The sequence below is a fragment of the Candidatus Thermoplasmatota archaeon genome, assembly GCA_035540375.1.
Classification (GTDB): Archaea; Thermoplasmatota; SW-10-69-26; order JACQPN01; family JAJPHT01; genus DATLGO01.
In genome coordinates, this window is sequence record DATLGO010000048.1 from 1 (window position 1) to 56,533 (window position 56,533).

Below are 56,533 nucleotides of genomic sequence, written 5' to 3' on the forward strand. Positions count from 1 at the left end.
GCGTAGACGCGCTGGGTTTCGAGGATCCCGGCCCCGGACCGGGACCGGGTGACGGGCCCGGGTCCGGGGGTCGGGTCCCGGTCCGGGGCCGGGATCCTCGAAACCCAGCGCGTCTACGCTAAGGGTTTTGAAGGGGGGCCCGGATCGGGCCGCATGCGCGGCCCGGTCTTGCGCCTCGGGAACGACCTCAACACCGACGTCATCATCCCCGCCCGCTTCATGCAGGACTGGGACCACCTCGGCGACCACGTCTTCGAAGGCGAATCCCCCGACCTCCCGAAGCGCGCGAAGGCCGCGGCCTTCGTCGTCGCCGGCAAGAACTTCGGCTGCGGGTCTTCGCGCGAGCAGGCCGTCATGGCCATCAAGCAGGCCGGGATCCGCTGCGTCATCGCGCCCACCTTCGCGCGCATCTTCTACCGCAACGCGATCAACCTCGCGCTCCCCGTGCTCGAAGCGGACGTCTCGGGCATCGAGGACCGCGACGAGATCGAGGTCGATCTCGCGACGGGCCGCATCACGAACCTCACGCGCGGCACCGTTGTCCAGGGCCGCGGCATCCCGGACGACGTGCGCGCGATCGTCGAGGACGGCGGCCTCATCGAGCACCTCAAGAAGAAGTTCGGCGCGAAGGGAGGCGGATCGTGAAGCGCGTCTGCGTCATCCCCGGCGACGGTATCGGGCCCGAGGTCGTCGCGGCCGCGCGGCGCGTCCTCGACGCCGTCGCGCCGCCCGTCGACTACACGGAGGCCGACGCGGGCCTCGCGTGCCGCAAGCGCACGGGCCATTACCTCCCGCAGGCGACCCTCGACGCGGCGCTCGGCGCCGACGCGGTCCTCTTCGGCGCGATCACCTCGCCGTTGGCCCACGAGGACCCCGACTACAAGAGCGTCATCCTGCGCTTGAGGCAGGCCCTCGACCTCTACGCGAACCTGCGCCCCGCGAAGGACTGGGGCCAGCCGTGCCTCGTCCCCGGTCTCGACCTCCTTCTCGTGCGCGAGAACTCCGAGGGCATGTACAACTGCCCCGAGGAGGAGGACGCGGAAGGCGTCACGACGTTCCGCCGCATCACGAAGCGCGGCTCCAGCCGCGTGACGTCCTTCGCGCTCGACCTCGCCGTCCGCGAGAAGCGCCGCGAGGTCACCGTCGTCCACAAGGCCAACGTGCTGCGGCTCTCCGACGGCCTGTTCCGCCGCGTCTTCTACGAGGAGGCCGCGAAGCGCGCCTCGATCAAGACGAGCGAGATGCTCGTCGACAACTGCGCGCTCCAGCTCGTGCGGGACCCGAAGCGCTTCGACGTCATCGTCACGATGAACCTCTACGGCGACGTCCTCTCGGACGAATGCGCGGGCCTCGTCGGCGGCCTCGGCTTTGCGCCGTCCGGGTCGTACGGGCCGAAGCACGCGCTCTTCGAGCCCGTGCACGGCTCCGCCCCCGACATCGCGGGCAAGGGCCTCGCGAACCCGACCGCGACGATCCTCAGCGCGGCCATGATGCTCCGGCACCTCGGCCTCGCGAGGGACGCGGCCCGCGTCGAGGACGCGGTCCGGGCGGCGCTCGCGGAGGGACGCACGCGCGATGCGGGCGGGACGCTCTCGACGGACGCGTTTGCGGACCTCGTCGCGGCGCGCGTGGCCTGATCACGCGAGGCGCTCGAAGCGGTCGCAGTCCTTGAGGGTCTCGCGGACTTCGACACCGGCGGCATCGACGTAGTGGATGAGCACCGGCTCGATGCAGACGGTGAAGCCGCCTTCGAGCGTGCCGGCTGGGAAGAACATCGTGTGGCTCGTGTACAGGCCCGGCGAGCGCGGGTCGAAGCCGAGGGCCACCTTCACGGGCGTGGTGCCGCCGTTCGGCGCCTGCTGCGATTCTCCCTCGCCGCGTCCGACGAACCGCACGCCGCCCGGGCCCCACGATTCGTCGGGGACGAGCGTCGCGAAGAGCTTCTCCTTCGAGGAGAGGCTCGGGTAGCGGGCGACGGTGCCGAAGAACTCGCCGCGAGCATTGTGGTAGTCGTCGGGCGAGGGTCGCGTGCCGCTCTCGTAAGCGTCGCCCGCTCTCGCGGTGCCGACGAACCCATCGCCGTCGATGTCCTTCCAGAGACCGAGGCGGAGTTCGAAGTGGAGGAGCGCGCCCGGGAGGACGGCCTGTCCTCCATCGACGCCGCGGCCGAGGCTCGAACCCGTGCCGCCGACGCGCAGGGTGTAGGCAGTCGCCTGAAACACGCTCGAGCCTTCCGCGTATCCGGAGCGCGGAAGAAGGTCGATCCAACCTGCGTAATTCGAGACGAAGTCGGCGTGCCGGCCGGCGGCCGTGGACATCGAGTCGGGCGCGTGTTCGACGGGGTAGGACGCGTAGAGCGCGGCGTACGCGGGGCCCGCCGTCGATTCAAGGCCGGTGCCGCCGAGCGGCGGCAGTTCGACCCGGTAGGCTCCGAGCGTCGGGCTCTGGTTCGGCGTCACGATGGGCCCGAGCGTTGCCGCATAGAGCGAGGCGACAGGGCCCGGTGCAACGGCCACGTAGCGGTCGACATCCACGCGCGAGTTCGTTCGCAGCGTGTACGGCGTCGCGCCGTCGGGGGCGAGGATGGCGGCCGAAACGGTGGTCATCGTGACCGGCGAGAGGAGCGAGCCTTCGAGGAAGAGCACGGGGCCGGGGGCGGGCTCCTGCTCGTGGTGCGGGTACGAGAAGACGCGGTCGACGAAGCGGATGTCGGGCGTGCCCTCGGCGGCGGCGCTCGCGCTCATGAAGCCGGGGTGGCTTCCGGGCTCGAGGTACGCAACGACGGGCTCGGGCGACCGGGCCCACTCGTGGTTCGGTCCCCGCGTGGGGTTGCTCGGCTGCTGCGGGTTCGCGGTCTCCTCAAGGTCGAGGACCCGGTTCCCGTTCAGGTCGTTCCAGAAGCCCGACCAGGCGAAGAATCGACTCGCGCCGGGAGGGATGAGATCCGGGAGGCCGAAGTTGCGCTCCGTGTTCGAGCCGTACCCGCCGAGGCCGACGGACGCGTGCCCGGTCGTGCCGTCCTGATAGAGGCCGACGAACGTCGTGTGCCAGGCCTCGAGGAGGCGGAAGCCCTCCACGACCCCTTCGTTGAAATCCGCGCCCGTGGCCTCGAGCGCGCACCGTTCGGTCGCGGCGCGGTCGATCGCCTCCCGTACGCAGTTCATCTGACCCGCAGCATCGAGCGCGGCGCGGTGCGGCTCGCCCGCCTCGTGCGCGAAGTCGAAGCTCGTGATCCGGGATGCGGCGGGGCCGGCCGCAAGGAGAAGGACGAAGGTGAAGACGAGAAGCGGACGCACGAGGGAGCCTCGCTTCGTCGGAGGCTTCCCAAATGAAGAAGGTTGCCCGATCCTGTCGGGGTCACGTCGCGCCTTCTGTGGGCGTCCGCGAGGGATCCGAAGCGGCGTCGGCGGCCCACGGGCGGCGCGGCGGGGTCCCGAGGCGCTGGAGGAACTTCGCGCTCCGCACGTGCCGCTCCTCGCCCGCGCGCCGCACCTCCTCGAGGATGCGCGCGAGGTCCTTCGCGAGGCGATACACGTTCATGGGGCGTCCCGCGCCGGGTCCCTTGACGCCGCCCACGGCGACCCAGCGGCGGCGCACGAGGCGCGCCATCGTCGCGCTCACGTGCGGCTGGCGGAGGCCGGTCGCGGCCACGATCTCGCGGGTCGACGCCGCGCCGTGCCGCGCGAGGAGCACGAGGAGCCGCGCGTCGCGCGGCGGGATCCCCACTTCCTCGAGATGGAACGCCGCGTGTTCGTCGATCTCCTCCATCGCCTGCGCCCTCCGCCCGCTCCGATTCATATGGGTGGCGGCGACGGCGCGGCGCATGCGGCCGAACGGGCGCGCAAGCCGTCCCGGGGCAACGCTTATTTCGGGGACCCATCATGCAGGGTGGGTCTACAGCGATGCGTGCCCGCCTCGTCCTCGAAGATGGAACCGTCGTCGAAGGCAGCGGTTTCGGCGCGCGCGCGACCGCCTACGGCGAGCTTGTCTTCAACACCGGGATGACCGGCTACCAGGAGGCGCTCACGGACCCGAGCTACTCGGGCCAGCTCCTCATGCTCACGTACCCGCTCGTGGGCAACTACGGCATCCTCCCCGACGCGAACGAGTCCGACGGCGTCAAGGCGTGGGGCTTCGTCGTGCGCGAGGCCGCGAAGCGCCCGAGCCACCGCGGCTCGACGATGACCGTGAGCCGCTTCCTCGAGGACGCGGGCGTGCCCGCGATCGAGGGCGTGGACACGCGCGCGCTCACGATCAAGGTGCGCGACCGCGGCACGCTCCTCGCGGCGATCACGACGGAGGACCGCTCGGCCGAGGAGCTTCTCGCCGAGCTCCGTCGCCGCCCGCACCCGGAGTCGACGAACCTCGTCGCGGGCGTGAGCACGAAGACCACGCGCAAGTACGATGGCCAGGGCGACAAGACGGTCGTCCTCATCGACACGGGCGTCAAGGACAACATCATCCGCAACCTCCAGAAGCGCTTCGGCACCGTCTACCGCGTGCCGTGGAACACGAGCGCTTCCGACGTCGAGGCGCTCCGCCCGGACGGCATCTTCCTCTCGCCGGGCCCCGGCGACCCGTCGCACCCGGAGATCGTGAAGTACACCGTTCCCACGCTCCGCGACCTCATGGAGAAGTATCCGACGCAGGGCATCTGCCTCGGCCACCAGCTCCTCGCCCTCGCGTACGGCCTTAAGACGTTCAAGCTCAAGTTCGGCCACCGCGGCGCGAACCAGCCGGTGAAGAACCTCGAGACGGGCCGCGTCTATATCACGAGCCAGAACCACGGCTTCGCGGTGGACCCGGCCTCGTGCCCCGAGGACGTCATCATCACGGAGGTGAACGCGAACGACGGCACCGTGGAAGGCCTGCGCCACCGCCGCCTCCCCGTGCTCTCGTCGCAGTACCACCCCGAGGCGTGCCCCGGCCCGCAGGACACGGAATTCCTCTTCGACCGCTACCGCCTGTGGCTCGACCGCGGCGGGCGCGAGGCGCCGAAGGAAGCCGCCGACGCGGGCTTCCGCGCCGTGAAGCACGTGTAGGGCCGCGCCGCGCCCGATGGATCCTCGCGCCCCACGCGGAGCGCCGCGTCGCGTCCGGACGCGCGCGTGTCGACAAACGGGGCGCGCGTGGGCGCGGGCGTCCGAATCGGGACAACCGCGTCCACCCCCGCGGGTTAACCTGAAATAGGGACCCCCGCTATGGACCTAAGGTCCCCATGGGTCGACGCCCCCGGACGCGGACGCTCTTCTCGCGACAATCCGCTTTCTCTTCCCGGGGTGAGTTCTGATGCCCAAGCGTACCGACATCCGGAAGATCCTCATCATCGGATCCGGCCCGATCGTCATCGGTCAGGCCGCCGAGTTCGACTTCTCCGGCTCGCAGGCTGCCCTCGCGCTGCGCGAGGAAGGCTACGAGACGGTCATCGTGAACTCGAACCCCGCGACGATCCAGACCGACACCGGGATGGCCGGGAAGGTCTACGTCGAGCCGCTCACGGTGGAAACGCTCGACCGCATCCTCGCGATCGAGAAGCCCGACGGGCTCCTTGCGGGCATGGGTGGCCAGACGGCGCTCAACCTCGCCTCGGAGCTCGCCGAAAAGGGCATCCTCGCGAAGCACGGCTGCGAGCTTCTCGGCACGACGCTCGAGAGCATCCAGAAGAGCGAGGACCGCGACCTCTTCAAGAAAGCGATGGAATCCATCGGCGAGCAGTGCCCCATCGCCGAGGTCGCGACCACCTACGCCGACGCGAAGCGCATCGTGGCGGAGCGGCTCGGCGGCCGCTATCCCGTCCTCGTGCGCCCCGCTTACACGCTCGGCGGCACGGGCGGCGGCATCGCGTGGAACGAGGAGGAGCTCCGCGAGATCGTGGGCCGCGGCCTCATCTACTCGCGCATCAAACAGGTCCTCATCGAGGAGAGCGTGCTCGGCTGGAAGGAGTTCGAGTACGAGGTGATGCGAGACGGCGTCGACAATTGCATCATCATCTGCAACATGGAGAACATCGACGCGATGGGCGTCCACACCGGCGAGAGCATGGTCGTGGCCCCCGCGCAGACGCTCTCCGACGCCGATCACCAGCGCATGCGGACGAGCGCGATCAAGATCATCCGCGCGCTCAAGATCGCGGGCGGCTGCAACGTGCAGTTCGCCTTCAACCACGCGACGGGCGACGTCCGCGTGATCGAGGTCAACCCGCGCGTCTCGCGCTCCTCGGCCCTCGCGTCGAAGGCGACGGGCTACCCGATCGCCCGCGTCGCCGCGAAGATCGCCGTCGGCATGACGCTCGACGAGATCCCGAACTCGGTCACGCGCACGACGCCCGCCTCCTTCGAGCCGGCGCTCGATTACATCATCACGAAGATCCCCCGCTGGCCGTTCGACAAGTTCCGGAACGTCGACCGCCGCGTCGGCACGCAGATGAAGTCGACGGGCGAGGTCATGGCGATCGGCCGCACCTTCGAAGAGTCGTTCCTCAAGGCGATCCGCAGCCTCGAGACGGACCGCTGGGGCCTCGAGCTTCCGCGGCCCCCCGGCGAGGCGACGGAGTGGACCGACGCGATGATCGAGCAGGAGCTCAGGTTCCCGACCGACCGCCGCATGTTCCTCGCGGCCGAGGCGTTCCGCCGCGGCTGGACGCTCGAGCGGGTGTGCGAGGTCGGCGCCTACGACCCCTGGTTCCTCGGCAAGATCCAGCACCTCGTCGCCTTCGAGGGATTGTGGATCGGCGCGAAGGACAAGCTCGCAAGCGTCCTCTCCGAGGCCGCGCGCGGGAAGGTCCCGCCGAACGCGGACCTCGCGACGCTCCTCGGCCGCGCGAAGTCGCTCGGCTTCGCGGACGGGTGGCTCGGCGAAGTCTGGGGCCTCACGGAGGACGAGGTCGGCCGCGCCCGCGCGACCCTCGGCATCCGCCCCCAGTTCAAGATGGTGGACACGTGCGCCGCCGAGTTCGCGGCCGCGACCCCCTATCTCTATTCCACGTACGAGCCCTCGCAGGGCCTCGTCGAGGCGCCCGCGACGGACCGCCGGAAGGTCGTCATCGTCGGCGGCGGCCCGATCCGCATCGGCCAGGGCATCGAGTTCGACTACTGCGTCGTGCACGCGGTGCAGGAACTCCGGAGCCGCGGCTTCGAGGTCATCGTCGTGAACAACAATCCTGAGACGGTGTCCACGGACGCGCAGACCTCGGACAAGCTCTACTTCGAGCCCCTGAACCTCGAGGACGTCATGGAGATCCTCGAGCGCGAGAACCCCGACGGCATCATCCTGCAGCTTGGCGGACAGACGTCCGTGAACCTCGCGGTCCCCGTCGGCAAGGCGCTCGCCGAGCGCCCGCACCTCAAGACGCAGGTCTTCGGCACCTCGCCCGACAGCATGGACCTCGCGGAGGACCGCCGCCGCTTCGCGGCGCTCATGGACCAGCTCAAGATCCCGCAGCCGAAGTCCGGCACCGGTCACTCCTTCGAGGAGGTGCGCGACATCGCGGCCCAGATCGGTTACCCGGTGCTCGTGCGCCCGAGCTACGTGCTCGGCGGCCGCGCGATGGAGATCGTGTACGACGAGGCCGACCTCGCGGACTACATGCGCGAGGCCGTCCGCGTTTCGAAGAAGCACCCGATCCTCGTCGACAAATATCTCTCGAACGCGATCGAGATCGACATCGACTGCGTCGTCGACGCGGACGGCGACGTCCTCATCGGCGGCATCCAGGAGCACGTCGAGGAGGCGGGCGTCCACTCGGGCGACGCGACCTCGATCCTGCCCCCGATGAGCGTTCCCAAGGACATCCAGGAGACGCTCCGCCTCTATGCGAAGCGCATCGCGCGCGCCCTCAAGGTCGTGGGCCTCGTGAACTTCCAGTTCGCGATCAAGGACAAGGAGGTCTACATCCTCGAGGCGAACCCGCGCGCCTCGCGCACGGTCCCGTACGTCTCGAAGGCGATCGGCCTCCCGATGGCGAAGATCGCGGCCCGCGTGATCACGGGCGAGAAGCTCAAGGACATCGGCGCGAAGGAGCCAGCCCTCTCGCACGTCGCGGTGAAGGCGCCCGTCTTCCCCTTCCTCAAGCTCCCGGGCGTCGACGCGATCCTCGGCCCCGAGATGAAGTCGACGGGCGAGGTCATGGGCATCGACACGGACCTCGACCGCGCCTTCTTCAAGGCCATGGAGGCCGCGGGCGTCCGCCTCCCGCGCGAAGGCGCCGTGTACCTCTCGATCAAGGACGAGGACAAGTCGAAGGTCCTCCCGCTCGCGCACCGACTCGTCGAGGCGGGCTTCCGCATCTACGCGACGCGCGGCACGGCGCAGTACCTGCGCGAGTTCGGCGTTCCGTGCGAGACCGCGTGGCGCATCGCGGAGAAGAAGAGCCCGGACGCGATCGATCTCATGCGCAAGGGCGAGATCAAGCTCATCGTGAACACGCCCACCGCGAGCCGCGGCGCGAAGCGCGACGGCTACATGATGCGGCGCCTCGCGGTCGAGCTCGACATCCCGTTCGTGACGACGCTCGCCGCGGCCTCCGCGGCCGTCTCCGCGATCGAGGCCGTGAAGCGCGGCCCCGTCGGCATCCGCGACCTCGCGGGCTACCACCTCAAGGCGTGAGGCGCGCAAGCGCGAGCTTCGAACGGCGCGGGAGGCGCTTCACGGCGGCCTCGCGCGCGAGGGCTGCGCCGCGCGTCGCGTGCGGCTCGGTCCAGACCACCTCGAACGGCCCGCGCCCCCGCGTGTACCGCGCGCCCTTGCCGGCCGCGTGCGCCGCGACGCGCTTCTCGACGTCCGTCGCGACGCCGCAGTAGAGCGTGCCGTCGCGGCAGCGCAGGAGGTAGACCGTCCACACGACCCCGCAAGGCGCGGCTTCCTCCATCAACCCGGCGCAGGCGCGCCGCCGGCCGCGGCGGGCAGCCGCGCGACGGCGGCCCACGTGCCGCCCGCGAGGATGATGGCCGAAGCGACGAAGACGGCGCCTCCGAAGACCGGCATCAAGAGCCCTCCGGCAAGCGCCCCGCCGGCCCACGCGAGATGCCACGAGGCGGCGGCGGCGCCGATCGCGCCCGCCCGCTCCGTCTCGGCGCCGCTGTCGGCGACGAGCGCGTTCATGGCGGGACCCGCGATGGCCGCGAGGAAGTGGCGCGCGACGAGGAGGACGGCGGCCTCGGCGAGGCCGCCCGCGAGCCCGAAAAGGGCGACCGAGACGGCGGTCGCGGCGTTTGACGCGACGAGCACCGCGCGCGGCGAGGCGATGCGGGCGAGGCGTCCCGCGACGACGCTTCCGGGGGCGCTCGCGGCGGTCGCGACCCCGAGAACGAGGCCCCAGACCGCGGCCGATGCGCCGTGGCCGTCGAGGAGGTGCGGGCCGGACCAGGCGCCGATCGCGCCCATCGGGAAACCGACGGCCGCGAAGAGGAGCGCATGCGGGGCGGATCCCGCAAGCGGTCCGCGGCGCGCGCTGCCCGTGAGGCGGGCGGTCGGAAGGAGGCACGTGAGGAGAGCCGCCGCGAGCGCGGCCGCGGCGAGCGCGCCCGCGACGATCCGCACGCCCGCGACGGGATCGGTCGCGGTCCCGACGAGGCCGGCCGCGCCGAACGGGGCAAGCGCGCATGCGGCGATGGCGAGCGCGCCGGTCGCGCCGTACGCGGCGGGGAGGCGGTTCTTCTCGCCGCGCGCGATCACGACGTCGGCGACGTAGCTCATGAACGCGACGTGGAAGGCTCCCACGCCCGCGCCGCCGAGGACGGTGGCCGCGAGGATCGCGCCGTGGGACGGGGCGAGGGCGAGAAGCGCAAGCCCGAGAAAGACCGCGAGATGGCCCGCCCGCATGACGGGCCGGCGCGCCGTGCGGTCGGCGAGGCGCCCCGCGGGGACCGAGACGACCGCGGAGGCGAGCGCGGTGAGGACGAAGGCGGCGCCGTCGAGGTCCGATCCGCCGACGGCCCGCGTGGCGGCGGGCACGAGGAAGAACAGGAGCGTCGATTGGGCCGCAAGTCCGAGGACGTATGCCGCGGTCGCGGTCACGAGGACGTTCGACGGCCTCCGCATGGAGGCGGTGGCTGTCGCGTCCCGACTTCAAGCTTCCCGGGACGGCGCGTCGTCAGAGCGCCTTCTGCAGAAGGGCGCCGATCTCCTTCTCGAGGATCTGGGCGAACTCGCGGCCGAGCTCGTCCCGCAGGTGCTGCGGCATGAGCTGGACACCGAGCTTCGCGGAGGCCTTCGCGAACTTGAGGCTCGCGTACGTCTCGTGGACCTTCGCCTCGAAGTAGAGGCGGACGGCCTCCTTGAGCTCCTCCTTGATCTCGGGGTTGCGCTCGAGCTCCTCGCGCATCTTGCGCTTGACCTCGTCGCGCAGGAGGTCCTTCAGGGCCTCCGTCATGAGGGCTTCGCCGCCCACGAGGTCCATGAGGCCGCCGCCCTTGAGGACCTGGGAGACCATGCTGTCGTCGGCCATCGCGCGGACGAGGGCGAACCCCCGGCTTGAAGCTATCGGGGGTCAGTAGCCGTTCGCTTCCTTGAGGCGCGCGGGAAGCGTCTCGTTCGCCTGCCGCCCGAGGTGCGCGACGGCCGACACGAGGTGGAGCCGGATCGCCGGCGGGATCCTCATCGACTCGAGGTCCCGTTCGACCGCCGCGAGACCTTCGCGGGGTCGCGGATCGTCGATCGATTCGATCGTCGCGCGGATGCGGTCGCGCGCGAAAGCTTCGCTCACGCGGTCGGTGTGAAGGCCATGGCCGGGCATGCCCCGCCTTCGGCGCGGCCCGCGCGAGAAGCTTGCGGCCCGATCACGCGGAGGGCGCCGCCGGCTCGGCGGTCTCGGCCTTCGGCTCCTCGGTCGTGTACTCCTCCACGAAGCGGATCGTCTTCGCGCCGGCGTGGGCGCGGAGGTCCGCGACGAGCCGGTACTTCGCGACGAACCAGCGCGAGTCGTACTTGCAGGCGTCCGGGAGCTTGATCGTGAAGAGATCGCCCTTCGCCTCGACCTCGAAGCCGTCGGCCTTGCCCTGGCCGTAGTTCAGCTCCACGAGCGTCTTGACCTTGGCCGCGGGGTCGGCGACGACCTCCTTGATGGTGAACTTGTAGCGCAGCGTCTTGCCGGCAAGAGGCGGGTTGAAGTCGACGCGGACGCGGCCGGGCGTCACGCTCGTGACGGTGCCGACGCGGTTCTCGTGCTGGATTCGCTGGCCGGGGCGGGGATCCATGTCGCGCTTCTGGAACTCGCGCAGCGAGAAGGTTTCGACCTTGTTCGCGTCGCGCTCGCCGAACGCGTCGGCGGGCCCGATCGTGACGTCCTGCTCCTCGCCGACCTTCGCGGCGAGAAGGGCCTTGTCGAAGCCGGGGATGACGCGGCCGACGCCCGCGACGAGCGGGAGGGGCTCGTAGACCGTCTCCTCGTGGTAGGCGTTCTGGGCCTTCGCGACGTCCTTCTTCGTGGTGTCGAAGAGCTCGCCGTCGGCCGTCCACGCCTCGTACTCCACTCGGATGATGCTGCCCTTGTCGACCATCGGAAAACCACCGCTCCGGATGTCGCGGCAAAGGGGCAACCCGTTAAAAAGGTGTCGGGCTTCAGGCGCACGTCACGGCGTAGACGAGGCCGTTGCCCGTGCCGTCGAGGGCGCCCGAGGGGTCGGCCACGATCTCCCGCCAGGTGGTCGCGTCGCGGTTCGCGGGCAGCTCGACGCCCCCCACGGCGTCCACGTCGCTCACCTGCGCGAGCGCGACCGCGAGGACGCTCGTGCCGGTCTGCCGGCAGTGCCACACCTCGCCGAGGATCTTCACCTCGGCCTTGGACGTCGTGAAGACGCCGCCTCCGCCGCGCACGACGCCGTCGTACGTGAAGAACGTGCTCGTCGCGCCCGAGGCGAGCGCGCGGCGACCCTCCCGGCTCTGCGCGCCGACGGCGATGCCCGCGGCCGCCGCGCCTTCGAGGACCTGCGTCCGCACCTGGTCCTTGATCGACTCGTCCGAGGGCGTGAGGAGGCCCTTGAGGGTGAGGAGGAGGATCTGGCCCGGGTAGCCGCGCGGCGAGCGGCCTTCGTCCACGTAGACGAGCGACTGGCGCGCGGCGAGGCCGAAGGCCTCGGATCTCGGCGCGTCGTCCGAGCGCCCCGTGTCGAGCCTCCAGCCGTTTCCGCCGAGGAGATTCTGCGGCACCTTCGCGGGCGTGAGCGAAACGCACCCGGCAAGCGGGGCGGCAAGGAGGACGAGAAGCAAGCCGACCGCGAGGGTCCGGGGGGCCACGCCCCGGAAGCGCGCTGTCCCTTCAAGAGACCTCCGGAAAGGCTCAAGCGACGCCGTGCGCTCGGCGTCGCAATGATCGAGCTCGAGCTCAAGGCTCCGGCCGGACCCGCCACCCTCGAGCGGCTGCTCGCCCACGGCGATCCCGAGGAGCGGCGCGAGCGCGACACCTATCACGCGCACCCGGCGCGCGACTTCCGCGCGACGGACGAGGCGCTCCGCGTGCGCGAGCGCGCCGATGGGAGGATCGAAGTCACGTACAAGGGTCCCAAGCTCGACCCCCGCACGAAATCGCGGCGCGAGATCACCCTCGCGGTCGACGACCTCGACGCGACCCTTGCCCTTCTCGAATCGCTCGGGTTCGAGCGAGCCTTCGTGATCGCGAAGCGGCGACGCGTCTGGCGCATCGAGGGCTTCGAGGTGAGCTACGACGAGGTCGAGGGGCTCGAGCCGTTCGTGGAGATCGAGAAGGCCGGCGCGACCGAGGCGGACGTCGCGGCTTTCGCGTCCTTGGCGCCGGCGCTCGCGGACCGGCTCGGCATCGGCGCGAGCGTCCGGGCGAGCTACGCGGAGCTTCTCGGGCACTGAGTCTCCCAAGCGCGACCGCCGCGGGAAGCCAGATTTTTGCTCCATTCCCGCGAAAAGGGATGGCATGGCGGAAGGATCAGCGAGATCGGACGAGGCCGCTTGGCTGGCGGTCGTCGCCGACGCCGATCTGACGGGGCTCGAGCCTCTGGCGTCGCGCCTGCTGCAATCCATCCTTGCCGAAGTCGACGCGCGAACGGGCGCGGTGTGGATCGACGAGGGCGAGGGGTTCGCCCACGTCGCGGGCGACGAGACGGCGGGAGCATTGCTCGACCTCACGGAGGCGCATGCGCCCGCGCAGGCGGCGGCCTCGGGCCGCACGACGATCCACCCGGCCGGGGCCGCCTCGGAACTTGCCGTGCCCTTGATTTCGGAGGGGGCGGTTTTCGGCGTCATCTGCGTCCGGTTCGAAAGCCCTCCCGAACCCGCTCTCAAAGCCCGCGTTGAATTCATCGCCGGCGTCGCGGCCGGTCCGCTGAGTCGCGCGCGCCTCGCGAAACGCCTGAAGCTCGCGTTCGCGCGCCTCGAACGGGCCCACGCGGACGAGCGACGCGCAAGGCGCGAAATGGAGGATTTCGCGCTCTGGGTGACGCACGACATCCGGGAGCCGCTCCGCAGCCTCCGGACCCTCGCCGAGATCCTGAGGCGCGAGTTCGAGCCCAGTCCCGAGGCCGTCTCGATCGTCGAGCGAATCGCGACGCTTTCGGATCGCGTGCGGGCCCGCGTCCTCCGGCTCTCGACCCTGTCCGAGGCCTCCCGCGCGGGATCGCTCGAAACCATCGAGGAGGTCGCGCCGATCGTCGCCCGCGCCATCGACGAGGCGCGGGAGCGTCATCCCGACCGGCATGTCCCGATCGAGGTGGACATCGCCACCCCGCGGGGTCTGCGCGCCTCGCCCGACGCCCTCCGGCTCGCCGTCACGGAGCTTGTCGCGAACGCTGTCGAACACGCGGATGGGGAGCGGCCGGTCGTCTCCATCCGCAGCGAATCCTCGACGGTCGGCTGGAGCCTCGCGGTGACCGACAACGGCCCCGGCATTCCCGGAGAACTTGTTAGGCCGGCCGACGCGGCCATGTCGCGCGGCCTTCAAGGCGTCGACGCTCAAGCGGCAGGTCTCGGTCTCGCGATCGTGCGCCGCGTCGCCGAGCGTCACGAAGGCGCTTTGACGATCACGAACGCTCGGGGACGCACGACCGCGACGCTCACGATCCCCGTTCGGGGGCAAGCGACGGACCGAGGCGCTCCTCGATCGCTTCGAGCGCCGCATTCAGATCCGATTCGATGACGTCCGCCCCGAGCGTCCTCGCCACCTCGGGATAAGCCACAATGCCCCGTCCCCCCACGGCCACCACGGCGTCCGGGGCGACCTCGCGCAGGCGTTCGATGGCGTGCCGGGCCTGTCGGAGGTTCGGGAGCGTCGCGGCGCTGAGAAGGACCACGTTCGCCTTCGACTGCGCCACGTATCTCGCGAGTTCGCGGGTCGGGACATTGGCCCCAAGGAAGGTCACGCGCCAGCCGTAGTCGATGGCGGCGTCCGCGGCCATGCGCGCCGCGAGCGCATGAAGCTCGCCTTCGACGCAAGCGACGACGGCCCTCACGCGGGATTGGCCCCCGATGGACCTGCGCGTCGCGGCCGCGTGCGCCAATGCCTCCGCGACGAGATTCGATGCCCGGTGCTCGTCAGCGACACCGATCGCGTTCGAGGCCCACCGCTCGCCGATCTCGCGCTGGATCGGCGCCACCGTCTCCTCGAAGAACGTCGCGCGATCGCCGTGCCGGGTCAGCGCGTCGCGCAGGGCCTCGACCGCCTCCTCCGGATCCCCCTCGAGGAGCAGGTCGGCCCATTCACCGACCGTCCGCATCGGATACCATGCGGTCGCCAACGAGCATGGAGGTTGCGGAAACCGTTATGCACCGGTGAAGGAGCGTTTCCGCGTGCTCATGGTCGCCTCGACGCTTCGCGTCGCTCCCTCGGAGGGGGCCCGACTTGAGGAGAAGTTGAGGTCGCGACTGGGGCGCGTCGACGCGCACGACGGCTTCTTGAGGCTCAGGCTTCTGCGCCGCAAAGGCGCCGCGGGCGAGTATTTGTTCGTCACCGAATGGCGGGACCTCGCGTCGTTCGCCGCCTATCTGAAAAGCGACGACTTCGCGGCTTCGCAGGACCGCATCCCGGACGATCTCGCTCAGGCGATCTCGACCGAGCCGCCGGCTCTGTTCGAGGACGTTCTCGACAGCAAGAGGGGAGACTGACGTGGATGGCCCGGAGGCCGCACGGCGGCTCATCGATTCGCAAAGCGCCCTCGGCGACCGGGCGGTCGCTTGGCTTGCGCTGCGGCGTCCGTTCCCCGACGGGGCGGCGGGGGAGCGTGTCCGAGCGTTCTGTCTGGAAGACACGCTCCTGCACGTCGAAACCCTCGCCGCCGCCGTCGAGTTCGGCGAGCCAGGCCTTTTTGCGCGATATGCGCGATGGTGCCGCGAGGTGCTCGCCGCGCGAGGCATCGCCGCCGAAGACCTCGCGCTCAACCTCGAGGCCCTCGGCCACGCGCACGCCGAGATCGAGGAGAACGAGGAGGCTCGACGGCTCGCGTCGGAAGCGCTCGAAGCCGCCCGGCGCGAGCTCGAAGCGTGATCATGGCGGGAGTCAGACCGCCGCGAGCGCTTCCGAGAGCCACTTGCGCGTCTCGTCCGTCGCGGGAAGCGTCACGAACTTCGTCCAGCGCTTCGACCCGTCCTCCTGGATGAAGCCGCGGCTCACGATGAGGAACTCCGTCGCCTCGCCCTTCTCGGTCACGCGCTTGCGCGCGACCTCGAGGTAGGCGTTCTTCCCGAAGCGGTGCGTCTTCTCGGCGAGCTGCTCGTAGCTTGTCATGCGCGGAGGACGACGCGCGGCGATGCCTTCTCGGTTCTCCGGAAATCGCGTCGATTCAAGGAAGGCCCGAGGGCAGCGCGCGCTCGCGGGAGCCGTTCCCGTCCTTGTCCCAGGCGCCCCATCGCGCGTCGCGGATGAACGCGTCGTCCATGAAGAACGACCGCGCCTCGGGCTTCGCCGGGTGAGGCGCGTGGCCGAGGAGGATGGCGACCGCGTCGGCGACCGTCTCGCGACCGACCCACCCCCACCCCTCGCCGAGGGGACGCGCCGCGGCGGCCATCATGGGGAAGCTCAGCGGGCTGAAGGTGAGCGAGCCGTGGTTCGTCGCGCGCGCGGCGAGGAAGACGGTTTCCGCGAGCTCCGCGCGGGAGAGGAGGCCATCCTCGAGAGCGGGGCTGCCGGGGACGGGCGCGCCGCTCGCCGCGACGCGGAGCGGCCCCACCTTGCGGGGACCCGGGCGCGCGTCGTCGAGCGCGTCGCGGGCCGCGCCGAGCGTCGCGCCGAAGACGCCGGCGGCGATGGGCGTCGCGGCAGACGTGCCGCTGTGCGTCGCCGCGTTCGTCTTGTGGAACGGATCCGCGCCGGGGACGCCGACGCCCTGCGCAAGAAGGTGCACCGGGCGGCCCGTGCCGAGGACGGGGACGCGAACGTTCTCGGCCGGCCGGTTGAACGCGCCGACGGTGACGACCCAGCCGGGGCCCGTCTTCTCGGAGAACCACGTGGATTCGGGCACGACGTACCCGTTCTCGACGCCGTTGCCCGCGGCGAAGAGGACGGTGCCGCCGCGCTCGGCGAAGGCCCGCGTCACCTCCGGCGTGCCTTCTCCGATCTCGGTCGGAAGGTTCCCGACGGAGCCCCACGAATTGGAGATGACGTCGATCCAGGGCTGCGAGGCGGCCCAAGCGAGGCCGCTGAAGCCCTCGACGACGACGAGGAGGCATCGGGGGCACGAGCCGAACTGGTTGCCCACGCCGACGCTCGCGCTGAGCGTGCCGTGACCGTCGTCGTCGAGCACGTGCGTCGCGTCGGCCTCCGCGTTCAGGGGGGCCGCGTTGTCCGCGTCGTACACGCCGATGATCTTCGTCCCGGGGATCCACCGAAGCGACTTCATGGGAATCGCGTCGAAGACGGCCTTGTCGGCGGCCTTCGCGGCCGCATAGCTCGGCGCGCCGAGCGACAGGTCGAGCCGCGCGACGCCGCCGGGGTAGCCGGGAAGCCACGTCGCGGGGTCCTTCGTGAAGCCGCCCGAGGCCTCGAGCACGGCGAGGTCCGGGTACGTGGCCGCCGAGAAGTCGGCGTGGTACGGGTTGATGCCGGTATCGACCACGGCGACGACGACGAAGGCGGGCGCTTCGCTCGCCCCGGCCGTGGGCGCGAGCGTCGCAAGGGGCGCAAGGAGCGCGGCGACGAGAACGAGCGCGGTAAGCCTCGCGGTCTCCGGCAACACGTCCGATCGTCCGACCCGGCCCCCTTGAAGGATCGTCCGTCCCCGCCCGTGGTGACACGGCGTCACCGCCCCGGAAACGCTTTAGGCGCGGGACCGGCCTCGCCCCCGCGTGACCGACATCCCGCCCGACCACCCCCGCTACGCGAGCCTCGTCCTGCGCGAGCGCGTCGTCGCGGGCGTCGCCCAGGGGCTCGTCGCGCCCCAAGGCCTCATCGCGCACGGCCGCGGCGAAGCCTTCGACTACCTTCTGGGCGAGCGGACGACGCCGCCCGCGGATCTTGCCGCGCGCGCGGCGGCCGCGCGCCTCCTCGCGGCACGCGATCCCGTCCTGTCCGTGAACGGCAACACCGCGGTCCTTGTCCCGGGAGCGCTCGCCGACCTCCAGCGCGCCCTCGGCTGCAAGGTCGAGGTGAACCTCTTCCACCGCACCGAGGCGCGCGTCGAGAAGCTCGTCGCCCACCTCGAAACGGCGGGCTGCCGCGACGTGCTCGGTCGCGGCGCCACGCCCACCATCCCGGGCCTCACGAGCGAGCGCGCGAAGAGCACGCGCGAGGGGATCGCGGGCGCGGACTGCGTCCTTGTCCCGCTCGAGGACGGCGACCGCGCGCAAGCCCTGCGGGCGATGGGGAAGACCGTCCTCACGATCGACATCAACCCGCTCTCGCGCACCGCGCGCAGCGCGAGCGTGAACGTCGCGGACAACGTGGTGCGGGCGCTCCCGAACGTGACCCGCCACGTCGAGGTCTGGCGGAAGGCGGGCGAAGCGGCATGGCGGAAGGCCGCGTCGGAACCGTGGGACGGCGAAGCCAACATGCGGGCCGTGCTCGCGGTCATCGCTGAGCGGGCCCGCACCGAGGCGTGACGCCGCGCCCCGTGGGACGGGTCCTTTAAATCGGGGGAGACGTTTGCACGCGCCATGGCCGTGAACCTCCAGGCGCGCAAATACGCGACCGCCATCGGTCCCGCCGAGCACAACCAGACCGTCGTCGTCGCGGGCTGGGTGCAGGAGGTCCGCGACATGGGCGGCATCGCGTTCGTCATCCTCCGCGACCGCTCGGGCACGCTCCAGATCGTCCTCCCGAAGAAGAAGCTCGATCCCGCGCTCGTGGCGCGCTTCGTCGAGGTCCCGCGCGAAAGCGTCATCGCGGTCTCGGGCGCGGTCAAGCCGTCCGAGAAGGCGAGGAACGGCTACGAGATCCTCCCCGACGCGCTCGACGTCCTCTCGAAGGCCGAAACGCCGCTCCCGCTCGGCGTCGTCGACAAGGTGGACGCGGAGCTCGAGACGCGCCTCGACAACCGCTTCATGGACCTCCGCAAGCCCGAGATCCAGGCGATCTTCAAGGTCCGCTCGACGCTCGTGAAGGCGGGCATCGACTCGTTCACGCGCCAGGGTTTCCTGCAGGTCCACACGCCGCGCATCATCGGGGCGTCGAGCGAGGGCGGCACGGACCTCTTCGCGGTCAAGTACTTCGAGAAGGGCGCCTACCTCTCGCAGTCGCCGCAGCTCTACAAGCAGATGCTCATGGCGACCGGCATCGACCGGCAGTTCGAGGTCGCGACCTACTTCCGCGCCGAGAAGCACAACTCGTACCGCCACCTGAACGAGGTCACGGCCTTCGACGTCGAGATGGCGTTCGTCACGAGCGAGGAGGACGTGATGCGGGTCCTCGAGACGGCCGTGCGCGACATGTGGCAGGCCGTCCACGACCAGTCCGGACCCGAGCTCGCGCTCCTCGGCAAGGCCGTGAAGGTCCCCGACCTTCCGTTCCCGCGCCTCACCTACGACGAGGCGCTCGCGCTCGTGAACGGCACGAAGCGCTGGACGAACGACAAGGGCGAAAGCGCGGAGATCCCGTGGGGCGAGGACCTGAACGCGGCGGCCGAGAAGATCCTCGGCGAGATCATGGCCGAGCGCGGGCACGAGTTCTACTTCATCACGAAGTATCCCGAGCAGATCCGCCCCTTCTACACCTTCGTCGAGGACACGACGCCCATCTCGCGCAGCTTCGACCTCGAGCACGCGGGCCTCGAGGTCACGTCCGGCGCGCAGCGCCAGCACGACGTCGCGAAGCTCGAAGCGCGCATCCGCCACAAGGGTCTCGAGCCCTCGGACTTCGCCGACTACCTCAAGCCCTTCCGCTACGGCATGCCCCCGCACGGCGGCTTCGGCCTCGGCATCGACCGGCTCACGATGGAGGTCCTCGGCCTCGACAACGTGCGCGAGGCCGTGCTCTTCCCGCGAGACCGCACGCGGTTGGCGCCTTAGGGGCAGATATCCGGCGTCTTTCCCTCGCAACGGGCCTCGCAGCCCATGCGACGGTGTGCTGAGACGGAGGCTTTCCGCCCCCTTCCTCCGGACGCCTCCCGTGGACCGGGGGGTTGCCGCCTTCTGCGCCTCCGACCCGAACCCGCGGACCTTCTCGAACGGTGAGCGGGCTTCGCGTCGCCCGCTCGCGTGAGCGGCGCGGGGACGCGCGTGGCGGCCGCTCGCGTCGCTTGAACCCGCGAGCCCGGGCGCGCGCACCCGTCCCGGACCCGAATCCCGGTCCCGATGCCCTCGTCCGTCGAGGTCGCGCGCTGAAGCGGCTAGAGGATCCCCGCGGTGAAGACCGCCCACGCGACGAGGGTGAGGACGACGGCGTGCTTCAGTCCCGAGAGCATCGAGTTCTCGCCGAGCTTGCCGGCCACGACGCCGCTTGCGGCAGCCTGGACGACGGCGGCGTGGAAGAAGAGGAGCCTCGACTGGACGGGGTCGGCCTGCGCGCCGAAGCCCAGCCGGCCGCCGCCGGAGGCGGCAAGCGCGGTGAAGCTGTCGGCGCCGTGGAAGAGGTCGGCGACGATGTAGACCACGTAGAGGAACACCGCGAAGACCACGTACACCACCATCACGTAGCTCGCCATCGCGTGACGCTTGCGGTCGCGCAGCTTCGCCATGCGCGCCACGTCCGCCTGCGCGACGTCGATCACCTTCTTGAGGTTCCCTGTCGCGCGCGAGGCCCGCTCGAAGAGCATGGCGATCTTCGACACGTCGGGCGTCCGGATGCGGGCGCGCATGCGCCGCAGCGCGCCGCGGAAGTTGCCGGTCCATGCGACGTCCCGCGTGAGCCGGCGGAATTCCGCCGCAAGCGGCCCCGTCGTCGTGCGGCCCACGATGCCGATGGACCGGAGGACGCCGACGCCCCGCTCGTTGAAGCTCGAAAGCTTTCCGAGCGCCTCCGGAAGGGCGCCTTCGTAGGCGCGGAGGCGGCGCGCGCGGATCTCGTGCATGACGGAGACGGGGGCCACGGCGACGACGAGCGTGGCGACGATCGCGTGGGAGGCGCGCGTCCACCAGCCGGCGGACCCTGGCCCGGGAGGCGGGAGCGTCATGTGGAGGAGGAGGCCCGCGACGAGCGCGACGGGAATCGAGACCGCGAGCGCGAGGGCGGGATTTTCGAGCGTCGCCTCGCCGTAGCGACGCAGCTTCGCGCGCGCGAACGCCGCGACCTCAGCGAAACCCCTGCCCGCCCCGGTCGCGGTCGGGTCGTCCTCCTCGATTTCGCGCCCGCGCTCGCGCGCGCGGGCCGGGGCCTGACGGGGCCCGACCTCGAAGCCGACGTCCTCGAGCGCACCGACGCGCGGCGCGGGGACGGCGAGCGGGTCCGGCGGAAGCGCCATCTCCACCACGAGGAGGAAGAGGACGGTGCCGATCGGGACCATGAGATAGACGATGAGGGGGAGGACCGAGGCGGCGCCGGCGCCGAAGGCCGCGAACACGCTGATGATGACGATGAGCAGGAGCGGCAGCACGAGGAGCGCGCTGACGTAGGCCTCGGCGAGGAGGGCCGCGTTGTCGATCGCCTTCTCCATCGTCGTTTCGCTTCGCGCGAGCGCGGACTCGGCCTGGTTGCGGAAGTACTCCTGCACGTCCGAGCCCGATCCGAGGACCGCCACGAGGCCCTCGAAAAAGCGCGTGAGCGGCTCCGCCGGCGATTCGAGGGCCCGGGTCGCGACGGCCGCGTGGAGATCGGCGCCCGCAAGGTCGATGTCTCGGACGAGCGCCTCAAACTCGCGCGCGGTTTCCGGATACGCGTCCCGTTCCGCCGAGATCGCGCGGAACACGTCCTCGATCGGCGTGCCCCCGCGCGCGAGCGCGTAGGCGAGCGTCACGACGCTCGGAAACTCGATCTCGATGCGCCGCGCGCGCGAGGCCGCCCGGGCCTTCGGGGCGAGCTCGAAGATGGCGCGCGCGGCGTAGGCGGCAAGCGCGCCCGCGGCGACGACGCCGATCGCAGCAGAAAAGGGGCCCCACCGGAAGACGAATGCGAGGGCGGCCGCCGCGAGCGCCGCGCCCGCGGCGGACGCCATCGTCGCGCGCTTCGCGAAGGCGGCGTACCGCTCTGGAAGGAGGCCGAACCGCGCCTTCCGGAGATCGATCTCGGAAGCGCCGAACGTGACCGTCTTCAAGGCTTGTCCTCCGAAACGCCCGTGTGCCTAAGCTTGAGGATCCTGGGCTGGCGCGGCTTCTTTTCGAGCGGTCGCTCGGCGTAGAAGGCGCGCACGGCCTTCGCGACGTCGCCGTAGTGGCGCGCGTTCTTCTCGACGAGCCTGTCGAGGACAGCCTTCCGGTCGACGATTTCCTGGGCGAGCCTGTCGCGCGTCCATCCGCGCCGGTCGCGGACCTCGTTCAGGATGGACGATGACGGTCCTTCCACGAACGCGTCGCTTCCCGCGTGCCAGCGGAAGATCTCGCTCATGCGGAGGTTGCGCGTCGCCGGGTCGATGCCGGTCACCTCCGTGAGGGAGAGGAGGCGCCGGACGCGTCGGCCGCGGACGTCCACCTGCCCCTGGAGGAGGAAGAAGTTGAGCGCGGTGACCATGACGCGAGGAACGCCCATGGGCGCGTTCTCCAGCCTGTAGACGGCATTCTCGACGCCGCCCGCGTGCATCGTGCTGAAGCACGTGTGGCCGGTGCTCATCGCCTGGAAGAGCGTGAGCCCTTCGGCGCCGCGGATCTCGCCGACGAGGATGTACTCGGGACGCTGCCGGAGCGCGGCTCTCAGGAGATCGTACATCGAGACGGTCCCTTCCTCGCGGCCCGTGAACGACTCGCGCGTCACCGCGGAGAGCCAGTTCTCGTGGTGGAGCGTGATCTCCTTCGTGTCCTCTATCGAGACGACCTTGGCCGCGGGGGGGATGAACTGGCTCAGGCAGTTGAGGGTCGTCGTCTTGCCGGAGGCGGTCGCGCCCATGACGACCATGCTGCACTTCGATTCGACCGCGAGCCAGAGGAACGCCAGCGTCTCCGAGGTGTGCGTCCCCGAACGGATGAGGTCGACGGCGGTGAGCGGGTCCTCCTTGAACTTGCGGATCGTGAACGTCGAGCCGTGGCTCGTCACCTCCTGGCCGAGGCTCGCCTGCACGCGGGACCCCCCCGGGAGCGTGGCGTCCACGAGCGGCTGCGCGACGGAGATCATCTTGCCGCCGCGCTGGGCGAGCTTGATCGTGTAGCCGTCGAGCTCGAGCTCGTCGAAGCGGACGTTCGAGCGGAGGTTCTGGTACCGCGAATGGACGACGTAGAGCGGGAAGCCGGGTCCGTTGCAGCTGATGTCCTCGATGTGCGGATCGCGCATGAGGGGCTCGAGCCGCCCGAAACCCACGTAGTTGCGGAGCATGTAGTAGCCGAGCTTGTAGGCGGTCCGTCGCGCAAGCGCGAGACGGCGCGCGGCGACGAGGCCGAGGAAGCGCCGGGACACCTCGACGAGCGGGTCTTCGGTCTCCCCGTCGGGCTCGGCGAGCACGAGGACGTCCCGCATGCGGGCCGAAAGGTCGGCGAAGAGGGTCGCCTCGTATCGGCTGAGCGGGGGCTCGGCGACGCGGTACTCGTAGACGTTCTCCGACGTACGGACGATGGCCGCGTGGTTGAAGGGGGACTCGATCCAGTACTCGTCCTCGAGATTGCTCCCTTCCTCAACGTCGGGAGGCACGAGGAAGGCGCCGTCCTTCGCGACGTCGTAGCGTTCGCCTTCCCATGCCTGGTCGAGCGCCTCGACGATGCGACGGCGCGACACGAACGAGCCGGTTTCGAAAGGATTTTCGACGCGCGCCGGCGCGACGGCGGCGAACGTCGCCGAGACGAGGTCGGGATCGACGGGCCTGAACCGCGCGTAATCGACGACGTTCTGCCATGCCAGCGCCGGCCTCGCGGTCTCGGCGCGCATGAGCCGGAGGTAGAGCTCGCCATCGCGGGTCGCTTCGTCGTTCCTCGGCTTGAGCAGCCTGAACCGGAGCCGCGCCCCCTCGGGCCAATCGACACCCGCCCGGCGCATCCAGGGCAGCCGGGTTTCGGCCGGCAGGCGCGACCAGTGCGCTTCGGGGTCCTTGACGACCGCGGCGGGGTCGAAGGGGACGTTCGCATTTTCCAGCTCGTGGATCAATTCGGAAACACGGATGATCATGAGATCCCACCTCCCACGCCCGCCCGGGCGGCTTCGCCCGGGCGGAGCTTGCCCTCACTCGCCGAGATTCACGGTCTGGTCGAGGACCGTCGCGCCCGACACGCTCACCGTCACCGGCCAGCCGCCCGCGCCGGGCGCCGCGGTGATGAAGTCGCCGGCCGACCACGTGGCCGACGGCGTTCCCACCCACGAAACGCCGGGAGCCACGATGCGGACCTTTCCGACGTCCAGGTTCGGCCCGGAGACGTAGATGAGCTTCATCGTGTCCGTGACGCCGTCGTCATCGGTGTCGATCGCCTGCACCTTGAACGCGGCGTTCGTGGGGGCGCCGACGCCGTCCCCGCCGAAGCCGTTCACCACCGTGTAGACGGTCGCCGCGAGCATCACGGTGACCGCCACCATGAGGATCGCGCCGATGACGGCGGAGATGCCTTCGTTGTCGCGTCGGAGTTCGGGACCGAGCAGTCGCTTCATGAGAACCTACCTGGGGCCTTGCCCCACGATCCGGGGCTTTCGCGCGCCCAAGAGAATTGTGCGACGAATGCCGGACCTTGAGCGCGCGTCCTGACGGCGCACGCATGTGGCCGGGAGCGCTGCGTGCGCGCCTCATGGGAGGCGCGGGATGGTCTCGATCCAGGCCGCGACCGCGAGCGTCCCCGTCGCGAGCAGGAACGGAAGCGCGAGTCGCCGGGCGCTCGGCGCGAGCGACTCCCCGAGCGCGCCGCCCGGTTCGTGCCGACGCGCTTCGGCATGCCCCGCGAACGCGAGCGCAAGGACAGCCTGGGCCTCGAGCGCGAGGAGCGGGCCGGTGAGCGGAAGCGCGAGAAGCCTCGGATCGGTCGCGACGCGCGCGACGCCCGCCCCGACCGCGACGACGGAGGCGGCAAGGAGGAGCGACGGGATGAGGCGGCGCGCGCGGGCGTCCCGTTCGAGCCGCATCGCGAAGAACGCGAGGCCCGGCACGAGCGCGGCGATGCCGAGGTTGTGGAGGAACACGTGCGCCGCGAAGTAGGCGGGCCCGTGACGATCGGTGTGGGCGAGCAGGAGACCGAAGGGCGGCCGACCCGTGAGCGCGGGGATGGCGACGTCCACCACGCTCGTCGCGAGGCCGACGGTCGCAAGGACGAAAAGGAGGACGTGGAACGCGAGGGCCGCGCGGGCTCGGGGAAACGCGAGGCTCGAGGCGCCTTCGCCGTTCGACGCGCGGGCGGGCGGCCCTTGCGTTCCGGCCGGCGGGGTGGCCCCTTCCATGGATCGCGTTCCCGGCGCGCCGCGCGCGGCCACGCCGCTTGCTCCAACGTGACGATCGCCGCCATGAGCGTCTTGGAGCAGAAGGCGAACCGCGTGCCGCCGGCGGCCGGGGGACGACCGAAGGGGCCCCGGAAGCTTTAACCCGGGCAGGCTCCGTGGGGAGCGCGATCCCGGCATGAAGGACGTGAGGCGGTTCACGAAGGACGAGGTCCTCGAGTACCACAGCCGCGAGCCGCGCGGCAAGATCAGCGTGACCCCGACGAAGCCGACGGCGACGCAACGGGAGCTTTCGATCGCCTACTCGCCCGGCGTCGCCCTCCCGTGCCTCGAGATCGCGAAGGACCGCGACCTCGCCTACCGCTACACCGCCAAGGGCAACCTCGTGGGCGTCGTGTCGAACGGTACCGCCGTGCTCGGCCTCGGCAACATCGGCGCGGAGGCCGGGAAGCCGGTCATGGAGGGCAAGGGCGTCCTCTTCAAGAAGTTCGCCGACATCGACGTCTTCGACATCGAGGTCCGAACGCAGGATCCCGACGAGTTCATCACGGTCGTGAAGAACCTCGAGCCGACCTTCGGAGGCATCAACCTCGAGGACATCAAGGCCCCCGAGTGCTTCTACATCGAGGAGAAGCTCAAGGAGATCATGGACATCCCGATCTTCCACGACGACCAGCACGGGACGGCCATCATCTCCGCCGCGGGGTTGCTGAACGCGATGGAGCTCGCGGGAAAGAGCCTCGCGGACGTGAAGATCGTCGTCTCGGGCGCGGGCGCGGCGGCGATCGCGTGCGCCAACATGTACGTCACGATCGGCGCGAAGCTCGAGAACATCACGATGGTGGACTCGAAGGGCGTCATCCACAAGGGCCGCAAGGACGGGATGAACCCCTACAAGGACCGCTTCGCGCGCGAGGACGACGGGCGCCGCACGATCGCGGACGCGCTCAAGGGCGCGGACGTGTTCGTGGGCGTTTCCGTGAAGGACCTCGTGACGGTCGACATGGTGAAATCGATGGCGTCGAAGCCCGTCGTCTTCGCCCTCGCGAACCCGGACCCGGAGATCCCGTACGACGTCGCGAAGGCCGCGCGCCCCGACGCGATCGTGGGGACGGGCCGCTCGGATTTCCCGAACCAGGTCAACAACGTCCTCGGTTATCCCTACATCTTCCGCGGCGCGCTCGACGTCCGGTCGCGCGCGATCAACGACGCGATGAAGGTCGCGGCCGCGAAGGCGCTCGCGGACCTCGCGAAGGAGGACGTCCCCGACGAGGTGCTGCGCGCCTATGGCGTCGAGCACCTCTCCTTCGGTCCCGATTACATCATCCCGAAGCCCTTCGACGCGCGCGTGCTCCTGCGCGTCGCGCCCGCCGTCGCGGAGGCCGCGATGGCGACGGGCGCCGCCCGGAAGACCCTCGATCTGCAGCAGTACCGCGAGACGCTCGAGGCGCGCCTCGGCAAATCCCGCGAGATGATGCGGATCGTCATCAACAAGGCGCGCAAGAGCCCGAAGCGCGTCGTCTTCCCGGAGGGCCACAGCGAGACGATCCTCCGCGCGTGCCAGATCGTGGTCGACGAAGGCATCGCGCACCCGATCCTTCTCGGGAACCCCGAGATCATCCGCTCGAAGATCGCGGAGCTCGGCCTCGACTTCGAGCCGTTCATCGTGGACCCGCGCAGCTTCCCCGCGCGCTCCATGTACACGGAGGGGCTCTTCGACGCGAGGAAGCGCAAGGGCGTCACGCTCATCGAGGCGGAGCAGATCATGGCGCGCGATCGCAACGCCTTCGGAAGCATGATGGTCCGGCTCGGCGACGCGGACGCGCTCGTCTCGGGCGTCACGACGCACTACCCGGACGCCCTGAGGCCCGCGCTCCAGATCATCGGCCTGCGCGAAGGGTGCCACCGCGCGGTGGGGCTCTACCTCATGACGATCCAGCGGAAGGTCTTCATCTTCGCGGACGCGACCGTGAACATCGACCCGACCGCGGAGGAGCTCGCCGAGATCGCGCTGCAGGCCGCCCGCTTCGCGCGCCAGTTCGACCTCGAGCCGCGCGTCGCGATGCTCTCGTTCTCGAACTTCGGGTCCGCGAAGCACCCGCTTTCGGACAAGGTCCGCCGCGCGGTCGAGATCGCCCAGCGCGCGGCGCCCGACCTCCCGATCGACGGCGAGATGCAGGCCGACACGGCCGTCGTCGAGGACCTCCTGCGCGAGACGTACCCGTTCTCCCGCCTCAAGGAGGCCGCGAACGTGCTCGTCTTCCCCGACCTCCAGTCCGCGAACATCGCCTACAAGCTCCTGCAGCGTCTCTCGGAAGCGGAGGCCACGGGCCCCATCCTCGAGGGCATGGCGAAGCCGGTCATCATCCTGCAGCGGGGAGACGACGTGCGCGACGTCGTGAACATGACGGCGGTCGCCGTGCTCCAGGCGCAGGACGGCCGCCAGGCGAAGCTCGTCTGATCAGCGCGAGCGCGAGGACGCGGAGAGCGCGGCGCGGCGCGCCTCCTCGCCGAAGCGCGGTTCGTTCTCGAGAAGCCAGCCGTAGAGGTCGCGCGCCGTCCACGACTCCATCTCGTCGATGAGGTCGATGGTATCGTCCGTCACCGGGCCGTCCTCCGCGGCGAGCCGGGCGCGCTCGAGCAGCTCGTCCCGGGGGAACCCACGCCAGGTCGCATCGTCCTGGGCCATGTCCTCATGGACCCCCGGAGCGTGCTTGAGTTTGTCGGCTGAACCTCGGCAACGGCCGAAGAGGCGGGCGGGGAGGCGTGCCCTCAAGTCGCCTTCTGGATGAGCTCCACCCAATGGCCGTCGTCGTCGTGGACGAAGGCGATCGTGCTCTTCGAGGACGAGATGACGAACGGCTCCTTCGCGACCTTGACGCCGGCCGATCGGAGGCGCTCCACCAGGCCGCGCACGTCGTCCACGACGATCGCGACGTGATCGAAGAGGGATCCGTCGACGTAATCCGCGGGCTTCCACTTCCGCCAATGCGTCAGCTCGAGCTTCATCGCGTCCGGCGTCGTGCCGACGAACGCGATCTCCGCGTCCGTCTCCGGAATTTCGCGCCGGGAGAGGAGCTTGAGGCCGAAGTGCTTCGTGTAGAACGCGATCGCGCGGTCGAGATCCCGCACGTTGAGGCAGCAGTGGTCGAGCCTCACGGCCGGACCACCGTGACGGTGACCGGCGCGTGGCGCACGACCTTGTCTGCGACGTTCCCGATCGGGAAGTTCGCGAGCTGCTCGTACGACTTGTGCCCGAGGATGATCTCGTGCGCGCCGAGCTCGCGCGCCGCCACGAGGATCATCTCCGCGGACTCGCCCGCACGGACCTCGACCGAGACCTTGATCTTCTTCTCCTTGAGCGGCGCCGCCGCGGCCTCGAGCCGCTTCCGGGCATTCTCCGCGAACGACCCCGCCCCGACGACCTTCGAGAGATCGACCCCGGGAAGGAGCATCTTGCTCAGGAAGCTTTCCTGGAGCGAGGACGGGACGACGGTCACGAGGACCACCTCGTCGCCCGCCACGGCCGCGCGGCGGGCGGCGTAGGCGAGGGCGGCTTCCGAGGGCCCCGAACCATCGAAGGCGACAAGCAGGCGAGACATCAGCTTCGCGCACGCTTCGCGCGACCATAAAACGACGGGTCGCCCGCGTCGAGGAAAGCGTCGCCCACCTGGGATGACGGCCGCGGGTCCCAAACGCCGGGTGTCGGGACCAGGCTTCGGGTCCCGGACCGGGACCGCGCCCGTTGCGCGCTCCGGGTTCGGAATCCCGCTGAAAAGATCCGAACTACATCACGCTCTTGATCTTCGACGCCACGAACCCGGCGCCCTTGCGCAGGCTCACCTCGAAGACCGGGACCTCCTCGGCTTCGAGGAGGGAGACGAGGCCGCGGGCTTTGGGCATCCAGAGATGACGTCGGCGGACGGTCCCCGCGTCGCGCCAGCGCAGGACGGCGAGCGCGTCGGCCGCGTCGGCGAGGCGCGCGTGCGCGGCGCCGTCGAGCGTGCCCGCCGCGTGCACGAGGATTGCGAGGAAGCCGACGTCGGCCGCCTGGTCGCCGAGGGCGCGCGCGAGGGCGTCGACGCCCTTCGGGTCGCCGAGCGTCGCCGTCGTCTCGGCGACGAGCACGTCCCCCCGCCCGAGCGTCCCGGCGAGGGCGAGGAGGGCGCCCGCGCGGTCCCGCTCGGCGAGCGTCAAGGGCTTCGCCTTGAACGCCTCCTTGCGGCCTGGAAAGAGCTCGTTGCGCTCGCGCACGAGCCTCGCCTCGCTCCGGGCCGCCGAGGCGTAGACGAGCTCGCGTCCCATGTTCTCGCTCGCGGCGGCGGCGAGAACGGTCCACGCGAGTTCGGGCGCGCCCGCGCCAGGCTCGCCGTCGAGCACGACGAGGGCGCCGACGGGGAAGCCCCCGTCGAGCGCCTGGTCGAGGACGACCGAGCCTGTGCCGAGCCGCGCGGCCGCATGGGCCATACGACAACGCGGCCGCCCGCGCGGAAGAAGATTCGCGATCGCGGGTCGAACCCGCGATCAGATGCAGCCCATGCGCTCCGCGCCGAGGATCTCGCCGCGCGCGCTGTCGGACCACAACGGATCGACGAAGGGGTTCGCGTGGAAGCGCACGACGCCGGAAGGGTAGCGGGCCGCGACGCCCGCGACGTGCCGCGCGGCGTCGGTCGCGAAGAGACCCTGGTCCTCCGGCACGACGAGCAGTCGACCCATCGGGAGGAGATTCACGGTCTCGAGGTAGCTCGTCCATCCGCGCGCGCGGGCGGCGGCGAGCGCCGGCGAGTCGGCCCGGGGCATGGGCTCGCGGGGCGGGAACCAGGTCGGGGCTCCGTAGAGCCAGTGCAGCACCTGCACCTCCGCGACCTTCGTCGCGCCGTAATCGACGCCGAGCGCGACCGGCGTGCGGTCGCCAGGGGGCGCGACCCGCGCGAGCGCCGCGGCGAGGTCGCCGCGGCCGACGGGCGGGCGGGGGGCGACTTCGAAGGCGAGGTCCCCCCGGTCGTCGCGCACCGTGAAGCGGGGCTCGGCAAGGGAGAAGGCCCGGTCGAACGCCACCCGCTTGTAGGCGCGCGCGAACGCGGTCGCGAGACGGAGCGCCGCGAGACCCGAGGGCGCCCCGAGCACCTCCGGGACGTCGCGCGGGAGGTCGCGCGCGCGGGCGGTCGCGAGCTCCGCAAGGAGCCGCTGGGCCTCCGCCGCGCCGTTCGTCATGGGCCCCGCTTCGCGCTCGTCGGTCATGAACCTTGCCGAGGCGCCCCGGGGGACGGAACGCTCTTAAACCGTGTCGGGTTTGCCGCCGCGAGGTTGTTCCCTTGACGACGAAGGTCGGCTTCGTGGGCGCGGGCAAGATCGGCTCGAACGCCGTGTACTCGACGCTCCACCGCGTGGACGTGGACGAGATCGCGATCGTGGACATCGTGGAGAACCTCGCGGTCGGCGAGGCGATGGACCTCAACACGGCGGCCGCGGGCCTCGGCAAGCGCACGCGCGTCGTGGGCGGCACGGACTACGCGCTCCTCAAGGGCGCGAAGGTCGTCGTCGTCTCCGCGGGCCTCGCGCGCAAGCCCGGCATGACGCGCGAAGACCTCCTCGCGAAGAACGCGGGCATCGTCAAGGACATCACGGCGAAGGTCCTCGCCGTCGCGCCCGAGGCGCAGATCAACTTCGTCACGAACCCCGTCGACCCCCTCGTGTACGCCGCGTGGAAGTCGAGCGGCAAGCCCCGCTCCCAGATCTACGGCATGGGCGCGCTCCACGACTCGATGCGCCTCTGGGACGTCCTCCGCGACTCCGTGAAGGCGCCCGTGTGGAACGACGCGTGGATCCTCGGCAACCACGGCGAGCAGATGTTCCCCGCGGCGGGCCTCGCGCGCACGGGCGGCGCGAAGGTCGACTGGGCTCAGGCCAAGGAAGCGGTCCGGGGCCGCGCGGCGAGCATCATCGAGAAGAAGGGCGCGACCTACTACGCGCCCGGGATCGCCATCTCGCAGATGGTCCAGGCCGCACTCGGCCAGGGCCCGAAGCAGTTCATCCCCGTCGTGTGCGTCCTCGACGGAGAGTACGGCCAGCAGGACGTCGCCCTCGGCGTCCCCGCGATCCTCTCCGAGCGCGGCGTCGAGAAGGTCATCGACCTCCCCCTCAAGGGCGAGGATGCCGACTGGATGGCCTCCGCGGCGAAGGCCGTGAAGGACCAGATCGGGCAGATCTAGCACCATTGAGTTCGGGGCCTTCAGCGGGCACTCCGTCGCACAGCGCTGCGGCGCTGTGCGACTGCGTGCCAAGGGAGGGTGCTATCCGCCCCCTCCCTTGACCCTCCCGTGGACCAGGGGGCTCGCGCCCCCTGGACCCCCGACCCAAACCCGCGTTTTCCTGACGAACGAGGCCCGGGTTTTGCGGCCCCCCTTCCGCCATGCTCGGGTTCTACGGCCCCCTTCCGCCATGCTCGGGTTCTGTGGCCCCCTTCTACGCCTGCTCGAGGTGCGGCCCCCTCTGAAGGACGACGGCGTGTTACATTTGCGCATCGTCGAGGGTGAGCACCTTGCTCGTCCGACGAATCGGCTCGACGGAGGGGTCCGGGCTCAGAGTTCCCAGGTCTTCCGCGCGAGGTCGCCGACGGTCGCGGGCGCGGCGGGGCCGAGCTCCGTGAGCGTCTCCGCGATCCAGGCCGCGGGGGTGACGTCGAAGACGGGGTTCAGGATGCGCACGCCCGGCGCGAGTTCGCCCTCCCGCGCGACCTCCGCGCTTTCGCGCTCCTCGATCGGGACGTCGCGCCCCGCGCGCGAGGCGAGGTCGACCTTGTACGTCTCCGCGCAGACGCGGAAGGGCTTCCCGTGCGCGCGGGCCGCGAGGGCGACCGCGCTCGTGCCGACCTTGTTCACGACGTCGCCGTTCATCGCGACGGTGTCCGCGCCCACGAACACGCCGTCGAGCGTCGGCATGAGGTGCAAGACCGCGCTGTCGACGACGTACGTCGTCGCGATGCCCGCCTCGACAAGCTCCTTCGTCGTGAGGAGCCCCTGCCGCCACGGCCGCGTCTCGGTCGCGAAGACCTCGAACGCGAGGCCCCGCCGCGCGCCTTCGCGGAAGACCGCGAGGGCGGCCTGGCTGTTGCAGTGCGTGAGGTAGCGACCGCCCTCGCGCAGCCGGTCGGCGCCGTGCGCGCCGATTGCGGCGACGGCCTTCTCGCTGCGGTCCGAGAATTCCTTCGCGGCCACGCGGAGCGCCTGCCGGGCCGCCTCCTCGCCGCGCGGGAGCGCGCCGCGCGCGCGACGGACCACGAACGCGACGGCATTCATGAGGGACACGGCCGAGGGGCGGGTCGCCATGAGCGTCGCGGCGGCGCGCTCGAGTTCGCGCGCGAAGTTCTCGCCGCGGAAATCGGATTCCCACACGGCGAGGGCTTCGGCGGCGTAGCGGCCGATCTTCCCCGCGCCGCGCACGCGCATGCTGCGGATGTCTTCGGCCATGGAGGCGAGCGAACGGTCCATGATGCGGAATCCTTCGGCGTCCGCGCCGAATAACCTTGCGGCTTCGTCCGCGCGGATCGGTCCCGGACCCGGACCCGGGCCCGACGCCCGGCGCCCGGACCCGACGCCCGAGCCCGGTCCCGACGCCCGACACCCGACGCCCGGACCCGGTCCCGAATCCCGGACCCGGTCCCGAATCCCGGCGCCCGGCTCCCGGGCCCGGTTCCCGAATCCCGGGCCCGGCCCCCGGCGCCCGGCACCTGACGCCCGGTCCCGGGACCCGATCCCGGCAAGCACTTTCAGCCCACCCCCTCCCTCGAAGCTATCGCGGCGGCGCGCCTCGTCGGGGTTGGAGATGCACCCCTTGGACCTCCTCCTCTGCGAAACCGGGTCCCGTTGCTCCGACTGTCACTGGTGGACCGCGCGCGGCTGCTCGCTCTTGGCGCGCCTCGACGCGGCCACCGAACAGCTCACCGCCGCCGCGCGCCCGACCCGCGCGGCGCCCATCCCTGTCATGCCGGCGGCCACGGCCGTCGCCTGACCCGCATCCCCGACACGAACCCGGAAGGCGCGCTCCGCCCCCGTCCGTACGATGGATGGGAGGGCATCCCTAAGGCTGTGCTTCCAACCGCGCCTTCCGGGGTTCGTCGTGTCGACGCGCGGCTCGTTCGTCACACCCCCTCGAGCAGAGGCGGCGAGCCGGATATGCGTCCGACGCCGTTCGAGACGATCTTCCATCTGGGGCTTTGCAAAGCACATGGGGACGTGGACGTCGATGGAAACGAAAGAGCCATCTCTGAAATCCCATGAAACAGCGTTTACGCTCCCGCGGGGAGAGGACGAACCAGAGATCGTATGGCCGATCATCAGTCCACAGGCGTCGTTTCCATCACGTGTCGCCGAGGAGCGGTCGCTAGAACAACCAAGGATGCCAATCCATCAACGACAGTAGGGATGATCTCGATAACTTGGGAAGTCAGGTTGGGATCTTCGTTGATTCGTGGACCAAATATCCTTAGGAACATCCAAGAATACGAATGAGCCGTCCCGGAGGTCCAGGATGACGATTCTTGCGCGAAGCGACCGGTTGTCGAGGAAAAACAGGGCGTACTCGTAATGATCCATGTAGACCTTTGGCTGCCGGCCGAAGGTCGTAATATTGGTGATCTGGGCGTCCCGCAAGTTCATCATGATGGCGACGCGCTCTCGCGCGGCATCCAATGGGAGAATGAGGGAGTTGTCGGTGTCGCGGGGAGGCGCGCGCACCATGGGAGTCTTCGAGATAACCTTGAGCGTTTCGCGTTCACCCACGAGCGGGAGTGGGTTGTTTAGGATATCCTTCTGAACCTTGAATTCAAGGGCGGCCGTGGAGGCGGTCGACTGCAGCAAGATCGTCATGGTATAGGTCTCTCTGTCGACGTTTCCAACGACGCGGGAGCATCCCGCGTAAGCAAAGCGAGCCGATTGAATCGCCGCAGAGGGGTGCGCCCGCAGGAATCGCTCGACATCGCCGTCATGTTCGCGAGCCCATTCCAGGGCCTCCGCGATCCCGATCGGGCCCGGTTCTCCTTCGGGCAATTCTCGACCTCGCATGCGCGCCAGTTCTACTGGCGGCACCGCCCGGTGTTCATGGGCCGTGGAAATGATTCCGCCCTGCCCCCGCGCGTATTGTTGAAGCGTAAATTTGTAGGGGCCGCTTCGGATCGCGGTCGGAAATGGAACGCCATCACACAGGGTTACCGCGCCCTCTCGAATCAACCACGGAGAGATGCCGCTCGACCAGGTGGATCCACCGCCCGTGGCCGGCGCCGAAACTTCGATCAACCGACAGCCGTGAGAACTCCCTGCAGGGGCCGGGATAGAACGATACCGAGGATCGAGGGCATTCAGAGCGGGCCCTGCGTCGCCGCGGAGGCGCCCGAAGAGGGGACCTACGCCGAGGAAGCTCGGCGTTCCCCGCATGCCGTAGTTTATGACCGTCCGCCCCGCTTCACACGTTTCCATGCTCTCTTCGTCGTATCGGCAGCCATAATCAACGGCGATGAGATTGCCTTCGCCATCGAGATATTCCGTGTGGTGAGGCGGAAATCCGTGACCCTCAATTTCACCGTCGAACCCCACGTCGAGGCGATGCGCTTCCGCCTCCCGCCCAAACCGATCGAGGAAAGGCGACCTCGGGCCTACGGCCAACTTCAAGCTACCTTCAACAGGCCCGGTCACATTGAAAACTGCCCAGGATCCTTCCTCGAGAGCAGGCAGCGTCCACGCATCGGTCGCGGTGAAACAACCGATGAAGGAAGGCGCGAGGACAACGATGGCCCACGCCGACCGTTGCTTCAACAGGCCCCCCACTCGGCAGGTTGGGAAACGGACTCCAGATCACCCCACGAGGAGGCCGTTGCCTCCGCCATGGCGCACACCCATTCGATGTCCGGGGCGCCAATATACCCAACGAGAAGGCCGGCGCCGCAGGGATCTGCGCTTGCCGGCATGTTCGAACATGTGTCGGTGCGCGTCACCTCGGAAACCACGCCTCCCGTCATCTTGAACGTGGCCGTCAACACGGCACTCTCAACCGGCCCGGTCACGGAAGCTGCGGCCTCGATTCGCCGCGACCCCCAGATGTTGATCCAGGTCTCTACGCAGATGGATAGGCCGCAGGAGGGCGGATTCGAGAAGCACTCCGTCGTCGGAACGTTCTCGGCGTTGCACCCGTAGCACGAGGGTCCCGTCTCATCCGCCGCGCAGGGTCCGCATCCGACCATGGCTTCGTTCTCGTCCACGTAGCAACTGTCGACGCCGGTCTCCGCACCTGTGGAAGGGAGATTGACCGCAAGTAGAACGAAGGCGATGAGCATCGGGGCTTTCATCACATCCGACAAGACCCCCCCCGCATCAATGTTGCGCGGGCCCGATCATGTCAGGTCACAATCGGAATCTTTCGAAGAACCCCTTCCGCCGCTCGGTTCCGTCGAGCTCCGCGAGCGCCTCGAGGAGCTTGCGCTGTTCGCTCGAGAGCTTCGTGGGCGTGTACACCTTCGCGTGCACGAGGAGGTCGCCGCGCGCGGGGCGGCCGAGCGTCGGGAGGCCCCTGCCGCGGATCGTGAACACCTCGCCGGCCTGCGTGCCGGCGGGAATCGCGAGCGTCTCGCGGCCGCCGCCGAGGAGCGGCACGTCGAGCGTGTCGCCGAGGGCGGCCTGGCTGAACGTGAGCGGGACGACGACGTGCAGGTTCTCGCGCTCGCGCGTGAACGTCGCGTGCTCCCTCACGCGGATCGTCGCGTAGAGGTCGCCCGAGGGCGCGCCGCGCGGGCCCGCGTCGCCTTCGCCGCGCAATCGGAGGTTCATGCCCGACTCGACGCCGGGCGGGATGCGGACCGTGAGGCGGCGGCGTTCGCGCGCGAGGCCCGCGCCCTGGCACGTCGCGCAGGGGTCGCGCACGAGCACGCCGCGGCCGCGGCAGTCGGGGCACGCGCCGACCTGCGTCATGACGCCGAACGGCGTGCGCGCCATGCGGCGGATCTCGCCCGTCGCGTCGCACGTCGGGCAGCGGACCGCGCCGCGGCCGCCCTTCCGGGCGCCGGACCCGTCGCAGGCGGCGCAGGATTCGAGGCGGGCGACCTCCACCGTCTTCTCGGCGCCCTCGAGGACGTCCTCGAGCGTGACCTCGAGCGGAACCTGGAGGTCCGCGCCGCCCGCGGGGCCGCGGCCCGCGAAGCCGCCGCGGCCGCCGAAGAAGGCGCGGAGGATCGAGTCGAGGTCGAAGCCGAACTCGCCGAAGTCGGCGCCGCGGAAGATGTCCTCCTCCGAGTAGCGCTGGTCGAAACCCGCGTGACCGTGGCGGTCGTACACCTGGCGCTTCTCGTCGTCCGAGAGCACGGCGTACGCTTCCGAGACCTCCTTGAAGCGCTCCTCGGCGCCGGCCTCTTTGTTGCGGTCCGGGTGGAGCTTCAGCGCGAGCTGGCGGTACGCCTTCTTGATCTCGTCCTTCGAGGCGCCCTTCGCGAGGCCGAGGATCTCATAGTAGTCGCGCTTCGACGGCATCCGCAGGTCGGGATGATGGCGAGGACGGCTTGAACCTGACGGACGCGCGACCGTTGTTCGAGGTCCCGCATTGGAAAAAAGAGGATCCGCGGCGCGCCTCCGCGGCGCGCCGTGGAGCTGAATCAGGCGTGCCACGCCGTCATGGCGCCGCCAGCCCACACTTCGACGAGCGGCGTGCAGGAGAGCGGCTCGAACACGGTGACGTGCAGCGCGTTCACGAATTCGCGGGAGTAGGGATTCGCGCCCGGCGCCCCCTCGTGGATGACCTCGTGCAGGACGATGCGGGCCGCGGGGCACGTCGTGACGACGCTTGGAACGTCGATGACCTGATTCGGGGCCGTCGTGATCGGCACGTTGATTGAATTCACCGTCAGCGTCGCGACGTGCGAATTCTCCGTGTACCCGACGGACCAGGGCTCGAGCTTCGATTCAGCCCGCAGGACGCTTGCGCGGATGACGGTCGCGCCGAAACTGATCGTCAGGTCCTCGACTTCGCCGACGCCGCGGAAGGGAATAGGCGCGGCCGAACCGAATTGGGCCTCGCCGTAACCGTTGAGCGTCGAGGCGTCGATGGTCACCCCAAGGGGCGCAAGGTAGACTCCGAGGACGGTCTCGTCCTCGATCTGGGGCCCTTCGGGCGCGTGCGCGCGGGCGGGGGCGAAAATCGTCGAGAGCGGCAACCAGGGCGCTGCGACGGCGAGGCCGAAGCCGGCGGCTTCGAAGCCCCGGGCGTAGGTGAAGCAATCGACGACATTCCTGTACAGGGGATAACCCTGTGCCTTTTCGTCCTCGCTCGGTCGGACGTGACAGCACGTGTCGCTCTGCAGCAGGCCGAGTTGCCCGACGAAGCCTTCGGCACAGGGCGGGGCGCTGCACAGGTGCGCGTGGCCGAGGATGGGCCCGTTGATGTCGTTGCACCGGCCGTGTTCCGCCGCGGCGGGGACCGCGACGGGCGCGACGAAAGCGATTGCGAGCAAGCTGATCCAGATGGGTTTTCCGTTCATGGAAGCCTCCCGATGGATCCAACGGGAGCCATCTATGTAAGGTTGATTGCGCAGACCGGCTTACCCGCGAGCGCCGTCCCCCCGCTCGACGCGCCATCGGAGAACGCTCGTCGTTACTTCTTCTCCACGTCGTAGTCGACGTCGATCGCGTCGGGGCCCTCGCCCTTCGCGGTGCGCGTCGTGGTCTCGGCGTGCGCGTCGGGCCCCGCGGCGCCCGGCGGGGGCGCGTTCGCGGCGGCCGCGGCCGCGGCGGCCTGCTGGTAAAGCGCCGCGCCGACCGCCTGGATCGCCTCGGCGAGCTCCTTGGAGCGGTCGCGGATCTCCGAAACGTTCCCGCCCGCAAGGGCCGCCTTGAGCGCGTCGAGCGCGCCCTGCACCTTGCCCTTCGCGGCGGCGTCGGCCTTGTCGCCGGCCTCGGCGAGCGTGCGCTCCGCGAGGTACGCCATCGAGTCGGCTTCGTTCCTGACCTCGATCTCCTCGGCGCGCGCCTTGTCCTCGGCCGCGAAGCGCTCGGCGTCGGCGCGCATGCGCTCGACTTCCTTCTCGTCGAGGCGCGTCGAGCCCGTGATCGTGATCTGCTGCGCCTTGCCCGTGCCGAGCTCCTTCGCGCTCACGTTGAGGATGCCGTTCGCGTCGATGTCGAAGCTGACCTCGATCTGAGGGATGCCGCGCGGCGCGGGCGGGATGCCGTCGAGCCGGAAGCGGCCGAGGGACTTGTTGTCCTTCGCGAGCGGCCGCTCGCCCTGGAGGACGTGGATCTCGACCGTGGTCTGCATGTCGGCCGCGGTCGAGAAGACCTTGCTCCGCTTGGCGGGAATCGTGGTATTGCGCTCGATGAGCGCCGTCGTGACCCCGCCGAGCGTCTCGATCCCGAGGGTCAGGGGCGTGACGTCGAGGAGCAGGAGGTCCATGACCTCGCCCGTGAGGACCCCGGCCTGGATGGCGGCGCCGAGGGCGACGGCCTCGTCGGGGTTCACCGACTTGTTCGGCTCCTTGCCCGTGACGCGCTTCACGAGCTCCTGGACCGCGGGAATGCGGGTGGATCCGCCGACGAGGATGACCTCGCTGAGGTCCGTGCCCTTGAGGCCCGCGTCGCGCAGCGCCTGCTCGGTGGGTCCGCGGCAGCGCTCGAGGAGATCGCGGACGAGGTCCTCGAACTTGGCGCGGGTGAGATCGACGTCGACGTGGCGGGGCTGCCCGTCCTTGCCGATCACGATGTAGGGAAGGTTGATGTTCGTCTTCTGGACCGTCGAGAGCTCCTTCTTCGCCTTCTCGGCGGCTTCGCGCAGGCGCTCGCGGGCGGAGCGGTCCTGGAGGAGGTCGATGCCGTTCTTCGCCTCAAAGTCCGCGGCGAGGTGGCGCACGATGCGGTCGTCGAAGTCGTCGCCGCCGAGGTGGTTGTCGCCCGCCGTCGCCTTGACCTCGAAGACGCCTTCGCCGAACTCGAGCACCGACACGTCGAACGTGCCGCCGCCGAGGTCGAAGACGAGCACCGTCTCGCCTTTCTTCTTGTCGAGCCCGTAGGCGAGCGCGCTCGCGGTGGGCTCGTTCACGATGCGGAGGACCTCGAGGCCCGCGATGCGGCCCGCGTCCTTCGTCGCCTGGCGCTGCGAGTCGTTGAAGTAGGCGGGGACCGTGATGACGGCCTTCTCGACCGTCTGGCCGAGGTACGCCTCGGCGTCGCGCTTGAGCTTCTGGAGCACGAACGCGCTGATCTCCTCGGGGCTGAACGCGCGGCCCTTCGCGGGGATCTGGATCGCGACCTTGCCGGCGTCGCCGCGCGTCGCCTTGTAGGAGACGCGGGCGGCCTCGTCGCGGGTCTCGTCGAACGTGCGGCCCATGAAGCGCTTGACGGACGCGACCGTGTTCTCCGGGTTCGCGACCGCCTGGCGCTTCGCGACCTCGCCGACGACGAGCTCGCCTTCCTTGGTGAACGCGACGACGGACGGGGTCGTGCGGGCGCCTTCCGCGTTGGGGATGATCTCCGCGTGGCCGCCCTCGATGACGGCGACGGCCGAGTACGTGGTCCCGAGGTCGATGCCGATGACCTTGCTCAAGGTTCAGGGCCTCCTGGCGGTCGCCGCATAAGTCGGAGCTTCAATATAAACGTCACGGCTCGCCCGCGGGCTCGTCGGCCGTTTCGTCGGGCGCGGGCCGCGCCGCGGCGACCTTCACCTTCGCGGGACGCAGGACGCGGCCGCGCAGGCGGTATCCGCGCTCGAGCTCCTTGATGACCACGCCGGGGGCATAGGCGTCCGTCTCCTCGCGCATGACGGCCTCGTGCACGTTCGCGTCGAAGGGATGCCCTTCGGTGTCGATGCGCTCGATGCCCTCCTTCTCGAGGAGCGCGCGCATGTCGCGGAAGATGAGGCGCACGCCCTCGTAGAGCGCCTCCTCGGACCCGGACTGCTCGAGGGCCCGGTCCACGTTGTCGAGGATGGCGAGGAACGGGAGGAGCATCGCCTCGCGGCCCTTCTCGCGCGCTTCGTCGACGTCCTTCCGCGCGCGGCGGCGGAAGTTGTCGAAGTCGGCCTGGAGGCGGCGCAGCCGGTCCAGGTGCTCGGCGGCCTCGGCGCGGGCCTTCTCGACCTCGGCGCGCGCCGCCGCGAGGTCCGTTTCGAAGCGGGCGCGGGCCTCGTCCGGGCCCGCGGCCGGGGCGGCGGGGTCGCCCGCGGCTTCCGTCGTGTCCGTCATGACGCCCCGATGAAGGGCCGGCGCGACAAAAGCGTTTCGCGCCGCGGCGAAAGCTCATCGTGCCGCGACGCCTCCCCGCCCGCGTGCGCCTCGCGCTCCTCGCCGGCGTCCACGCGAACCTGCCCGCCTTCGAGGCCGTCCTCGCCGCCCTCCGGCGCGAGACGCTGGACGAGACCTTCGACCTCGGGAACCTCGTGGGGTTCGGGCCGCACCCCACCGAATGCGCCGGACTCTCCGGGAAACGCCGTCTCGAAGGGCTCCTCGGATCCTTCGAGGCCGCGGCCTTCGGCGAGGCCCGCGTGCCGCGCGACGCCTTCCCGCTCGCGGCCGACCGCGCGGCGTTCGAGGCCGTCGTCGAGCGCCTCCGCGCGACGCTTCCCGCCGCGGACCAGCGCCGACTCGGGGCGCGGCCGCCCACGCGCCGTCTCGTCGCGGACGGCCGCCGCGTCGTCCTCGCGCACGGTTCCTCGGCCTCGCCGTTCGAGCGCGTCCCGCTCGACTCGGACGACACGCTCCTTGCCCGCCATCTCGACGCGGCGCGCGCCGACGTGCTCGTCCTCGGCCACGCGCCGCGCGTCGCGACGCGCCGCGTGGGCGAGCGTCTCGTCGTCTGGTGCGGGTCCGTCGGGCGGGCGCGCGATCCGCGGGGCCGACGCGTCGCGGAAGCGGCGTGGTGCATCCTCGACACGGCCGGGCCCTCGGTGGAACCCCGCGCGACGGCCTTCGACCTCGCTTCGGTCGAACGCGACACGCTTAAGAGCGCGACCCCGGATTCCTCGCTGTAGCGCTGTGCCGTCCACCGCGAGCCACGATCCCGAAGTCTCCCTGGCCCGCCGGCCCCAGGACCTCGCCGGACGGGAGTTCGACCTCGTCGTCATCGGCGGCGGCATCAACGGCACGGGCGTCGCGCGCGACGCGGCCCGCCGCGGCCTCAAGGTGGCGCTTCTCGAGAAGGAGGACTTCGGCTACGGAACGACCGGCCGCTCCACGCGCCTCATCCACGGCGGCCTCAGGTACCTCGCGATGCTCGACTTCGGGCTCGTGCGGGAGTCGCTGCGCGAACGCGAGATGCTCCTCAGGAACGCGCCGCACCTCGTCGAGCCGCTCGCGTTTCTCGTTCCGCTCTACAAGGGCATCTCGCCGGGCAAGACGAAGCTCAAGGCGGGCCTCACGCTCTACGACGCGCTCTCCTACGACAAGCGGATGCCCGCGCACCGTTTCCTCTCGAAGGACGAGACGCTCGCCGAAGAGCCTTCGCTCAACCCCGAGGGGCTCGACGGCGCGCTCCTCTACTACGACGCGCAGGTGCCGCTCGTCGAGCGGCTGTGCCTCGAGAACGCTCTCGACGCGGCCGCGCACGGCGCGGTCGTCGTGAACCACCTTCTTGTGCTCGACTTCGTGCGCGAGGGCACGTCGATCGCGGGCGTGCGCGTGAAGGACCGCCTCTCGGGCCGCGAGGACGTCGTGCGCGCGAAGACCGTCGTGAATGCGACGGGGCCGTGGCTGAACGTCCTCGACGTGCACGTGGAGGACAAGCGCCTGCGCATGACGAAGGGCATCCACATCGTCGTGCCGCCCGTCGTGAGGCACGCGGTCGTGCTCTTTGCCGAGGACGGGCGCCTCTTCTTCGCCATCCCTTGGCTCGGGCGCACGCTCGTCGGCACGACCGACACGGACTACGCCGGCGACCTCGACAAGGTCGCGGCGACCCGCGAGGAGGTCGACTACCTCGTCGAAAGCGCGCGCCGCATCATTCCGGGCGCCGACGTCTCGGGCGTCCAGTTCACGTGGGCGGGCGTCCGCAGCCTTCTCAACGTGGAAGGGGTGAAGGAGGGCGCGGTGACGCGCAAGCATTTCGTGATCGACCACGCGAAGGAGGGCGTCCACGGCCTCTTCTCGATCGTCGGCGGCAAGATCACGCCGTACCGCGGCGTCGCCGAGGAGGTCGTCGACAAGGTCGCGAAGGCGCTCAAGGTGCGCGCCGCGTGCGACACCGGGAAAGCGCCCCTGCCCGGCGCGCTCGACCCGGACGGCCAGGCCGCGTGGGTCGCCGAGGCCGCGGCGAAGCGACCCGGGTTCCCGGTCGCCTCCCTCGAGCACCTCGCGAGGGTCTACGGGCGGCGCGCGGGCGCCGTGCTCGCCCTCGCCGACCAGGACCCGACGCTCTCGTCGACCGTGTGCGCGCATTCGCCGACCCTCAAGGCGGAGGCCGTCTTCGCGGCCCGCCACGAGGCGGCCCATACGCTTGCGGACGTGATCCTGCGCCGCACGCTCCTCGGCCACGCGCCCTGCGAAGGACGCCACGTCGCGCCCGACGTCGCCGCGCTCATCGCCCCCGTCCTCGGCTGGGACGACGCGCGCCTGTCCGAGGAGGTCGCCGCCTTCGAGGCGGCGGTCGACCTGCGCCACCTGCACGAGTGAGCCGGGGAAGGAGTTAAGTGCGGGTTCGCGGATCGTCGGTTCCCGTGAAGTCCATGAAGTACGTGGTCGTCACGGGCGGCGTCCTGTCCGGACTCGGGAAAGGCATCACCACCTCCTCGATCGGACGTCTTCTCAAGGCCCGTGGCCTCAAGGTGACCGCGGTCAAGATCGATCCCTACGTCAACGTCGACGCCGGGACGATGAACCCGTTCGAGCACGGCGAGGTGTTCGTGCTGGACGACGGCGGCGAGGTCGACCAGGACCTCGGAAACTACGAGCGTTTCCTGAACGTCTCGACCTCGCGCGAGAACAATCTCACCACCGGCAAGGTGTTCAAGACCGTCATCGACCGCGAGCGCCGCGGCGACTACCTCGGGAAGACCGTGCAGGTCATCCCGCACATCACGACCGAGATCAAGGAGCACGTGAAGCGCGTCGCCTCCGCCTCCGGCGCGGACGTGTGCCTCGTCGAGGCCGGCGGCACGGTCGGCGACATCGAATCCGCGCCCTTCCTCGAAGCGCTCCGTCAGCTCCAGCTCGACGAGGGCCGCCGCTCGGTCGCGTTCGTCCACACGACGCTCATCCCCATCATGGGCGCGGTCGGCGAGCAGAAGACGAAGCCCACGCAGCACAGCGTCATGGAGCTCAGGCGCGTCGGCATCGACCCCGACATGCTCGTCTGCCGCTCGACGGAAGTTCTCGAGCCGAAGACCAAGCAGAAGCTCGCGCTCTTCTGCAACGTGCCGGTCGAGGCCGTCATCAGCGCCCCCGACGCGCGGAGCATCTACGAGGTTCCGCTCCTCCTCGAGGAGCAGGGCGTCGCCGACTGGCTCGTCGACCGCCTCGGCCTCCGCACGCACGGCCGGAACCTGCGCGAGTGGCGCGCGTTCGTCGAGAACATCGTGCAGCCCCACCGCGGCGTGGTGCGCATCGCGGTCGTCGGCAAGTACACGGACCTCCACGATTCGTACGTGAGCATCCGCGAGGCCTTCGTGCACGCGGGCGCCGAGGCGAGCTGCAAGGTCGAGGTCAAGTGGGTCGACTCCGAGGCGCTCGAGGGGGACGTCCCGACGGACGAGGTGTTCGCGGACGTGCACGGCATCCTCGTGCCCGGCGGCTTCGGCCCGCGCGGGTCGGAAGGCAAGATCCGGGCCGTGCGGCACGCGCGCGAGCGCAAGGTCCCGTATCTCGGCATCTGCTTCGGCTTCCAGCTCGCGGTCGTCGAGTACGCGCGTCACGTGCTCGGTCTTGCGGACGCGAACTCGACGGAGCTCAATCCGAAGACCACCGCGCCCGTCATCGATCTCCTTCCCGGCCACACCGCGGACGAGGCCAAGGGCGCGACGATGCGGCTCGGGGCGAGCGAGGTCCGCATCGCGGACGGCACGAAGGCGCGCGATCTCTACGGCGCGCCCGTCGTCCACGAGCGCCATCGCCACCGCTGGGAGGTGAACCCGAGCTACATCTCGAAGATCGAGCACGCGGGTCTCCGCTTCTCGGGCCGCGACCCCACGGGCGACCTCATGGAGATCGCGGAGCTGCCCGGCCACCCGTACTTCGTGGGCACGCAGTTCCACCCCGAGTTCAAGAGCCGGCCCCGCCACCCCGCGCCCGTCTTCCGCGGCCTCGTCGCCGCGGCGCTCGCGCGGCGCGACGGCGCGTGACGCGATGCTCGTCGCGCTTACCGGAACGCCCGGCGTCGGCAAGACCACGGTCTCGGACCTCGCGGGCCGCCTGAGGCCGGGCGCGCGCGTCGTGCACCTCGGCGACTGGCTCGCCGAAGCGGGCCTTCTTGCGGAGCGCGACCCCGCGCGCGGATCGTTCGAGGTGGACACGCGGCGCATGCGGCGCGCGTTCCGCCTCGCGCACGCGGACGTGCCGGCCGGAACGACGGTCCTCGTGGAAAGCCACCTCGCGCACCACCTCGACGTCGACGCTTGCCTCCTCCTGCGCGTCGATCCCGCGACGCTCCACCGGCGCCTCTCGGCGCGCGGCTGGAGCGAGGCGAAGGTGCGCGAGAACGTGGAGGCGGAGGCGCTCGACGTCCTTGCCGCCGAGGTGCGCGACCATTTCGGGGGCGACGCGTGCGACGGCCCGCTTGCGCCGGACGAGAAGCCCTGGGCGCTCGAGCTCGACGCGACGACGATGCCGCCCGAGGCCGTCGCGGCGGCCGTGTGGGAGGCCGTGGACGCGGGCGGGCGCGCAAGCGGCGAAGGCTTCAAATGGCGCGCGGTGGGTTCCGTCGCCTGGCCCCTCGACGCGCTTCCGTGGCTTTGAGGGCCGCCGTCCGCCGGAGAGAGTTTCCCTGGTCCTCGATCAGTACCGCAAGAACCTGGACTGGTTCATCTCGCCGATCGCGATGGGATTCCACCGCGTCGGCATCACCCCGAACGCGCTTTCGGTCGTTTCGCTCGTTTTCGCGGCGCTTGCGGGCGGCGTCTTCTTCGTCGCGACGCGCGAACGGCCCGAGCTCATGCTCGTTGCTGGCGCGCTCGTCGCGGCGAACGCGCTCCTCGACGCCCTCGACGGGAAGCTCGCGCGCCTCACGAAACAGGAGACGCGCCGCGGCGACTACCTCGACCACGTCATCGACCGCTACGCGGACGTCTTCATCCTCGGCGGCCTCGCGCTTTCGCCCGTGGGCAACGTGTACTGGGGCCTCGGCGCCGTGAGCGGCGTCCTCCTCACGAGCTACATGGGAACGCAGGCGCAGGCGCTCGGCCTCGGCCGCGACTACGGCGGCCTCCTCGGCCGCGCCGACCGGCTCGTCCTCCTCATGGCGATGCCGTTCGTCGCGTGGTACGTGTTCGTGTCCGACATCCACCTTCCGTGGGACGCGAGCCCGATGACGCTCCTGCTCGCCTGGTTCGCCCTCGTGGGGAACGTCACCGCGATCCAGCGCTTCGCGAAGGGTTGGAAGGAACTCGGCGCCGGGAAGTGATCACTCGGGAAAGAGTCCCGAGCCGTCCTCCCACGCCGCGAGGACCTCGGTCATCACGGTCCAGATGCTCAGGCTCTCGGGGTGGAGACTCACCGTCTCCGTCGCGAGCTTCCGCACGTCCGTCCGGAAATCGCCCTTCGGGAAGCCGCCGAGCACGAGCGTGAGGTCGCCCGCGCGCGCCTTCTCCGAGAAGTAGCGGTGCGGATTCACGCGCCTCGCCTCCTCGGAGAGCGCGACGACGGGCCCCTTCGCCTCCTCGCGGATGACGCGCTCGAGCGTCCACCCGCGTTCAAGCCGGAAGAGCGGCGGGTCCTGCGGGACGACGCCGAAGCGGTAGAGCTGCTCCATGAGCCCGATGAACCTCGGCTGGTTGCGCATGATGCGCGTTTCCGGCGAGACGCGGATGAGCTCGTCGTTCCGCGTGTGCACGAGCAGTCGCAGGCCGCCGGCCTTGTTGAGCACCGAGTCGAGGCCGAGGAGCAGGAAGAAGTGGACCATGTCCGGCCGGCCGCGCCGCATCCCGTCGGGGAACCCGCGCAGCGCGTCGTGATGGACGGACGCGTCCAGGATCGTGCGGCCCGCGCGCTCGCCGCGCCGGCCCGCCGCCTTCTGCATCGCGGGGTGGTGCTTGAGCCGCTCGGGCACGAGCTCGAGTTCGCTCTCCGCGAGGACGACCGTGAGCACGCGCGGCCAATCCTCGCGCCCGCCATGAGGGTTTCGGACCGCGCCGGGTCGTTTCGCCGCGCTCGCCCCGCCCCTTATGTGCCCCCTCGCCTGTCCGCCGGGCGTGAGCGCGTTCCGCCCCCGCTTCGAGTCGGGCCTCCTCGCGCCCGTCCTCGCCCATTTCGCGGCCGAAGGCTACACGCTCGCGACGGAGGTGCCCGTGAACGGCCGGCTCGCGGACGTCGTCGCGGCGCGCGCGGACGAGGTGGTGGCGGTCGAGCTCAAGCTCGACGACTGGCGCGGCGCCTTCCGGCAGGCGACCGCCTACCAGGTGGGCGCCGACCGGGCCTTCGTCGCCCTTCCGCTGCTCGTCGCGGCGGGCGTCATGCACGCCCCCGTCTTCGACCAGGCGGGCGTCGGGCTTCTCGGCGTCAACCACCCGAAGGGCGACGTGCGCGTGCTCCTGCCCGCGCGACGCTCGGGCCGCCACCTGCCCTTCATGGCGGCGGCCCTGCGCGACGCGATCCTCGCGGGCGCGCCGCCGTCAGCGGACGCCTGACGGCGATTCCGCGAGGCGGCGGAAGGCTTCGAGGTCGCGCTCGACGAGACGCTCGTCGACGCCGAGCGCGTCGACCACGGCCTGCTTCACGCCGGAGGGAAGCGCCCAGTCGATCTTGACGCTCACGCGCGTCTTCCCCGCGCCGACGGGCTCGAAGCGGACCTCGCCGGACTGCCCGGAACCGCCGACGGCCTGCCATGCGACGCGTCGGTTCGGCTCGAGCGCGGTCGTCCGCGCGTCCCATTCGACCGTCTGGCCCGCCGCCTCGACGCGCCAGTGCGTCGCATCGGGTCCCGTGCGGCGCACCTCCTCGACGTTCTCCATGAAGCTCGGGAAGCGCTCGAAGTCGGTCCAGAGGTTGTAGACGCGATCGACGGGCGCCGCGACCTCGATGCTCTTGTCCACGGTCGGCATGATAGGCCCGGTCCACGCCCGGCGGGTTGAGGGTTGCGGCCGCCTCGTCGCTGGGCTTTTCTGGCCGTCCGCCTTCCCGCCTGCGTGAAGCGCGTCCTTGCCTACGTTCCCGACCTGCTCTTCCGATCGCGCGTGCGCGGCACGGCCTCGGCCGCGGGCGTCGAGGTCGTGTTCGCGTCGAACGGGCCGGACCTCGCCGCGAAGGCGGCCTCGGGCGGCTTCGACCTCGCGCTCGTGGACCTCCACGCGCCCGGCGCCCTCGCGCATCTGCCGCGCGGCGTGCGCGTCGTCGGCTTCCACAGCCACGTGGACGTCGCGACGCGACGCGCGGCCGAGGCTGCGGGCGCGGAAGCGTACACGAACTCCGCCTTCGTCGAGGCCCTGCCGAAGATCCTTCAGGCGTGAGCGCGGAAACCCCGTTCGGGGGCCGTCAATCCTTTATGGGGCGGCGCGCTCAGGAGGAGCGGTCATCATGCCCAAGGTCCGACTCCCCACGCCCCTTCGCCCGTACGCCGGCCACCAGGCCGTCGTCGAGGTCGAAGGCGCGAACGTCGGCGAGGTCCTCCGCCGCCTCGTCGCGAAGCACGAAGGCCTGCGCGGGCACCTCTTCGACGAGCGTGGACGGCTGCGTCCGTTCGTGAACGTGTACGTCAACCAGGAGGACGTGCGCACGCGCCAGAACGACGCGACCCCCGTCGCCGACGGGGACGTCGTCATGATCGTGCCCGCGGTCGCGGGCGGCGCAGTCCCCGCGAAGGGCGCGGGCGGCGTCGGGATCCTCGGCCGCGACGAGACGGCCTACTACGCGCGTCACCTCATCCTCCCCGAGGTCGGCCTCAAGGGACAGGAGAAGCTCAAGCGCGCGAAGGTGCTCCTCGTCGGCACGGGCGGCCTCGGCGCGCCGGCCGCGCTCTACCTCGCGGCCGCGGGCGTGGGCCGCATCGGCCTCGTCGACTTCGACCGCGTCGAGGCCTCGAACCTGCACCGGCAGGTGCTCTTCTCGGCCTCGGACGTCGGACGACCGAAGGCGGAGGCGGCGGCCGCGCGCCTGCGCTCGCTCAACCCCCACATCGAGGTGGACGTCCACGACACGACCTTCACGAGCGCGAACGCGCTCGACCTCCTCGCCGGCTACGACATCCTCGTGGACGGCACGGACAATTTCCCGACGCGCTACCTCGCGAACGATGCCGCGGTCCTCTCGGGCAAGCCGAACGTCTACGCGAGCATCTTCCGCTTCGAAGGCCAGGCGTCCGTGTTCGCGACGCGAGACGGACCCTGCTACCGGTGCCTCTACCCCGCGCCGCCGCCGCCCGGCCTCGTGCCGAGCTGCGCCGAAGGCGGCGTCCTCGGTCTCCTCCCCGGCGTCATGGGCACGATCCAGGGCGTCGAGACCGTGAAGCAGATCCTCGGCATCGGCGAGTCGCTCGCGGGGCGCCTCCTGCTCTTCGACGCGCTCGGGATGGAATTCACGACGCTCTCGCTGCGCAAGAACCCCGACTGCCCCGCGTGCGGCGCGAAGCCCACGCTCACGGGCCTCATCGACTACGAGGAATTCTGCGGCGTCCGCGCCCACGAGGACGCGATTCCCTCGGGCGTGCCCGCGATCGCGCCGCGCGACGTCCACGCGCGCCGCGAGGCGAAGGCCGACCTCACGCTCGTGGACGTCCGCGAGCCGCACGAATGGGAGATCGGGCGCATCGCGGGCGCGATGCACGTGCCGCTCGGCGAGGTCGTCGCCCGCGCTTCCGAGATCCCGCAGACGGGCGAGGTCGTGGTCTACTGCCGCTCGGGCGCGCGCAGCGCCCGCGCGACGGAGACGCTGCGGGGCCTCGGCTTCCGCAACGTCAAGAACCTCGAAGGCGGCATCCTCGCCTGGGCCCGCGACGTCGACCCCACCGTCGCGACGATCTGAGGCGCGCATGGCCGATTGGGTGCGCATCCCGGACGGCGCGCGGCTCGGGGAAGGCGACCGCCTCGTCGCCGAGGCCGCGGGACGCCGTCTCGCCCTCGCGCGGGCGGGCGGGAAGCTCCGCGCCTTCGACGAGCGGTGCCCCCACCGGGGCGGCCCTCTTTCGGAAGGGACGCTCGCGGGGCGCCTCCTCACGTGCCCCTGGCACGCGTGGACCTTCGATCTCGAGACGGGCGCGCACGTCGTCAACCCCGACGCCGGGGTCGGCCTCCACGCGGTGCGCGAGGACGGTCCCGACGCCCTCGTCGCGCTCGAGGCCTCGCCGCCCCCCCACGGGCCGTATTATCGCGGGACCCTGCCGGGCCCATGACGTTCGCTGGGACGGGTTCATGAAGGGAAATCCACCCGGGACGCATGCGTTCTTATAGCAGGCCTTGAAGAATCGCCTGCAAGGATGCCCGCTCCCGACGTGCTCTTTCCCGTCATGGATCTCGTCCTGGCCGGCGCCTACGCGGCCTGGTTCACGTCGTTCGCCACCAAGGCGCGCGCGGAGGACTCGCTCCGCAGAATGGTCTCGCGGCACGGCGAGGTCCGCCGCTCGGCGCTTGCGGCCGCGGCCGGCCTCGCGGCGCTCGTCGCGAGCTATCTCCTCGCGGCCCTCGGGGGCCTCGATCCCGCGTCGTGGCTCAAGCTCGCGGCGTATCCGTTCTTCGTCTACGGCGTCTTCTGCCTCGCCCGCGCGACGTTCGCCGACGCCCGGGGGGCTCCCGCGTGACGGCCCAGGACGCCCTCCTCGCGCAGGCCTTCATCGCGGCCGCGCTCCTCGGCCTCGTCGTCCTCTTCGCCGCGCGCTTTGCGACGCCCGCGCGGACGCAGGCCGCCCTCGAGCGCCTCCTCCGGAAAAGACTCGTGTTCCAGATGGGCGCCTTCCTGCTCGTGGCGGGCATCGCCGTCTCCGCGATCGCGGATGCGACGCGCTGGCTCACCGCGCTTCCCGAGAACGACCTCACGGTGGCCGCGCCCACCGCGGCCGGCTACCTGCTCGTGGTCCTCGGCGTCGGAGCCTTCGTCCACGCCGCCCGTCACGACGGGGACCGCCCGCGCCAAGGTTGAAATACCCCCACGGGGGATCGGCCGCCCATGCCCGGCGCCCGCATCACGATCCGCCCGGACGGATCCCTCGACGTCCCCGACCGCCCCGTGATCCCGTTCATCGAGGGCGACGGCACGGGCCCCGACATCTGGCGCGCGGCCCGGCCCGTCCTCGACGCGGCGGTCGCGAAGGCGTACGACGGCCGACGCGCGATCGAATGGAAGCAGGTGTGGGCCGGCGAAGCCGCGTTCAACGCGACGGGCGAGTGGCTCCCGAAGGAGACGCTCGAGGCCTTCCGCGAATACGTCGTCGGCATCAAGGGCCCGCTCACGACGCCCGTCGGGAAGGGCATCCGGTCCCTGAACGTCGCGCTGCGCCAGGAGCTCGACCTCTACGCGTGCGTGCGCCCCGTCTACTACGTGCCCGGCGTGCCCGCGCCCGTGCGCGAGCCCGCGAAGATGAACATCGTGCTCTTCCGCGAGAACACCGAGGACGTCTACGCGGGCATCGAGTTCCAGGCCGGGTCCGCGGAAGCCGAGAAGCTCCGCTCGTTCCTCGTGAAGGAGCTCGGCGTGAAGCCCGGCAAGTTCCGCGGCGACAAGGTCGGCCTCGGCGTGAAGCCGATGAGCGAGGAAGGCTCGAAGCGCCTCGTGCGCAAGGCGATCCGACACGCGATCGAGAACCGGCTGCCCTCCGTCACGCTCGTGCACAAGGGCAACATCATGAAGTTCACCGAGGGCGCGTTCCTCGCGTGGGGCTACGAGGTCGCGACGACGGAGTTCCGCGCCCAGTGCGTCACGTGGGAGGAAGTGCAGAAGAACCACGGCGGCAAGGTCCCGGCGGGCAAGATCCTCGTCCAGGACATCATCGCCGACAACATGTTCCAGCAGCTCCTCACGCGCACGGACCAGTACTCGGTCCTCGCGACCGCGAACCTCAACGGCGACTATCTCTCGGACGCGGCCGCGGGCCAGATCGGCGGCCTCGGCATCGCGCCCGGCGCGAACATCGGCGACGGGTACGCGGTCTTCGAGGCGACACACGGCACCGCGCCCAAGTACGCGGGTCAGGACAAGGTCAACCCCGGCTCCGTCATCCTCTCGGGCGTCATGATGCTCGAGTACCTCGGGTGGAAGGAGGCCGCGGCCCTCGTCCGGCAGAACTTCGAGAAGACGGTGAAGCAGAAGACCGTCACGTACGACCTCGCGCGCGAGATGGGCGTCGAGCCCGTGAAGGCGAGCGCCTTCGCGGCCGCCATCATCGCGAACATCGAAGGGCGCTCCGGCGCGAAGCCGAAGAAGCCCGCGAAGAAGACGGCGGCGCGCCCGGCCGCGAAGAGAGCGAAGCGCGGCGCGAAGGCGACGCCGAAGCGCGGCGCCAAGAAGCCCGCCGCGAAGCGCCGCCGCTGATTGCGCCTTCGCTCAACCGCGCGGGCCGCGGAAGACGGAGCCGCGCTCGACCTCGCCCATGTCGAGAATCGCTGTGACGCGCGCCGTCGCCCGTCGCCATCCGACGATCCCGCGAGGGCCCTCAAGGGCCAGCGACGCCGGGAGCCGGGCGAACCCGGAAGGAGCGCAGGCGCGCGATGGACCGGGGCCCTTGTCAGGCGACGGGGCCGGATTCCTCGCTCGCGAGGATGGCGGAGACCTCCTCGCGCGCGACCTCGCGGACCATCTCGACACCCTTCGCGAACCGGCTCGTGAGCACGAAGGCCTGCACGGCCCGGTGGTCCGGCGCGCGGATCTTGACCAGGATCTCGAAATGGCCGTAATGGACGTGATGCCGCTCGAGCACGGTCGGATCGCGACCGAGCCGTTCGAGCACGGCGTCCACCTGGCCGGGCAAGGCGTCGACGAGCACGTAGGCTTCCAAGTCCTCTCCCCCATCTTCACGAGGGACGGGAGGGTCCTAAGGCTTCCCGGGCCTGCAATGGGAATCTTCAAATACGGGCGGGGGGTTCCAGCGGCCGATACCGCGCGGCTGCGAGGGCCTGCGGCCGGGAATTCTCCCGGGCGCTGCGTGTCCGAGCCTACCCCGCGCGGCTTCAGCCGGCGTGGCGCCTGAAGTCGGGAATCACGTCGAGATAGGAGGAATCCACCATGGCCGAGAAGCCGCACATGAACATCGTGTTCATCGGGCACGTCGACGCCGGCAAGTCCACGACTGTCGGCCGCGTCCTGCTCGACACGGGCACCATCGAAGCGCACATCATCGAGAAGCTCCGCAAGGAAGCGGAGGAGAAGGGCAAGGGCGGGTTCGAATTCGCCTACGTCATGGACAACCTCAAGGAGGAGCGCGAGCGCGGCGTCACCATCGACATCGCGCACAAGAAGTTCGTGACGAACAAGTACTACTTCACGATCATCGACGCCCCCGGCCACCGCGACTTCGTCAAGAACATGATCACGGGCGCGTCGCAGGCTGACGCGGCCGTGCTCGTCATCTCCGCAGTCTCGGGCATCGAGGCCCAGACGAAGGAGCACATCTTCCTCGCGAGGACCCTCGGCGTCGAGCAGCTCATCGTGTACGTCAACAAGATGGACGCGCTGCAGCCCGCCTTCGACCAGAAGAAGTTCGACGCGCTCAAGGAGCAGATCGAGACGCTCATCCGGACGGTCGGCTACAAGAAGGAGAACGTTCCGATCATCCCCGGCTCCTCGTACAAGGGCATCAACATCACGAAGGCCCCGGCCGAGATGGGCTGGTTCAAGGGCCCGACGCTCCTCGACGCCATGAACGGCCTCAAGGAGCCCTCGAAGCCCACGAACCTCCCGCTCCGCCTCCCGGTGCAGGACGTCTACTCGATCACGGGTATCGGCACGGTGCCGGTCGGCCGCGTCGAGACGGGCATCCTCAAGATCGGCGACACCATCATCTTCAACCCCTCGGGCGCGACGGGTGAGGTCAAGTCGATCGAGATGCACCACGAGCAGCACCAGCAGGCCGTCCCCGGCGACAACGTCGGCTTCAACGTCCGCGGCATCGACAAGAAGTCGATCCGCCGCGGCGACGTCGCCGGCAAGGCGGACAACCCCCCGAAGGTCGCGAAGGCCTTCGTCGCCCAGATCGCCGTCCTGCAGCACCCCTCGGTCATCGCCGCCGGCTACACGCCCGTGTTCCACATCCACACGGCCCAGCTCGCGTGCACGTTCGAGGAGCTCCAGAAGAAGATGGACCCGAAGACGGGCCAGGTCAAGGAGGAGAACCCCCAGTTCCTCAAGACCGGCGACATCGCGATCGTGAAGATCCGGCCCTCGCGCCCCCTCGCGATCGAGCGCTCCAAGGACATCCCCCACATGTCCCGCTTCGCGGTCCGCGACATGGGCACGACGGTCGCCGCCGGCCTGTGCCTGGACCTCGAAGAGCGCTGAGCGCAGCGAAGCGCGAAGCGAGGTCCAGGCGAGCACGAACCCGCAGGTTCGTGCGGTGCCTCGACCTCGAAGAGCGCTGAACGCTCGATTCGCCGGCCTCGGCCGGGACCCGCGCCGCAGGGGATCTGCGGCAGTCCTTTCTTTTCACCCTCGATGGACGAGCCGCGGCCGCGTCGCGTCAGCGGAGCCTACAGGGTGTCCGCGAGCCAGGCGAAACACGCGGGCTCCGGCACGCCCCGGGCAATGGGTGGCGCAAGAAGCAGCGACGGGCACCCCGTCGCCTCGCGCTCGAGCGTCACATCGTACACGCCTTCGGTCTCCCCGCGCCAGAGCGTGATCATGAAGTTCGCACCCGCTTCCCCGAGGAGGCGCCAGCGGACGGCGCAGGGATCGTCGCTCGAGTATCCGACCACGAGGGCGCCTTCGGATTCGACGTTCGCGGCGATCGGTCGGCAATCCCGCGTCCGGATCGTGAGGATCGCGTGCTCGCCCGCGTCCAGCGTCGCCACGTAGGCGTCCTCGTGGTCGACGTCGTCGATGCATCCCGTCGTCCCGCCGAAGCCGAGGGGGTGGACGCGGCCGTAGCGGGACGTGTCCCATGACGTGCCGCCATCGCCGATCCCGAGGCAGGCCCGGGGCGCGAGGGGATGGAGCGCGATCGCGAAGCGATACGCCGTGCCGATCTCGTCGGTGGTCCGCGCCGTAACATGGTATGTGCCATGGACCCGGCCGAGGTCGATCTCGTGCGGGCCGCAACCGTAGACGAAGATTCCCGTGTAGGTCTCGAGGCCGGCGTGGAAGCGCACGCGGCAATCGTCGCTCTCGAACCGCACGACGAGGCGGTGATCCTTGGGAACATCGATCCGGTAATCGTCCTCGTCGTCGTAGCGGTCGAGGCAACCCGTGAACGCACCGGCCGCGAGCCACGGACCGGTATAGGAGGCCGCGTCCTGACCCGTACCCCCGTCGTCCTGGGGGGTCGGGCAGAATCGGGGCTCCGGCGAGTCCTTGGCAAGGGTCAACCGGTAGGCGCCGTTCCCTTCGATGCGCCACAGGTGGACCGTGTGCGTGCCGGTGCCCTTCGCGACGTAGGCCACCCGCAGGGCCCCGCATCCGTCGCCGCCATTCTGGTCTTCGGCCGCATATGCGTTCGATATCCACACGAGGAATCGGCCGCACCCGGTCCGGTCGACGGTGAGGTCGTAGCGGTGGCCCGCCACCGCCCCGAACGTGTAGAAATCGGACGCAGATCCCGCGAACGGTGGTGATTCCTCGTTGCCGATGCAGCCCTCGTAGGTGCCTTCCGCGATGGCCACAGGGCTCGACTCGGTCGCGTCGCGACCGCTCCCGGCGTCGTCGGAGGCGCTCTCGAACGGCGCGCACCAGGGCGAGGCCGCGACGGGACCGGCGGTTCCCGCGGGGGCCGCAAAAAGGAACGCGACGGAGACCAGGAAGGCGAGGCTTCGGAAGACGGCCGTCACGGGACCTCAGCCCGGGGCCGTCGACATGAACTTTGTCGTGTCCTCGCGCGCGTGACAGCCGTCGCGCCCGCCCTGCGGCCGCGCGCCCTTCGCGGGCGCGGCCACACCTGTTCGAGGAGCGTGGGGACCACGAACACGACCGTGTCGCGCGCGATCTTCCCGGCCTCGTTCGTCGTGAGGACGTCCGCGACGCGCTCGTCGACGTCCTCCCCGTCGCCTCGATACGGCCCGCCTCGGTCTCGATGGGGCCCGTGGGCCGGCCCTTGAAACGGAAGAGCACAGGGGGTGGCCTCGGGAGCCGACGACGCGCTCCTCGGCCCACCGCACGTTCTCGCCTTCCCCGCACGCGCCTCGCGCGGGCGGCGAGGATGAGGGTCGTGGCCGGCCTTCAGAGGCTCCGGATCACGTCGCAGTCGAACACCGTGTCGACCACGATTCCGTCCGGACTGTTGTATTTCACGCCCACGATCTCGGTGCACGCGCGGACGCCGGATTCGAGGGTTCCGGTCGGGAACACGAGGTGGCGGGCCGACGTGTAGACCCCCACGGTGCCCTGCGACGGGCTCGCCGTGCTCGCGAGGTGGATCGTGATGGGATCCGTCCCCGAATAGAGGATGCGACGGGGCTCGCCGACGCAGTTGTCCAGGGTGGGGTTCGCCTTGCACGCCGCGCCGAGAACCGCCGGCGGATCCACGAGGAGGACGCCGGGCGTGGGCCAGACGGTGAGCGGCGTGATCGTGAGGGTGAGGTTCGAGTTGTGGCCCCCTTGGGGCGTCGAGATGCCGATCGGGTTGAACTCGCCCGCGGAATCATCGTACTGATCGGGAAGCGGTCGGCTCCCGCCCTCGTAGGGGTCGGCGGCCGCGATGCCGATGAAGCCGTCGCCATTGTAGTCGCGCCAGATGCCCGTGCGCACCTCGAACGCGAGGATGCCGGGCGCGGACGCGCCGTCGGGGGTGCCGACGCGCTCCATGCTCGAAGCGCCGAGGCCGGTGCGGGGCAGGAGGTCGAGCCAGCCGCGGGCTTCGGCCGCGAACTCGGCGTGGCGGCCGGCGGCGCTGTTGCCGCTCCCGAGGTCCGTTTCGCGCTCGTAGCGGGGGAAGAGGGCTCCCATGGCGGGCCCGAGGGTCGCGCCGAGGGGCGTGTCGCCGAGCGGGACGGGTCCGGGCCGGCACCGATTGGGGCAAAGCCCGAGGCTCGGGCTGCTCACGGCGTTCGTGAACGGCGCCGCGACGGCCCCGTACAGGGCCGCGACGGGGCCGGGGGCCACCGCCGAGTACAGGTCCACGTCGACGAGCGTGGTGTCGCGCGGGATGAAGGGGAAGCGGGGATCCTCGCCGGGGAGGAGAATGATGTCGTTCGCGGTGACGACCGTGATCCGCTGGAGGAGCGACCCCTCCGTGAAGACCATCACGTCCTGGTTCGAGCCGGTGTCCCAGAAAGCGTTCTGTCCGATGAGCTTGTAGGTGAAGTCCGGCTGGGTCTCGCGCGGACGCGAGTAGGACGCCAGGTTGGGGTGGCTGCCGGGTTCCACGAAGCTCGCGAGGGCGGCGCCCACGACGCCGCTCGCGGTCGCGCTCTTGATGATGACCCATTCGTTGCCGTCCCCGCCGGACCAGGGGGCCCCCACGGAGCGGGACGACGTCTGCGAGG

58 protein-coding genes (1 of these 58 cut by a window edge) are annotated in these 56,533 nt (G+C 70.4%); 26 read left to right on the forward strand and 32 right to left on the reverse strand.

The window, feature by feature from the left end; all coding sequences use genetic code 11:
* Positions 1-153: 153 nt before the first annotated feature.
* Together leuD and VM889_05175 are read left to right on the forward strand one after the other, a co-directional pair.
* Entirely contained in the window at positions 154-645 is a 492-nt protein-coding gene (gene leuD / locus VM889_05170; protein HVL47925.1) for a 3-isopropylmalate dehydratase small subunit, read from the forward strand.
* On the forward strand, positions 642-1,637 hold the full coding sequence (locus VM889_05175) for an isocitrate/isopropylmalate dehydrogenase family protein (protein HVL47926.1): 996 nt from the start codon (positions 642-644) through the stop codon (positions 1,635-1,637). The genes leuD and VM889_05175 overlap by 4 nt, the downstream gene beginning before the upstream one ends.
* On the opposite strand, the gene VM889_05180 is transcribed toward VM889_05175, so the two are convergent.
* Both VM889_05180 and VM889_05185 read right to left on the reverse strand, forming a co-directional pair.
* Positions 1,638-3,296 (reverse strand): hypothetical protein, encoded by a 1,659-nt coding sequence (locus tag VM889_05180; protein HVL47927.1) that lies wholly within the window; start codon positions 3,294-3,296, stop codon positions 1,638-1,640.
* Between the two features lie 61 nt (positions 3,297-3,357).
* Positions 3,358-3,768, reverse strand: a complete 411-nt coding sequence (locus VM889_05185; protein HVL47928.1) for a MarR family transcriptional regulator — start codon at positions 3,766-3,768, stop codon at positions 3,358-3,360.
* Positions 3,769-3,902: 134 nt separating this feature from the next.
* On the opposite strand from VM889_05185, the gene carA reads away from it, so the two are divergent.
* Positions 3,903-5,042 (forward strand): glutamine-hydrolyzing carbamoyl-phosphate synthase small subunit, encoded by a 1,140-nt coding sequence (gene carA, locus VM889_05190; GenBank protein HVL47929.1) that lies wholly within the window; start codon positions 3,903-3,905, stop codon positions 5,040-5,042.
* A gap of 247 nt (positions 5,043-5,289) precedes the next feature.
* A complete protein-coding gene (gene carB, locus VM889_05195) occupies positions 5,290-8,604 on the forward strand; it encodes a carbamoyl-phosphate synthase large subunit (protein ID HVL47930.1) in 3,315 nt (1,104 codons plus the stop codon).
* Here carB and VM889_05200 read toward each other — a convergent pair.
* From VM889_05200 to VM889_05225, 6 genes are all read right to left on the reverse strand, one after another.
* Positions 8,594-8,866, reverse strand: coding sequence for a GIY-YIG nuclease family protein (locus tag VM889_05200; protein ID HVL47931.1), 273 nt, complete (start codon positions 8,864-8,866; stop codon positions 8,594-8,596). The genes carB and VM889_05200 overlap by 11 nt on opposite strands.
* On the reverse strand, positions 8,866-10,038 hold the full coding sequence (locus tag VM889_05205) for an MFS transporter (GenBank protein ID HVL47932.1): 1,173 nt from the start codon (positions 10,036-10,038) through the stop codon (positions 8,866-8,868). Before VM889_05205 ends, VM889_05200 begins: the two co-directional genes overlap by 1 nt.
* 52 nt (positions 10,039-10,090) lie before the next feature.
* Positions 10,091-10,444, reverse strand: coding sequence for a hypothetical protein (locus tag VM889_05210; GenBank protein HVL47933.1), 354 nt, complete (start codon positions 10,442-10,444; stop codon positions 10,091-10,093).
* Positions 10,445-10,486: 42 nt separating this feature from the next.
* Positions 10,487-10,732, reverse strand: coding sequence for a hypothetical protein (locus VM889_05215; GenBank protein HVL47934.1), 246 nt, complete (start codon positions 10,730-10,732; stop codon positions 10,487-10,489).
* Between the two features lie 43 nt (positions 10,733-10,775).
* Entirely contained in the window at positions 10,776-11,495 is a 720-nt protein-coding gene (locus VM889_05220; GenBank protein HVL47935.1) for a peptidylprolyl isomerase, read from the reverse strand.
* A 61-nt stretch (positions 11,496-11,556) separates the two neighbouring features.
* Positions 11,557-12,231, reverse strand: coding sequence for a hypothetical protein (locus VM889_05225; protein HVL47936.1), 675 nt, complete (start codon positions 12,229-12,231; stop codon positions 11,557-11,559).
* A 72-nt stretch (positions 12,232-12,303) separates the two neighbouring features.
* Between VM889_05225 and cyaB the strand changes: the two genes are divergently transcribed.
* Both cyaB and VM889_05235 read left to right on the forward strand, forming a co-directional pair.
* A complete protein-coding gene (gene cyaB / locus VM889_05230; GenBank protein HVL47937.1) occupies positions 12,304-12,816 on the forward strand; it encodes a class IV adenylate cyclase in 513 nt (170 codons plus the stop codon).
* Between the two features lie 64 nt (positions 12,817-12,880).
* A complete protein-coding gene (locus VM889_05235; protein HVL47938.1) occupies positions 12,881-14,098 on the forward strand; it encodes a HAMP domain-containing sensor histidine kinase in 1,218 nt (405 codons plus the stop codon).
* Here the strand turns inward: VM889_05235 and VM889_05240 are convergent.
* The gene (locus tag VM889_05240; protein HVL47939.1) at positions 14,016-14,675 is read right to left on the reverse strand and encodes a cobalamin-dependent protein; all 660 of its coding nucleotides are present in this window, start codon (positions 14,673-14,675) and stop codon (positions 14,016-14,018) included. The genes VM889_05235 and VM889_05240 overlap by 83 nt on opposite strands.
* A 79-nt stretch (positions 14,676-14,754) precedes the next feature.
* On the opposite strand from VM889_05240, the gene VM889_05245 reads away from it, so the two are divergent.
* Both VM889_05245 and VM889_05250 read left to right on the forward strand, forming a co-directional pair.
* Positions 14,755-15,063, forward strand: coding sequence for an antibiotic biosynthesis monooxygenase family protein (locus VM889_05245; GenBank protein HVL47940.1), 309 nt, complete (start codon positions 14,755-14,757; stop codon positions 15,061-15,063).
* Position 15,064: 1 nt separating this feature from the next.
* The gene (locus VM889_05250) at positions 15,065-15,442 is read left to right on the forward strand and encodes a hypothetical protein (protein HVL47941.1); all 378 of its coding nucleotides are present in this window, start codon (positions 15,065-15,067) and stop codon (positions 15,440-15,442) included.
* Positions 15,443-15,454: 12 nt separating this feature from the next.
* Here VM889_05250 and VM889_05255 read toward each other — a convergent pair whose 3' ends face one another.
* Both VM889_05255 and VM889_05260 read right to left on the reverse strand, forming a co-directional pair.
* Positions 15,455-15,682: a hypothetical protein gene (locus VM889_05255; GenBank protein HVL47942.1), complete on the reverse strand. Its 228-nt coding sequence runs from the start codon at positions 15,680-15,682 to the stop codon at positions 15,455-15,457.
* 55 nt (positions 15,683-15,737) lie between these two features.
* On the reverse strand, positions 15,738-17,129 hold the full coding sequence (locus VM889_05260; GenBank protein HVL47943.1) for a S8/S53 family peptidase: 1,392 nt from the start codon (positions 17,127-17,129) through the stop codon (positions 15,738-15,740).
* Positions 17,130-17,238: 109 nt separating this feature from the next.
* Between VM889_05260 and VM889_05265 the strand changes: the two genes are divergently transcribed.
* Together VM889_05265 and aspS are read left to right on the forward strand one after the other, a co-directional pair.
* Complete coding sequence (locus VM889_05265) at positions 17,239-17,991, forward strand: phosphopantothenate/pantothenate synthetase (GenBank protein ID HVL47944.1); 753 nt, start codon at positions 17,239-17,241, stop codon at positions 17,989-17,991.
* A gap of 54 nt (positions 17,992-18,045) precedes the next feature.
* Positions 18,046-19,395: an aspartate--tRNA(Asn) ligase gene (aspS, locus tag VM889_05270; GenBank protein ID HVL47945.1), complete on the forward strand. Its 1,350-nt coding sequence runs from the start codon at positions 18,046-18,048 to the stop codon at positions 19,393-19,395.
* A gap of 320 nt (positions 19,396-19,715) precedes the next feature.
* On the opposite strand, the gene VM889_05275 is transcribed toward aspS, so the two are convergent.
* The 4 genes from VM889_05275 to VM889_05290 all read right to left on the reverse strand — a co-directional run bounded on the left by VM889_05275 (position 19,716) and on the right by VM889_05290 (position 24,850).
* Entirely contained in the window at positions 19,716-21,575 is a 1,860-nt protein-coding gene (locus VM889_05275; protein HVL47946.1) for a type II secretion system F family protein, read from the reverse strand.
* Positions 21,572-23,566 carry a type II/IV secretion system ATPase subunit gene (locus VM889_05280; protein ID HVL47947.1) on the reverse strand — a complete coding sequence of 665 codons (1,995 nt, stop codon included), beginning with the start codon at positions 23,564-23,566 and terminating at the stop codon, positions 21,572-21,574. Before VM889_05280 ends, VM889_05275 begins: the two co-directional genes overlap by 4 nt.
* Before the next feature lie 54 nt (positions 23,567-23,620).
* Positions 23,621-24,040 carry a type IV pilin gene (locus VM889_05285; GenBank protein HVL47948.1) on the reverse strand — a complete coding sequence of 140 codons (420 nt, stop codon included), beginning with the start codon at positions 24,038-24,040 and terminating at the stop codon, positions 23,621-23,623.
* A 132-nt stretch (positions 24,041-24,172) separates the two neighbouring features.
* Positions 24,173-24,850: a hypothetical protein gene (locus VM889_05290; GenBank protein HVL47949.1), complete on the reverse strand. Its 678-nt coding sequence runs from the start codon at positions 24,848-24,850 to the stop codon at positions 24,173-24,175.
* Positions 24,851-24,992: 142 nt separating this feature from the next.
* Between VM889_05290 and VM889_05295 the strand changes: the two genes are divergently transcribed.
* A complete protein-coding gene (locus tag VM889_05295) occupies positions 24,993-27,275 on the forward strand; it encodes an NADP-dependent malic enzyme (protein HVL47950.1) in 2,283 nt (760 codons plus the stop codon).
* Here the strand turns inward: VM889_05295 and VM889_05300 are convergent, their stop codons facing one another.
* The 5 genes from VM889_05300 to VM889_05320 all read right to left on the reverse strand — a co-directional run bounded on the left by VM889_05300 (position 27,276) and on the right by VM889_05320 (position 30,028).
* Positions 27,276-27,503, reverse strand: a complete 228-nt coding sequence (locus tag VM889_05300; GenBank protein ID HVL47951.1) for a hypothetical protein — start codon at positions 27,501-27,503, stop codon at positions 27,276-27,278.
* Positions 27,504-27,586: 83 nt separating this feature from the next.
* Positions 27,587-27,973 carry a VOC family protein gene (locus tag VM889_05305; protein HVL47952.1) on the reverse strand — a complete coding sequence of 129 codons (387 nt, stop codon included), beginning with the start codon at positions 27,971-27,973 and terminating at the stop codon, positions 27,587-27,589.
* Complete coding sequence (locus VM889_05310; GenBank protein ID HVL47953.1) at positions 27,970-28,416, reverse strand: universal stress protein; 447 nt, start codon at positions 28,414-28,416, stop codon at positions 27,970-27,972. Before VM889_05310 ends, VM889_05305 begins: the two co-directional genes overlap by 4 nt.
* Before the next feature lie 184 nt (positions 28,417-28,600).
* Complete coding sequence (locus VM889_05315) at positions 28,601-29,281, reverse strand: hypothetical protein (protein HVL47954.1); 681 nt, start codon at positions 29,279-29,281, stop codon at positions 28,601-28,603.
* A gap of 57 nt (positions 29,282-29,338) precedes the next feature.
* On the reverse strand, positions 29,339-30,028 hold the full coding sequence (locus VM889_05320) for a hypothetical protein (protein HVL47955.1): 690 nt from the start codon (positions 30,026-30,028) through the stop codon (positions 29,339-29,341).
* A 101-nt stretch (positions 30,029-30,129) separates the two neighbouring features.
* Here VM889_05320 and VM889_05325 point away from each other — a divergent pair, with 101 nt between their 5' ends.
* Entirely contained in the window at positions 30,130-31,026 is an 897-nt protein-coding gene (locus VM889_05325) for a malate dehydrogenase (GenBank protein ID HVL47956.1), read from the forward strand.
* Between the two features lie 369 nt (positions 31,027-31,395).
* Here the strand turns inward: VM889_05325 and VM889_05330 are convergent, their stop codons facing one another.
* Positions 31,396-32,304, reverse strand: coding sequence for an S-methyl-5-thioribose-1-phosphate isomerase (locus tag VM889_05330; protein HVL47957.1), 909 nt, complete (start codon positions 32,302-32,304; stop codon positions 31,396-31,398).
* A gap of 343 nt (positions 32,305-32,647) precedes the next feature.
* On the opposite strand from VM889_05330, the gene VM889_05335 reads away from it, so the two are divergent.
* On the forward strand, positions 32,648-32,824 hold the full coding sequence (locus VM889_05335; protein HVL47958.1) for a hypothetical protein: 177 nt from the start codon (positions 32,648-32,650) through the stop codon (positions 32,822-32,824).
* 398 nt (positions 32,825-33,222) lie between these two features.
* Here VM889_05335 and VM889_05340 read toward each other — a convergent pair whose 3' ends face one another.
* The 6 genes from VM889_05340 to VM889_05365 all read right to left on the reverse strand — a co-directional run bounded on the left by VM889_05340 (position 33,223) and on the right by VM889_05365 (position 40,025).
* The gene (locus VM889_05340) at positions 33,223-34,623 is read right to left on the reverse strand and encodes a hypothetical protein (GenBank protein HVL47959.1); all 1,401 of its coding nucleotides are present in this window, start codon (positions 34,621-34,623) and stop codon (positions 33,223-33,225) included.
* On the reverse strand, positions 34,620-35,153 hold the full coding sequence (locus VM889_05345) for a hypothetical protein (protein HVL47960.1): 534 nt from the start codon (positions 35,151-35,153) through the stop codon (positions 34,620-34,622). Before VM889_05345 ends, VM889_05340 begins: the two co-directional genes overlap by 4 nt.
* Positions 35,154-35,208: 55 nt before the next feature.
* Complete coding sequence (dnaJ, locus tag VM889_05350; GenBank protein HVL47961.1) at positions 35,209-36,327, reverse strand: molecular chaperone DnaJ; 1,119 nt, start codon at positions 36,325-36,327, stop codon at positions 35,209-35,211.
* Positions 36,328-36,449: 122 nt separating this feature from the next.
* On the reverse strand, positions 36,450-37,331 hold the full coding sequence (locus VM889_05355; protein ID HVL47962.1) for a choice-of-anchor P family protein: 882 nt from the start codon (positions 37,329-37,331) through the stop codon (positions 36,450-36,452).
* A 113-nt stretch (positions 37,332-37,444) separates the two neighbouring features.
* Complete coding sequence (gene dnaK, locus VM889_05360) at positions 37,445-39,388, reverse strand: molecular chaperone DnaK (GenBank protein ID HVL47963.1); 1,944 nt, start codon at positions 39,386-39,388, stop codon at positions 37,445-37,447.
* A gap of 52 nt (positions 39,389-39,440) precedes the next feature.
* Positions 39,441-40,025, reverse strand: coding sequence for a nucleotide exchange factor GrpE (locus VM889_05365; GenBank protein HVL47964.1), 585 nt, complete (start codon positions 40,023-40,025; stop codon positions 39,441-39,443).
* Between the two features lie 83 nt (positions 40,026-40,108).
* On the opposite strand from VM889_05365, the gene VM889_05370 reads away from it, so the two are divergent.
* From VM889_05370 to VM889_05390, 5 genes are all read left to right on the forward strand, one after another.
* Entirely contained in the window at positions 40,109-40,810 is a 702-nt protein-coding gene (locus VM889_05370; GenBank protein HVL47965.1) for a metallophosphoesterase family protein, read from the forward strand.
* A 4-nt stretch (positions 40,811-40,814) separates the two neighbouring features.
* Positions 40,815-42,446 (forward strand): glycerol-3-phosphate dehydrogenase, encoded by a 1,632-nt coding sequence (gene glpD / locus VM889_05375; GenBank protein ID HVL47966.1) that lies wholly within the window; start codon positions 40,815-40,817, stop codon positions 42,444-42,446.
* 53 nt (positions 42,447-42,499) lie between these two features.
* The gene (gene pyrG, locus VM889_05380; protein ID HVL47967.1) at positions 42,500-44,110 is read left to right on the forward strand and encodes a CTP synthase (glutamine hydrolyzing); all 1,611 of its coding nucleotides are present in this window, start codon (positions 42,500-42,502) and stop codon (positions 44,108-44,110) included.
* A gap of 4 nt (positions 44,111-44,114) precedes the next feature.
* Positions 44,115-44,723, forward strand: a complete 609-nt coding sequence (locus tag VM889_05385; GenBank protein ID HVL47968.1) for an adenylate kinase family protein — start codon at positions 44,115-44,117, stop codon at positions 44,721-44,723.
* Positions 44,724-44,805: 82 nt separating this feature from the next.
* On the forward strand, positions 44,806-45,387 hold the full coding sequence (locus tag VM889_05390) for a CDP-alcohol phosphatidyltransferase family protein (protein HVL47969.1): 582 nt from the start codon (positions 44,806-44,808) through the stop codon (positions 45,385-45,387).
* Here VM889_05390 and VM889_05395 read toward each other — a convergent pair whose 3' ends face one another.
* On the reverse strand, positions 45,388-46,071 hold the full coding sequence (locus VM889_05395; GenBank protein ID HVL47970.1) for a 16S rRNA methyltransferase: 684 nt from the start codon (positions 46,069-46,071) through the stop codon (positions 45,388-45,390).
* 103 nt (positions 46,072-46,174) lie between these two features.
* On the opposite strand from VM889_05395, the gene VM889_05400 reads away from it, so the two are divergent.
* Positions 46,175-46,609, forward strand: coding sequence for a hypothetical protein (locus VM889_05400; protein ID HVL47971.1), 435 nt, complete (start codon positions 46,175-46,177; stop codon positions 46,607-46,609).
* Here VM889_05400 and VM889_05405 read toward each other — a convergent pair.
* On the reverse strand, positions 46,595-47,023 hold the full coding sequence (locus tag VM889_05405; protein ID HVL47972.1) for an SRPBCC family protein: 429 nt from the start codon (positions 47,021-47,023) through the stop codon (positions 46,595-46,597). The two genes, VM889_05400 and VM889_05405, sit on opposite strands and share 15 nt — an antisense overlap.
* 84 nt (positions 47,024-47,107) lie before the next feature.
* Between VM889_05405 and VM889_05410 the strand changes: the two genes are divergently transcribed.
* From VM889_05410 to icd, 6 genes are all read left to right on the forward strand, one after another.
* Positions 47,108-47,428 carry a hypothetical protein gene (locus VM889_05410; protein HVL47973.1) on the forward strand — a complete coding sequence of 107 codons (321 nt, stop codon included), beginning with the start codon at positions 47,108-47,110 and terminating at the stop codon, positions 47,426-47,428.
* Positions 47,429-47,495: 67 nt separating this feature from the next.
* Positions 47,496-48,938 carry a molybdopterin-synthase adenylyltransferase MoeB gene (moeB, locus tag VM889_05415; GenBank protein HVL47974.1) on the forward strand — a complete coding sequence of 481 codons (1,443 nt, stop codon included), beginning with the start codon at positions 47,496-47,498 and terminating at the stop codon, positions 48,936-48,938.
* A 7-nt stretch (positions 48,939-48,945) separates the two neighbouring features.
* Positions 48,946-49,305, forward strand: a complete 360-nt coding sequence (locus VM889_05420) for a Rieske 2Fe-2S domain-containing protein (GenBank protein ID HVL47975.1) — start codon at positions 48,946-48,948, stop codon at positions 49,303-49,305.
* An 84-nt stretch (positions 49,306-49,389) separates the two neighbouring features.
* Positions 49,390-49,710: a hypothetical protein gene (locus VM889_05425; GenBank protein ID HVL47976.1), complete on the forward strand. Its 321-nt coding sequence runs from the start codon at positions 49,390-49,392 to the stop codon at positions 49,708-49,710.
* The gene (locus VM889_05430; protein ID HVL47977.1) at positions 49,707-50,048 is read left to right on the forward strand and encodes a hypothetical protein; all 342 of its coding nucleotides are present in this window, start codon (positions 49,707-49,709) and stop codon (positions 50,046-50,048) included. Before VM889_05425 ends, VM889_05430 begins: the two co-directional genes overlap by 4 nt.
* 27 nt (positions 50,049-50,075) lie before the next feature.
* Positions 50,076-51,437, forward strand: coding sequence for an isocitrate dehydrogenase (NADP(+)) (gene icd, locus VM889_05435; GenBank protein ID HVL47978.1), 1,362 nt, complete (start codon positions 50,076-50,078; stop codon positions 51,435-51,437).
* 193 nt (positions 51,438-51,630) lie between these two features.
* Here icd and VM889_05440 read toward each other — a convergent pair whose 3' ends face one another.
* Positions 51,631-51,900, reverse strand: coding sequence for a hypothetical protein (locus VM889_05440; protein HVL47979.1), 270 nt, complete (start codon positions 51,898-51,900; stop codon positions 51,631-51,633).
* A 227-nt stretch (positions 51,901-52,127) separates the two neighbouring features.
* On the opposite strand from VM889_05440, the gene tuf reads away from it, so the two are divergent.
* Entirely contained in the window at positions 52,128-53,399 is a 1,272-nt protein-coding gene (gene tuf, locus VM889_05445) for a translation elongation factor EF-1 subunit alpha (protein HVL47980.1), read from the forward strand.
* 188 nt (positions 53,400-53,587) lie between these two features.
* On the opposite strand, the gene VM889_05450 is transcribed toward tuf, so the two are convergent.
* Positions 53,588-54,880, reverse strand: coding sequence for a hypothetical protein (locus VM889_05450; protein ID HVL47981.1), 1,293 nt, complete (start codon positions 54,878-54,880; stop codon positions 53,588-53,590).
* A gap of 388 nt (positions 54,881-55,268) precedes the next feature.
* On the reverse strand, positions 55,269-56,533 hold the 3' portion of the coding sequence (locus VM889_05455; protein ID HVL47982.1) for a hypothetical protein. Its footprint extends 475 nt past the window's final position; only the last 1,265 of its 1,740 coding nucleotides appear in the window; the start codon falls outside the window, past its right edge; its stop codon occupies positions 55,269-55,271.

Bases quoted from the DNA above. Each gene is read 5' to 3' on its own strand.
- leuD (HVL47925.1), top strand. From the start codon at position 154: ATGCGCGGCCCGGTCTTGCGCCTCGGGAACGACCTCAACACCGACGTC.
- VM889_05185 (HVL47928.1), bottom strand. From the start codon at position 3,768: ATGGAGGAGATCGACGAACACGCGGCGTTCCATCTCGAGGAAGTGGGG.
- carA (HVL47929.1), top strand. From the start codon at position 3,903: ATGCGTGCCCGCCTCGTCCTCGAAGATGGAACCGTCGTCGAAGGCAGC.
- carB (HVL47930.1), top strand. From the start codon at position 5,290: ATGCCCAAGCGTACCGACATCCGGAAGATCCTCATCATCGGATCCGGC.
- VM889_05200 (HVL47931.1), bottom strand. From the start codon at position 8,866: ATGGAGGAAGCCGCGCCTTGCGGGGTCGTGTGGACGGTCTACCTCCTG.
- VM889_05205 (HVL47932.1), bottom strand. From the start codon at position 10,038: ATGCGGAGGCCGTCGAACGTCCTCGTGACCGCGACCGCGGCATACGTC.
- VM889_05210 (HVL47933.1), bottom strand. From the start codon at position 10,444: ATGGCCGACGACAGCATGGTCTCCCAGGTCCTCAAGGGCGGCGGCCTC.
- VM889_05215 (HVL47934.1), bottom strand. From the start codon at position 10,732: ATGCCCGGCCATGGCCTTCACACCGACCGCGTGAGCGAAGCTTTCGCG.
- VM889_05220 (HVL47935.1), bottom strand. From the start codon at position 11,495: ATGGTCGACAAGGGCAGCATCATCCGAGTGGAGTACGAGGCGTGGACG.
- cyaB (HVL47937.1), top strand. From the start codon at position 12,304: ATGATCGAGCTCGAGCTCAAGGCTCCGGCCGGACCCGCCACCCTCGAG.
- VM889_05235 (HVL47938.1), top strand. From the start codon at position 12,881: ATGGCGGAAGGATCAGCGAGATCGGACGAGGCCGCTTGGCTGGCGGTC.
- VM889_05240 (HVL47939.1), bottom strand. From the start codon at position 14,675: ATGCGGACGGTCGGTGAATGGGCCGACCTGCTCCTCGAGGGGGATCCG.
- VM889_05245 (HVL47940.1), top strand. From the start codon at position 14,755: ATGGTCGCCTCGACGCTTCGCGTCGCTCCCTCGGAGGGGGCCCGACTT.
- VM889_05255 (HVL47942.1), bottom strand. From the start codon at position 15,682: ATGACAAGCTACGAGCAGCTCGCCGAGAAGACGCACCGCTTCGGGAAG.
- aspS (HVL47945.1), top strand. From the start codon at position 18,046: ATGGCCGTGAACCTCCAGGCGCGCAAATACGCGACCGCCATCGGTCCC.
- VM889_05280 (HVL47947.1), bottom strand. From the start codon at position 23,566: ATGATCATCCGTGTTTCCGAATTGATCCACGAGCTGGAAAATGCGAAC.
- VM889_05285 (HVL47948.1), bottom strand. From the start codon at position 24,040: ATGAAGCGACTGCTCGGTCCCGAACTCCGACGCGACAACGAAGGCATC.
- VM889_05295 (HVL47950.1), top strand. From the start codon at position 24,993: ATGAAGGACGTGAGGCGGTTCACGAAGGACGAGGTCCTCGAGTACCAC.
- VM889_05300 (HVL47951.1), bottom strand. From the start codon at position 27,503: ATGGCCCAGGACGATGCGACCTGGCGTGGGTTCCCCCGGGACGAGCTG.
- VM889_05310 (HVL47953.1), bottom strand. From the start codon at position 28,416: ATGTCTCGCCTGCTTGTCGCCTTCGATGGTTCGGGGCCCTCGGAAGCC.
- VM889_05315 (HVL47954.1), bottom strand. From the start codon at position 29,281: ATGGCCCATGCGGCCGCGCGGCTCGGCACAGGCTCGGTCGTCCTCGAC.
- VM889_05320 (HVL47955.1), bottom strand. From the start codon at position 30,028: ATGACGAACGGCGCGGCGGAGGCCCAGCGGCTCCTTGCGGAGCTCGCG.
- VM889_05330 (HVL47957.1), bottom strand. From the start codon at position 32,304: ATGGACCGTTCGCTCGCCTCCATGGCCGAAGACATCCGCAGCATGCGC.
- VM889_05345 (HVL47960.1), bottom strand. From the start codon at position 35,153: ATGAAAGCCCCGATGCTCATCGCCTTCGTTCTACTTGCGGTCAATCTC.
- dnaJ (HVL47961.1), bottom strand. From the start codon at position 36,327: ATGCCGTCGAAGCGCGACTACTATGAGATCCTCGGCCTCGCGAAGGGC.
- VM889_05355 (HVL47962.1), bottom strand. From the start codon at position 37,331: ATGAACGGAAAACCCATCTGGATCAGCTTGCTCGCAATCGCTTTCGTC.
- VM889_05365 (HVL47964.1), bottom strand. From the start codon at position 40,025: ATGACGGACACGACGGAAGCCGCGGGCGACCCCGCCGCCCCGGCCGCG.
- pyrG (HVL47967.1), top strand. From the start codon at position 42,500: ATGAAGTACGTGGTCGTCACGGGCGGCGTCCTGTCCGGACTCGGGAAA.
- VM889_05385 (HVL47968.1), top strand. From the start codon at position 44,115: ATGCTCGTCGCGCTTACCGGAACGCCCGGCGTCGGCAAGACCACGGTC.
- VM889_05390 (HVL47969.1), top strand. From the start codon at position 44,806: ATGGGATTCCACCGCGTCGGCATCACCCCGAACGCGCTTTCGGTCGTT.
- VM889_05405 (HVL47972.1), bottom strand. From the start codon at position 47,023: ATGCCGACCGTGGACAAGAGCATCGAGGTCGCGGCGCCCGTCGATCGC.
- moeB (HVL47974.1), top strand. From the start codon at position 47,496: ATGCCCAAGGTCCGACTCCCCACGCCCCTTCGCCCGTACGCCGGCCAC.
- VM889_05420 (HVL47975.1), top strand. From the start codon at position 48,946: ATGGCCGATTGGGTGCGCATCCCGGACGGCGCGCGGCTCGGGGAAGGC.
- VM889_05425 (HVL47976.1), top strand. From the start codon at position 49,390: ATGCCCGCTCCCGACGTGCTCTTTCCCGTCATGGATCTCGTCCTGGCC.
- icd (HVL47978.1), top strand. From the start codon at position 50,076: ATGCCCGGCGCCCGCATCACGATCCGCCCGGACGGATCCCTCGACGTC.
- tuf (HVL47980.1), top strand. From the start codon at position 52,128: ATGGCCGAGAAGCCGCACATGAACATCGTGTTCATCGGGCACGTCGAC.